This is a genomic window from Mesorhizobium loti (assembly GCF_003148495.1).
In the GTDB taxonomy this organism is placed as follows: domain Bacteria; phylum Pseudomonadota; class Alphaproteobacteria; order Rhizobiales; family Rhizobiaceae; genus Mesorhizobium; species Mesorhizobium loti.
This window is the reverse complement of the sequence record NZ_QGGH01000015.1, coordinates 57,526-115,196: the sequence shown is the minus strand read 5'-3', so window position 1 is coordinate 115,196 and position 57,671 is coordinate 57,526. Positions and strand designations below refer to the sequence as shown.

Genomic DNA, 57,671 nt, shown 5'->3' with positions numbered 1-57,671 from the left:
CTTTTTTGGCACCCGGAGCGTGCTGGTGGGCGCGGATGATGGTGGAATCGATGATCAGATACTCGAAGTCGGGATCGTCCGACATCGACGCGAAGATGCGCCACCAGACGCCCTTGTGGCTCCACCGGCTGAAACGGCGGAAGACGCTGTTCCAGTCCCCGAACGCATCGGGCAGGTCGCGCCAGGGCGAGCCCGTGCGCACGATCCAAAGCACCGCTTCCACGAACATGCGATTGTCGCGGCCCGAAAAACCCCGCGTCCGTTCGTCACCGATGATGTTGGCCGACATCCGCCCCCACTGGTCGTCGCAAAGAATCAGACGATCGAGAACACCCATGGCTGTTTCCAAAAGACAGCCTTCAATCTGATTTGCTCACCTTTGGGAATCCCAAGAGTCCACACGACCTAAGGCTCATCTGTTCCTCGATTGCCATACGAAGATTCTGGACAGATGAAACCCGTCGGCCACCTGGCGAGCCTGCGGTGCGCCTTCACGGACGGCCTGCGCATACAGGCTGCAGCCGTCTCGGCTGACGACCTCGACGGAGGGATGATTCCGCAGCCACCTGGCTGCGCTATCGACACTCGATCATCGAGAATGTCGACGACCGAGTGACGCTCGAGATCAACCATGATAGTGCCGTATAGCGTCGTTCGCCGCCAGCTCCAGTCATCGATGCCAACCGCCCGAATCTCGGAGGCGCGGTGAGTAACCGCGGCATCCCGCTTCAGTTGCCGCAGGATGGTGTCGTCACCTGACCTTCATGCCGAGCCGTTGCATGAGGCGTTCGCCAGGACGTCCACCCGTGCTATGGCCGAGCAAGCCGTTTTGTCGCTCACATTTCTGATGTGCACATCGCCAGCGGCTCAGCAGGAGCTTCACCGTCACGGGGTTGCCCTGGACCGGCAGATCCTGAAGGCTGCGGTTGGACCAGCCATGCCGACTTCGGCTTCGCCGGCCACAATCGGGGCAAATGCCGATCGCTGGTCAGGCAGCGGAAACAACCCAACTGTGATCATCAGTGAGCGCGACACCCAGAATTCTGACCCCTGGGCCGGGCGACCATTTCGATTTCGCTCGCATGCCCGCCCATAGCGATAGCGTCCGACGCGGCATCCCATGCTCGAAGCGCCCTTGCGGGTTTGGCGCTCTGCGCCCCGATCTCTCGGACAGGCGTTGCATCCGGCAACAGGGTGCCACTCCGGCAAAAGGGGGCTCAGATTTGAGCAAATCAAGAATATGTTTTACGCCGCAGAAAGCCCTGTGTCTGCCGTTTGCAGGCGCCCCGCCGCCGCCAGCAGGTCGGTCTGGGTAATCAGGCCAAGGATGCGCCGCTCCGCACCGACAACGACGCCCGCCTTCGACATCAAGCCCTTCACCGTTTCGGTCGCCTGCGTCAGCTCGCGGGGCCCAACGGCGCCGGCCAGCCGGCCGTCCGCACCGATCACCGGCAAGGTGCGGATGTTGCGGTCGAGAAGCAGCTTCGGGCGTCGTCGGCGGTGGCATTTTCCGGTACCGAGATCTCGTCGCGGGACATGATGTTCCGGCACAGCAGCGTGCGATGCGAGCGCACCATCGCCTGCAGATCGGCCTGCCGCAGCAGCCTCTCGAGGTCGTCGCGGTCGATGTGGAAAGTTTCGTCCCAAGCCGCGAGTGCCGCATCGACATCCTCCGACTGGACACCTCGAAAAACCTGGCAATCGAGAACGCATTTTGATTCACTTCGCCTGGTGATTTGCACGGAGGCGTTGGATGCGAGGTCAGGCTGGGTTCTGGGATATTGACGAGCGCTATGTCCGGCTGAGCGCGGCCGGCGATCCACTGGGCCGCCCTCTCCGAGGCCACGGCCGCAAGCATCGCCTTCGGCGTGCCGGTATCGTTGGGAAGGGCAGAAACACTGCGCGTCATGGCTCGACAGAAGCACATTTGCCCGATTCGAGGCCCCGCTTTCGACCACCTGAGTTCACCTGGTCACGGGTCTATCCGGCCGAGGTCGGCCGTCGTCTCCGTTCAGCCTTGACGCGCGTCCAGTCCATGCCCTCCACGCCCGGCAGGATCTCAAGTTTCGCGGCACCATAGGATCGTTGAGGCACGAGACGCGGCAACACCCGCCTCCGCGGCGATGTTGCTGGACATCAAGGGCATCGGACCGGAATTTGCTGACGTGCTCTGGTCGGAAGGGCTGTTCCGCAACTTTGCATAGGCGCGCCCGAAGCGCAGGCTCCATTCACGGATAGTCTCGTAGCTGACCACGACACCTCGTCCGGCAAGAATCAGCTCAACGTCACGCAGGCTCAGGCTGAAGCAGTGATACAGCCAGACGGCCTGATTGACGATCTCGGCCGGATAGCGGAAGCCCCAGGAGGGATTGAGACGGTGCCACAGATCGCCGCCTCTCGCCAACTTGACAGTACCACGTGAGTTGCGCGCGGCAACTTTGCCTCGCCGGCGCCAAGTTGACAGTACCCATTCCGCTATAGCTCATCCATAGCGTGGATGGTGCCATCGAACAAATCAATTTTACCCCTCTTCCGGAATACTCCATCAGGGCTGCATGGGAGTTCGTGATGGCTCCCACCTTGGCGCGCTCACAGCGTCCTCAATGGTTGATCCGTCCGCCCCTCCGGGGCCGGCCGTAAACAGTGCGGCCTCTCGGCTGGCGGACCTAACAAGGAGATAGGCATGGCTACGATTAATGGCGCAGACCTTGGCGAGATCTTGCGCACGACATTTGGATCGGACGTGATCTTCGGCAATTACGCTCTCGACCGTCATGCCGGTGGAGATGCCGTCGTCCCCCAGTTGGTCACGGGAGGCGGCCCTGATCCCGAGACCGACCCTGAACGATTTGTTGGTCCCGGGGACCCTAAACTTGTTCTTGGCCCTGACCTTTCCGGGGGCGCTGATCCCGACCCTGACCCTGACCCTGATCCCGACATCGACCCTGGACATGAACCCCAACCCGGGATGGTTAAGACGGGCGGAAAAGGGGACGACGTCCTGACGGGCGGCGCCCAGGACGATGTGCTCACCGGCGCCGGGGGGAACGACAGCCTGTTTGGCGACGGCGGACACGATAATCTCTTTGGCGGCCAAGGGAACGACATCCTGCTGGGGGGCGGCGGAGACGATGCGCTCTCTGGCGCGGACGGCGACGACTTGCTGCTGGGCGGCGACGGAGTCGATAAGCTCAATGGCGGTTTGGGCCACGACAAGTTCATATTCCTGAGCGGCAGCGGCAAAGAAGATGAAGTTCAGGACTTCAAGCCTGGCGAGGACATCCTCAAGGTCAACAAGGGGATCAACGGCACCAACATCAAGACGCTCGCCGACCTCGCTTACGCCAGTCACGAAGACCACGGCGACACGGTTGTCGACCTCGGCAATGACAACTCGATCCGGCTCTTCGATGTCAAGGCTGAGGACGTTCACGACCACCCAGAACTTTATTTCTTGCTCTTCTGACGGCGCAAGGAGGAGGCTCCGGCCTCCGGGCCCAGTCGTCCATCGTGGACGGACGTGCGTCGGGAGGCCATGCCTTTGCCATGGCGACTCTGGAGGGGTTGCCACGAGGCTCGCATCAACGAAAGGTTTCGCGTTGGCGCGAGCCATAGGTCCCATATCGATCAGGGGCTGCCGGGGCGGTGCAACCCTGATCTGGATGCTGCGCAGCCCCGTGGCCGGAGCTGTCGGTCCCCACGCGCTGGAGCTGCAGGTTCATCTGAGTCAGCGCCATCTGCTGGGCTGGAGGGTAATGTCAAGGGGATTTCCCTCAGCGCCGCACTCCTTCTCCAGCGTCGACGGATACCATTAATGCCGAACAAGCATGCAACCGGTTCGCAGCTTCGCGAAGCTATCGCCGCCTGTCGTTGGGCATTGGCAGGCACTGCGGCGATGAGCGGAGTCATCAGCTTGCTACACTTGACCGGCGCGTTTTTCATGCTCGAGGTTTATGACCGGGTTCTGCCAAGTCGTAGCGTGCCAACGCTTGTTGGTCTCGTAATTCTTGCTGGCGGTCTTTTCCTTTTCCAAGGCTGGCTGGATGTGGTCCGCGCACGCCTGTTTACGCGCGTCGGCCGACTTCTTGACGAGAGGTTGAGTGGGAGGGTGCACGAGACGCTGATTGGCCTGCCGCTCGTGAACGGCGAGACGGGAGATGGTCTTCAGCCTCTTCGTGACCTGGATCAAATACGCGGCTTTCTTTCCGGTGGGGGACCGGGAGCTTTATTCGATTTGCCTTGGTTGCCGCTCTACGTTGGCATCTGCTTTATGTTTCATGCGTGGATAGGCAGCGCGGTCCTGGTCGGGGCTCTGCTTCTGGTGTTTGTCACGCTTATGACCGAGCGGCTCACTCGAGAGCCATCGCGCAAGACAGCCGAATTCGGAACCATCAGAAATTCCATTGCAGGAGCAAACAGGCGCAACGCTGAAGTCGTTCGCGCGATGGGAATGGCCAAGCGCGTAGGAAGCCGTTGGAGCGCTGCAAATGAAAGCTATATGGATTTCCAGCAGCGCGCCTCTGATGTTGCGACAGGGTTAGGGGGGCTGTCGAAATCTCTTAGGATGATGCTGCAGTCGGGCGTGCTTGCTTTGGGCGCCTACCTGGTCGTCAATAGCCAAGCAAGTGTTGGAATAATAACTGCCGCATCAATCCTGAGCGCCCGAGCACTTGCTCCCGTCGAACGTGCAATCGCAAATTGGAAAGGTTTCGTAGGGGCTCGGCAAGGCTGGCAGCGTCTCTCCCACCTCTTGCAGGCTCTTCCCCTGAAACCTCAGCCCACCCGGTTACCGAAACCTGTGACGGCTTTGTCGGTACAAAAGATTTCTGTGGCGCCTCCTGGAGCCAGTAGACTAGCAGTCCAGGAAGCTAGTTTCGAACTACGAGCGGGCCAAGGATTGGGCATCATCGGCCCTAGCGCTTCGGGCAAGTCCTCACTGGCTCGGGCGATTGTGGGTGTATGGCGTCCGATGCGCGGGGATATTCGTCTTGATGGAGCAGCACTTGACCAGTGGTCACCAGAGGCGCTGGGGCAGCATATTGGCTACCTTCCGCAGGAGGTTGAACTATTTGCGGGCACGATTGCCGAGAACATCTCGCGGTTCGCTGAAAGCTCCGATGATGAGGCAATCATTTCAGCAGCACGGGCCGCGGGCGTGCACAATTTGATCCTTCGCCTGGGGGATGGCTACCAAACCATTATAGGAGTTGCGGGGATCGGCCTATCTGCCGGACAGAGGCAGCGGATTGGTCTCGCCCGCGCTCTATATGGCGATCCATTTTTGGTGGTTTTAGATGAGCCGAACTCAAACCTTGATGCCGAGGGTGACGAGGCTCTTACCAAGGCCATTCTGAAGATTAAAGAACGAGGCGGCATAGCTATCGTCGTAGCTCACAGGCCGAGCGCCTTGGCTGGTGTGGACCACGTGTTAATAATGATGGAAGGTCGACAACACGCATTCGGGCTCAAAAGCGATGTTCTGAGTGCGCCTGCTGGTGACGCGGCGGCGGTACCGACCCGAGGGCGGCATTAGAGTGGTCGCAGAGAGTGGGGCCCATTGATGGTCAGGCCATGGGGCAAAACCTCGCAATCGATCAAGCGACATCTAATTGCTGGGTTCTCGGCGATCGTGCTGCTTTTGGGCGGCGTGGGTGGATGGGCCTCTACTACAGAGTTCTCGGGGGCCGTAATCGCCGTGGGAGTTCTCGTTGTGGATAGCAGTATAAAGAAAGTTCAGCATCCCGCTGGCGGAGTGATTGGCGAGATACGTGTGCGAGACGGCGACAGGGTAGAAGCGGGTGACATCGTAATACGCCTTGATGGGACGCAGGCACGGGGAAATCTGGCGATTATTAATAACCAGCTTGACGAACTTGCAGCTCGGCGAGCTCGATTGGAAGCCGAACTGGCGGGCCAAAAAGAGATTGTGATACCTGCTGACCTCCGCGTACGAGTATCAGAACCAGAGGTGGAGGCGTTCCTATCAGGAGAGCTGAAGCTCTTCGAAACCCGCACGAATGGCGATAAGGGCATGAAGGCTCAGCTCTTCGAGCAGGAGTTGCAGATGCAACAGCAGATACAAGGGCTGAAAGAGCGAGCCTCTGCCAGCAAAAAACAAATTAACTACTTGGAGAAGCAGCTTGAAAGCAAGCATAAGCTTTTCGACCAGAAGCTGACGACTGTTCAGGAGATGGTTCCTCTGGAGCGTGAAAAGGCGCGTCTGGAAGGCGAAACCGCATCCATTATCACTGACATAGCGCGCACCAGGGGCGCCATTGCCGAAACCGAGCTAAAAATTTCTCAAGTGGACCATGAAGCTCGGACACAAGCAGCGCGAGAGCTTGCTGAGGTTCGCTCGAAAGTCGCCGAACTTTTGGAAGCACGCATTGCAGCCGAAGATCAACTCCGCAGAATTGACATAAGGGCTCCCCAAGCAGGGTACGTCCACGAGCTTGCGGTTCACACGGTCGATGGTGTCGCCGCCCCGGGCGAAACGCTGATGCAGATCGTTCCGGATGCTGATGACTTGGTGGTGGAAGTACGGTTGCTTCCCCAAGACATTGATCAAATCCATGTAGGGCAAGAGGCGCATTTAAGGTTTTCTGCTTTCAATCAACGTACGACGCCTGAATTGCGGGGAGTTGTCTCCCGAATCTCTGCAGACCTGATTGCCGAGCCTCGAACTGGTCAGGGCTATTACATTGCGAGGATTTCGCTCGCCGATGGCGAAAGCGGAAATCTGGAACAAAAATTAATCCCTGGCATGCCCGTGGAAGCTTTCATCCAAACAGGAGACCGAACGGTATTGAGCTATCTTACGAAGCCACTGGTGGATCAGATCGAGCGCGCATTTCGTGACGAATGATCTGGGTTTCGATGAACCCAGCTGCCAGACTTCATGAATGAGCACCATGTCGGATGTCGGCGCGATTGCCAGTTTGCAATACGAAGCAATGGTGTCGATGGAGCTTTCGTTCGGAACGCAATGAACGAGATGGGTTCAACCCAGCAATCTTGGGCAAGGCTCGATACTGTCACCTTGGCGACGGCGAGGCAAAGCTGCCGCGGGAGAAGCCGTCACGCGAGTACACATCAGCCCACGAGGGCAACACCAGTCGCATCGCGCCAGGTGAGGTAGGCGCGATCACGAGCAGCTCGGTACTCACAGGCCGATAGACGATGATGGCAGAGCTGGAAGTAGTTGTGGATCGGAGTGTGAGTGGCGAGGAACTGCTGCGCATGTCCGGCTGATTTGAACCGCCTCATGTGGCGTTCCCGCCGCCGGGTCGGTTGGTGCGATACCTCACAGCGATTGTTGACAACCGGCTCTGCCGATGTTCCTCGCCCGGCAGGATCTCACGTTTCGCGGCACCATAGGACCCGAGTTTATCTGTCACGATCACTCTGGGCGCGTAGCACAAACTCTTCAGCAGCTTGCGAAAGAAGCGCTTGGCCGCCCTGGTGTTACGGCGACTTTGGACCAAGACGTCGAGCACGTTGCCATGCTGATCGTCGCGCTATAGCTCGCCAGAGATAATGCAGTTTGCGTCGGATGCGAACGAAGGGACTGTCAGGAATTCTGTGCGCGAGGCCGATCTCGTCATTGGCTGACGAACCTTTCGCCGAAGACGACGGCGAACTGGGTCTTGGCCTCGAACTGTCAATGCCGCTCGAATTTTCCCCAAAAGCGTCAAATATTGACCCCCCTTGCATAGGCGCGACGAGGAGCGCTCGCCGGGCGGAGCTGGTCGGGGTTGCGCAGCCGGGCGAGTGCAGATTGTTTGGCGGTGGGGGCGCGTCAGGCGGGGTCTTGAAGCGCGAAGACTCATTTCCGGTCTCGATCTCGTAGTGATAGGGTGGGCCAGTCGAGCAGCGCCGTCGTCATCTATGCGTCGCTGGCAAGGATTTTGCGCACTGCGATAGATCAAGGTCCCAGCAAATCCGTTTGACCGACCACCCCGGAACATAAAAAGCGCGCCGAATACGGGCAATCGTATCCACCAATTCATCCCCCTCCATCCGCTCGCCGAGACAAGCGGATGGTCGCAGATCTCCAACCGCGAGTCAAAATTGGACTCCAAAAGTGACGAATCTGAGCTCTGATCTTGTCACGGCGCCTCAAGGGAGGAGCAGCGATATGCCCAGCGTTAGATTGCGCTGTGGCACATCTTGAGTTTCATTCCAATGCTCATCGTCGCTCGACTGGTACCGAACTTCCTGGGACCTATCGACAAGCTCAGCTTCTTGCCCGGTTTTGCCAGCGCAGCTGGATCGCCAAATCAGAAAGAGCACACTTGCGAAATAGCCCAGCTGAAGAAGTAGCGAACAGCCCAGCGTCGTGACGACTGCTAGACGGAACGAATGCGAGGCGAAGTAAACCGTCACAGCGTTGCCGCACAGGACCAGCCCGAGGAGCCGACAAAAGATGATGAAGCGCATGCCGTTCTCCTGATTTTGTCTCGTCAAATCATGCAGCTCATGCTGCGATCTGGTCGGCCGAGACATGGGTCTGGCAGTTCTTTGGGCAGACGCGGCCGCAGGCTCCGCAGCCAATGCAGCGGCCGGCATGGTCGACAACCATGATCATACGATTGAGCTCACCGTCGAAATCGTCGTCATCGGCGTCGCAGGCGCCGAGGATTTCACCCGCGTCATCGACGCCGTAAAGATGCATGACCTCGCGCGAGCAGACTTTGAAGCAGCGGCCGCAGCCGATACAGATCTTGCCATCGATAGCGATCAGATATTCCGGCACCCATATGGAGCCGTCGCGGCTGATGAATGTGCTCCTCATCGCAAAGTCTTCATTTTGGCAAGCTCTCTCCTGGCACCATCCAACTCGGCATAAACGGCATGCGTTTTCTCGGCGACTTCCTCTATCTCAATCCATTTGACCGGGAGACCCTCGGCAAGGTCGCGCAAGTTCGTCTTGGCAATTGCCGCGCGCAGTTGAAGCTTTCGGACTTTCTTCGCCATCTCATCCAGGTTTGACATGATCCTTCCTCGAAAATGGGTTTCTTCACGCCCGCGCCACTTCGGGATAGGCAATAGCTGCAGTCACATCGCCGACCAGTTTCGCGCCGGTATCCGCGAGTTTCCGGAGAGTCTCGAAGCCGAATCGGTAGACGTCTCGACAGACGTTTGATTCCTGTTGTTGACAATGTCATCACGCCTGAGCGCTCCTCGATCGCCAGCTCCGACATGTCGAGTCTCCACAGCACGTCCGGATCCGGATTGCCAATGAGTGGATATTCCGGCGCAGTTCCTCGGTGACAATGAAATCGGCCAGCAGCCCGGTGTCCGATTTCCGTTGGCATGAGCCGTGGAAATCCTGAGCACGGATCAGCCGCAGGAGGCATTTGACGAACGGGCGGGCAAGGGCCTCGCCATCCTTGTTGACGGCAGGGCCAAGCGCTGCGTGAGACATTTCGTTTCCTCAATTTCAGATCTCGTCCTCAACGGAGAATTTCTGCTTTTGGTAACGCCGACTTCGGGCTCGCTTACGCAGCCGACGTCCGGCCTCGCCAGGCCGATTCCACGTAAATGCTGCCCCTATGGCCGACCTTGAACAGGTCCTGGACTGTGACGTCTTCAACGACGGGCCAAATTCGCGTCGAATATCGCCGCCGCGGCTATTCGGTTGGAAGTCTAAGGTCCGAGCCCTGATCTGGACCAAACCGTCGACCCTGTGCTCCATGAACACAGTTACTGCGGGCGCGCCGCAGAAAATGGGCGAATTGATCAGGGTTCCATTCCACTTGTCATCCAGACACCTTGCCGGGCTGAAAGTTCGTGAGAGGTTAGCCACGCAGCCAGTCGTCCACTTTGATCAGAGGAGCCGGGGACTCTCTACGCAACATGTTGTTCTCCATTCCCACACCTTTCCTGACGTTTATGCGCGAGCTGGTTCTCTCAGAACGGAACACACCGGTTAGGAGACCATCAAAGTGTTCTCATGCGATCAGCCCTCACTCAGTATTGCCGATCTCAACCAGCAAACGTCATGCAGCAAACGTCATGCCAGCGCGTTGCCCCGCAGTAAATGCATGATTCTGCCTCGAAACCTTACAAGCCCAAGACGGCCGGTTGTTTTGAACCCGACATGTTTTCTGCTGCTGTCAGCATTTGGACACGCATCATGCGTCAGACGCTTGAGGGCGAGAGCTGCTTGGCTGTCTGCCCTGCGGTAATGTTGGCGTCGGCTCATCTAGCATCATTCGCCGCCGGCGAAGCGCGGGCGCGCACAGCTAGGCCGACCCAGCGCCCCGAACCGCATGACCTTCTTGATCGGCTGGCTATAGGTCGGAAATTCCGCGATTCCGAAAAAGTTGGTCAGCGCAGTGCAGCCCGCTCGGCATTTGGCGCACGAACGGCAAGCGCTCGAAAGCTGTCAACCGAGCGATCCTCCAGGGCGCGGGCCGGCGTCTCGACGATATGTTGGTTAAGCCCGGCCAGTGTTTGTGCCTATGGTCTGGGAGTGGCCTTCGGGCAGCCAGTGGTAGCGAGTAAAGCTTCGGCATCCTCGGCTTTGATTGCCGCCCAAATCTGGTCGAAATCACGATAGGCTATTATGCCTCCTCCTCATTGAGAACAGGAAGCTCTGCTCTGGTGTAGAAGCCTAGCACGGGTCCGAGATCAAAGGTCGTTCCTGGCGCAAGGCGCCGTTTGCCCCAGACCGCATGACCGCGGCTGGTCGAGAACTTCTGGCCGTCGAGCAGGTAGAACTCGTTCACATGATACCGGATGCGCGGGGTCCAGTGGGAGAAGACCTCAGCATAAAGCGCCGGATAAAGCAGGGCGTGATAGAAGGAATTATCGAAGCCGAAGAAATGGACAATCTGCCAGTCATTGCTGGGCAGGGCCGCATTCCAGTCTCGACCGAGCGATGTAGCTAACGCCTGGATGTTGTAAAGAAAACCAAACGCCATCTCTGGCCAGACCCAGATCACCTGCCCCGGGAGCCCCTCGGCTGGCAGGCCCCAGTCCGAGGGGTGGGTGATGGGCACGGAAAAGTCGCCACGTTGGCGTAGACGCGCGAAGAGGTCCATGATCCGAACGGGGGCGCCCGACGCCCTTAAATGCCGGTCGATATTGTCGTAGCACCGTTCCAGCGCAAGTTCGGGACGGCGCACGGAGCCGACCACCGGCGCCTCGGCCGAGTGCCGCGACCGGACTGCATCTAGGTCATGGCATAGGTTCGGTGCGCCGCATTCCTCGCAGATGTTGCCACCAGCGGAGCTGCCGCAATCGGGGCAGAGGCCGCTTATATCCGGCTCGTAAAGGTAGTCGCCTGTCACAGCATCGAAGAGCGCAGGGCTCTGGCGCAGATCTACCGCCGTGCTGCTCAGAAGACTACCGAAACACGCGGCTTGAAACTCTGCATAAGCGCTATCGCCCAAAGTCGGGAGGAAGCTGTGGACCTCACAGTCGAGAAGCGCAAGCGTGGCTCGAATCTCATGGGCGTAGTGGCGCGCCACCTTTGCGGGCGTCGATTGCTCGGCATCGGCTCGCGTGGCCACGTAGCTCTGGCAATCGTCGCTTCCAGTCAGGTGATAGGCTTCGACCCCTTTCATGCGCAGGAAACGCGTGTAGACATCGGCGCCAAGATAAGGGCCAGAAAGATGCCCCAGATGCAGATCGCCATTAGGCGTCGGCGGCGTGGAGAAGACGAAGATCGGCCCGCGGGGAATCGCGACCTGTGCAGCAGCTGCGAGGGCGGCCTTGCCGTCGCGCCAGTAGACATCGACGAAGTTTAGGTTTTCGACCCCATCGTTGTGCAGCACATGCGCTTCAAAAGGATGGAACAGAACGACATCGCCGGTTGCGACCGAGCTTTCCCCAAGGTCGGTCCTGACCTTGCCCGCTCCAGACAGGACCACGAAGGCCTCGATTTCGTCGTGCCGATGGGGCTCGGATGTGACGCCTGGTGCCACCTTGCCAAATGAAAACCCGGTGCCCGCGCTTCCCGTCCCAAGCGTAGCCATGTCGATGCCGAACGCCCGCGACAGCTCCGTTCGAGAAAACGTGGATTTGCGCATGACGAACCTCAGATGTTGAAGCAGTGGTATCTTCGGCTGCCAACGCAACAGGCTCTGCTGCAAGTTGCGAAGAGAGGCGGTAGCCCGACACGTTGGCCGGCTCCGTCAGAATAATCCGGCTCTGGGGCCCAGGCGGGCGACGACGAGCGCCAGTGGGGCTCTAGGCGTTACAGAAGACCCCCGGCGACACCTGCACAATCGACATACCGAAGTGTTGTAACGGACTGCGGGCGGGGTCCAGTAGCCGGCAATCAGAACGTCCTGCTCTGCGCGCATTTTTTAGCGGTCGATCAGTTTCGTGTGCACGCCTCGCCTGGTTCCGTGAGCTCAATCCCGATAGAAAATGCCGTTTGGGGGCTTGAGGTTGTCGAGATCGGCCACTTTGCCCTCTGGCGGATTAAGGGCGCGCTTAAGCACGTTATATTCAGCGCGGGTCGGTCCACCGGTTGAAGCACGCTGGAACACCAAGTAGAGTGTCCGCCGAGAACGATTGCTTTTGTTCGGTTGTGAGTAGTGCGGTGCGTAATCGTCGAAGATGAAGACGTCTCCAGCCTTCCATACTATGGGCTCCCAGGAAAACCTTTCGGCAACTTCAGGATCGATCACCCCGCCGGCATCCATGGGAAATACCCCCTTCTTGTGGTTGCCGGGACTGAAGAAAAGGCCGCCGTTGTCCGGGTCGGAGTCGTCAATGGCTATGGCAACGACCGCATGAACCATCCGGTCGGGCAGCCTGTGTGGAATGTGATAAATGTCCTGATGCGGGCGATAGCCGCCGGTATCGGGATAGTGGAAAATCAGCAATTCCTTGAGCCTGCGCGAATCTTCGCCAAGCAAATCCTCGACCGCAGACTTGATGCGCTGATCTTCTAGGAGGAGACGACGCAATGGGTCATGGAAGTCGAGAAAATTCTCGACCTTGGAGATGATCTTCCGATTGTCCGTCGTTTTCTCGAACCACATGAGCCATTTATCGTCGCTGACATCCCAGCGTGATATGTCTTCAACAGATCTGGAAATACCTTCCAGAGTCGCGGGATCGAAGAACCTCTCGAGCCTGACGTATCCGTCTTTCTTCCACTTTTCTCTTTGTGCATCGGTCAACATGCGAAAAGCCTCCTGTTGGAAAGAGTGGTTGGTCAAACATTCCGGTTAGAGGCAGTCGGGCGCCGTCAGGGTGTGGGCCCACGGAGACGATACTCCACGGCATGCAGACGGCGACGCAAAGTGCGTTCCGCTCCGGGTGGATTGCAAGGCTTTGTTGTCCCTCCTCAATGGAGAGATCGCCCAGGCCCGTAAAGATCTATCGATCCGGTACGTCTGCATAGTAGTCACGGCCGAGCATGCTGTTGATGGTGCGACTGCCCGATAAGACGACCTTTCGTGCAGCCTGACGCAACGCAAGTCGTGCGCCGCGAAAATTTTTGCGACAAGTTCCCGTTCCGGTCGGGCGATCAGGGAGGCACGTCGCTGGCATCGGGTCCATCGATGCTCCAAAAACGAGTATTGTCCGCACAAGTTCGGCGCTAGACTGCCCATCCGAGGCCAAGCCGGGTCCTCGGGTTCCCTAAGCTGGTCCCGATCAATTACCTCACCCGGTCCAGCCACCACACGCATCGCTACGGGCGGGAGGCCTCCGCTAACGGCCAACGCAGCCATGGCCACTAGGGCCACTGGGCACTTTCGAGTGAGCGACCTTGTACGGTTTCGACGACCGTGGGGCAAATTCTCGCCCGCAGAATTAAGCGATGCGCCCATAGGTCCAAGGGCATGTTCAGTCACGATGAGTTCGGAGCGGGCTCCGGACTGCGCCGCAGCGGAGGCGGACATCATTCCTTGGATGCCACCGCCGATGATCAGTAGTCGCTGAGTCATATCCCGCTGCCCATTTCTTCGGCTACCGGGTCGGGCCAGCTCTCGACGGTGGTACGGCTGATAAAGCCAAGATGCTCAGGGTTCGCGCACGGCGCGCGCTGTAGAAGGCTGTCAAGAATGCGGCGAGCTCGCCAGGCCAGCAGGCTTAGGTTCGGATCGGCCAGCCCGCGCTGCCCGGGATTGGCGTTCTGTACGAAGATGCGTCTGTCACGCGGTCCGTCCCAGCACACCGAAAAATCCGCGTTGATGACCAACTCATTGTCGGTCTGTTGCAGCCGATCCGCCATCGGTTCCAAAAAGCTTGGCACGGCGTTCTCGTAACCGGTGGCCAGGATGACGATGTCGGCCGTGACTTCTTCGACGTCGCCCAAGCCGCGCTGCAGCGTCAAGTTGTGACCCGCGCCGGCGTTGATGCAGCGCGAAACGTTGCAACCCGGCCGCAGTGCGATGTCACATAGGTCTGGCTCAAGAAATTCGTGGCGATACAGCGCCTGGTAGACGGCGCGCAAAGTGCGATCCGAAATACCATCCGAGGCGAGCACGAAACGCCGCAGGAACAGCTTGCGCTGCGGCTCGCTCATTGCCGCGAAACGATCCGAAAAACAGGGCATGAACAACTCGTTTGTGAACGGGCTGTTGTCGAGGGGCAGGTAGTTTTCGCGCTGCGAGACCCAGGTGATCGAGGCAGGCCGCCGTTCTCTTGGCCCACCGACCAAATGCAACAGCACCTCGGCTCCCGACTGGCCTCCACCAACGACGCAAACATGTTTTTGCCGCACCTCAGGATGGATGTGCAGCAAATCGGATGAATGGAACAGGTTGCGTCCGATCCAGCCCTGAAATTGAGGTGGAATCCACGCTTGCTTGCCGATGCCGACCACCAGGTCTCTGGCACTAAGCACCGCGTCGTCCGTCCGCACCCGAAACTCGCCATCATAGCGTATTTCGCGGACGGTCTCGCCGCCGCGCACAAGTGGGTTCCTGCGGAACGCCCAGTTCAGGTATTGCTCGAACTCAGCCCTGAGCACAGCATCGAACTGTGCATTCAGGAAGTGGTACAGACGCCCGTTCTCGTGCAGGTAGTTTATGAAAGTGTAGGCGGATCGCGGATTCACCAGCGTTACCAGATCCTTGACGTGGCTGACCTGGAGTTCTGAAGAGTCGAATGCGCTGCCTGGATGCCAGCGAAAGTCAACTTGCCGATCCAAGAACAATGCCCCGTGCCCGAATTGCTCGTGTATCTGACACGCAAGGCTCAAATTGGACGGGCCAGCACCGATCCCAATGCAAGAGAGATCCAGTTGTCCTGCTCCTGCTGACGCCTCCCAATAAGGCGCTATATGCGGCGAATGTCGGCCATGGCCGCTGGGCTTGCCCTTCCCGCACGCATCGTCGACACCGCAGGACTTGCAACAGTTTGTCCGCGCGTTCGTAGTATCGGGTGTGACGCCCGCGGATGCCGGCTCCGTGATGAGATCGGCACTCATGCCGGCGATATGTTGCGCGTGGCTGGCATCGAGAATCCCGCCTCGATGACCCCCGCGTGGTCAGTGACATGCTTTCGCAGCCTATACCTCATTGCAATTGGGCTCAGTTGCCCGCCTCGACCGTGATGAGCCGACCTTCGGCCTGCTTGGCGACCAGCGAGGGCGCGGTCATGAGTGCGGCGACAGCATTTTCCCGTGGGTTTGATCATAGAAGACATCCGCTGCTGCGTTCGGGAGGGTCCCCTGCATCGAACGTGCCAGAGCAAAACATGAGCAAAGCAACGGAAGCAGGTTTGCGATCCTGTCGAGTATCCGACATTGAGGCCGAAACCTTGCACCGGCTGCGCAAAGCCACGTGCAGTCTCCCTCGGGACCGGGAATACACCGCCAATGCCGATACGCTCGGCACGCTGCTGCTGCCGAGCGATCCGCATTCTTCGTCTCGAGAAAGAAACGCGGTTCTACCAGGCGTCAGCTTCCGAACTCTTTGGTTCGGTCCGGGGCATCCCGCAGCAGGAGAGCACTCCGTTTTATCCACGCTCGATCTATGCGGTGGCGAAGGTCTACGCCTACTGGATCACCATGAACTACCGCGAGGTATACGGGCTCTATGGCATCCTGTTCAATCACGAAGGGCCGACGCGCAGCGAAACTTTCATCACGCGCAAGGTGACGCGTGCGGTGGCTCGATCATGGCCGGCAAACGGGACTGTCTCTATCTCGGAAACCTGGAAGCAAAGCGCGACGGGGGCTCGGCGCGCGCCTATGTCGAGGGCATGTGGCGCATCTTGCAGCATCAACCGGACGATTTCGTGCTGGCAACCGGCGAGACACACACGGTCCGCACCTTTGTCGGGGCTTGCCTTCAGGCGAGTCGAAAAGGAGATCGCCTGGGAGGGCGAAGGCGTTGACGAGGTGGGCCGTGAACGCATGAGTAATCAAGCGCTGATCCGGATCGACAAACGCTGTTTCGGGCCAATCGAGGTTGACCTGCTGATCGGCGATGCCTCCAAGGCAGCCGACAAAACTCGATTGGAAGCCGAAGACCACTTTCGATGAATTCGTCTCGGAAATGGTCGAGGCTGACTGCCGCGCCTACGGGATCGTGTTAGCGTGACGTGAAAACACGATGACTTCGCGGGCATGTGCATCTTGCCGTTTCAGGGACGTCGGCATTTCAGGCCCGCCGCGGTCAGCCGGCGTCAGTCAGTTCTATCGCTTGGATCGGCAAACTCACACATCCTGCAAAGCAGAAAACCAGCCGCTCCATTCATGCGATCGACGATTTCGCAAAAAACTGGGCTTTCAAAGAGATCGCCATATTCGTCGCATAGAAGGTTGCCCAATACGTGACGCCGCTCAAAATCCATGGAGCAGAGAGTGACCTCGCCGTTTGGAAGGAGTACATTCCGATACTGCCGTTCGTCCACGCATATCAGCGCTCCGACGAATGGCTGCCGTGGTTCTACAATCTTAGGGTCAACGCTTCCACCCCTGCTGCTCACCGGTCGCGCGCGAACTAGGGCTTGGGCAGGGATAATGTCGGCGATATCGGGATGGGGCTCACCCAAAACCACGAATCGGATCGAAGGGATGTCGGCGTCGACGAGTTGACCAACCAAATCGCGATACTTGGCTCCGACAAGGCGGCTATTCATGTGGGCGCCATCATCAAAAACATGAACCACGAATACCCCCAACCGCAGCGCCTGCAAGCGTTGTAGATCCTGCCCCTTCATTCCCACAAGCGTCGTGAAAATCCTGATGCCGTGGCCTTTGGCGGAAGCGTGCTCGACCATTTCGGTGCAATCCGGATTGAGCCATAGCTCAGAATACCCGGCAAAACTAATGTCGACGGAGGCTGGTACGCGCGCCAGACAGCGCTTGAAATCTCCAAGACTAAGATGCTTCGTATCAGATACCTTTCTTTGCCGGTCAGCGAACTTGTCCTGCGGACAATATGAACATCCCACGATGCATCCTGTGGTCGTCGTTATCTCCAAAACTCTGCCGGCTGGGATAGCAGAGCGCAGTTCCGGTAAAATCATTCGTTGTGACTCCCACTCGTCTTGGTCATGCATAACGTCCAGTATGGTGTCTTTGGCTTCATGACACCGACGGTCAAGACAGTCCGAATGAGCCCAGCCATCTCCGCCTTGGCAGCAGTCAACAGCCGGTTTCCTCAATCGGCCGAGCGGACTATCAACGAACTTTGGGCGCATCGGCGCGGCAGGGCGGCGCAACCGCAAAGTCGCGCGTCAGCCGTTGCCAAGGTGTAGCCGTGACCGTTGAGCGAACGTGCCGCCGAGATGGCGCAGCATCAATCGTCTCGCGTTCTTATGCGGTCAGCCCCGACTCAATATTGCCGCATCTCCAGCAAAGGCCGTGCCAGCGCGCTTAGCCGCAGCAACTGCACGAGTAGGCTTCGAGAAACCTCACGCCCAAGGCGGCCGGTTGTTTTGGACCAGACATGTTTTTTGTCGCTGTCAGCTTTTGGACATGCATTTCAGACGCTTGAGGACAGACTTGGCTGTCTCCCCTGCGGTAATGTTGGCGTCGGCTCATCATCTAGCATCATTTCGGCGCCGGCTGTGTGCGCGGAAGATCTACACGACCTGACCGCCGCGTGCAGCGACTGCCTGCCGGCTCATAGCTGATCTTTTCTCCTGAAGCCGGCGATGGGGCTAGGCCGTCGAGTGCGTGCTGCCGGATGCTGCGTATGCTGTTTGGCTAGACGGCGGATACCGCGTCACCTCCATATTTTCGCGACAGAGGTTTGGTGGCGTCGCAGGCCTTCCTGCTACATCACCGCAGTGCTCGGGAATTCGTATCTGATCCGCGTGAGGCGAAGACCTTCTCTCTCGACTGGCTCGCCGAGGCCGTCTGTCCTGCGGGCACCGAACGATTTCTCATTTGGCATGGCGCATGCGCGTCGATCCGCAAACCCCGTCATGAGGACAAATCGGAGCTGGCCACCACTCCACCTCCTCCTACCACGAGGGCAGACGGGAAGCAGCGCCTTCAAATAAGGAACAAAATCACTTTACCTCGAATCTTGCCTCTCGATCACAACCGGAGCCCTGGAACCGCGTCCGCGATGGCTGCGACAGCACCTCGGAGGGCCTCGCCGCCATCATGCAGACCGATCTAAGCCCACCTGATCCAGCACAAAGGAATTTCAAACATGCACCAAGATACCGTCCGTGGGAAAGCTTTCGCCATGCCCCTGACCAGCCCGGCCTACCCGGCCGGCCCATATCGCTTCCGCAACCGGGAGTATCTGATCATCACATATCGCACCGATCCGCAGAAACTGCGCGACCTTGTGCCGGAGCCGCTTCAGGTGTGCGAGCCTATGGTCAAGTTCGAGTTCATTCGCATGCCGGACTCGACGGGCTTCGGCGACTACACGGAAGGCGGACAGGTCATCCCTGTCTCCTTCTGTGGCCGCAGAGGGAGCTATACCCACTGCATGTTTCTCGACGACCATCCGCCGATAGCGGGCGGACGCGAGTTGTGGGGCTTTCCCAAGAAGCTCGCTAGCCCAACGCTCCGAACGGAGACGGATACCCTTGTTGGCACGCTCGACTACGGCCCGGTCCGCGTCGCGACGGGTACCATGGGCTACAAGCACCGAGCCGCCGACCTCGCGAGCGTGAGGGCCTCGCTCGCTGAACCGAACTTCCTCCTCAAAATTATCCCGCATGTCGACGGCACGCCGCGCATCTGTGAGCTCGTGGAATATCATCTAGAGGACGTCCATCTGAGGGGCGCCTGGACCGGCCCGGCAGCCCTGAACCTCTGGTCGCATGCGCTTGCCCCCGTCGCCGAACTGCCGGTGCTGGAAGTAGTCTCGGCAGTACACCTCGTCACAGATCTCACGCTCGCGCTCGGGAAGGTCGTCCACGACTATCTCGCGGAAGCCTAGCCTCGCCATCGGAAAGGAAGAACCATGAACTTTTATAGTGATATCTCATTGAACCAACGCGATGGGGAGCTGGTGGACGGCTTCTCGACAAGGAACGCCACTGACAATCTCATACAACGTCTTTCCAGCTACCTAGCCTTAGAGGACATTCCGCCGCTTTGCAGCGAGTGCAAGCGCCTCGCGAGTAAGAGCGATTGCCCTTGCCCATCCTCCCTGCTTTTGGTGCAACATATGCTCGCTGCCGTTTACCAGCGGCTTGACGCCATTGACTGCCTCTCAGAGCAAGGCGCCATAAGACTGAAGGCTTTTACCGATTATCTGGCGGCGGTCGTTCGAATAGCTTCAGAGAGCGGCGACGCGGCACCCTGGATTGATCTAGCAACCCGGTTTAGCGCTCTTTTCGATCCCGACGAGGTTGCCCATTGATCTCGCGCTTATCGCTTTTTCGTGGAACGAGCAGCCTCGTCGGCAGATGCGTCATCGATCGCCAGCGGCGTGCCGGCGCATATGCGAGCGTAAAAGCGCCGAGCAGCCGGTGATGTATCTCGAACGTGACGACGCCGATTGGCGGGATGCGCGTTGGCTCGGGGCCCTCGTGCCCAAGCATGGGTGCATTCCCATTCCGCGGCATCGTACTCGCGATCCCGTCTGTGCCGTGCTCAAGCAAACGAGCTCGAGCGAACCGCCCCAGGTTGCGGATTTAGACAGTCGTTGATGGAGTTGGCTGGCGAATTGGCGCGTTCGGCCTTCGGTTGGAAGACCGCCTTGAGGGGGCCAACGAAACGGAATTGGCGAAGCCACGCTGGAGTATGCCTTCACTGGGGTCGCGTCCCTGCGCGTGCTGTAGCGCAGCGTTCGGGCGAGCGGCTTCGGGGCGGGCGCAGAGGCTGGGTAGACGGGCCGGACTCACCTCACCCGGTCCAGCCACGACATGCATCGCCAAAGGCAAGGACCCCGCTGACCGCGCCCGCAAGGGGGGGAAATTGGCCGTCATCGCTGCCTTCGCCAATCTCCAAGGCTAGAAGTTTGGAGCCGCCAGGGAAGCTGCCGGTCTCCCCCCTTGCGGGGGAGATGGGCGGCAGGCCAGAGAGGGGGGCTGTCCCGCCAGCGTTAGATCACATTCAATTCCCTGAACGCCCGCCCTTCAGCGACACGGCTGTACCCAAACGCCGAGCAGTCCACCGTGCGGTAGCCGCCGTGCACGATCAGCTCGGCCAGCGCCTTGCCGACCGCCGGCGCCTGCTGCAGGCCGTGAACGGAAAAACCATTGGCGAAGAGGAAATTCTTAACCTGCGGATGCGGGCCGATCACCGCGTTCTGGTCGAGCGTGTTGTAGTCGTAGTGGCCGGCCCAGGCGCGTGTCGGCTTGATCGCTTCGAAGGCGGGAATGCGGGTCGCCAGCACCGGCCAGATCACCTCTTCGAAAAGCGGCCAGTCGACCTCGAAATCGGTGGGGTCGGCCGGGCCGTCGCCTTCTTCCGGTTCGGCGCCGCAAGTGAGATAGACCGAGCCTTCCGGCCTGACATAGATGCCGGAGGGATCAACCAGAAGCGGCATGTCGGCATATTTGTCGCGCGCCTCGAAGACGAAGACGTTGCGCTTGCGCGGCTCGACCGGCAACACCAGCCCCGCTATGGCAGCCACCGTGCCGGCATTCGGCCCGGCTGAGTTGACGACGATGCCGACTTCCAGCCTGTCGCCATTGTCGAGGCTGACACTGGTCACTCTCTGGCCGTTCCACCTCCGCCTTGCGCATGACTGGAGAGATTTCCGGCGGGCGTCGCCTCCCGAGCAATGCTTTTCATGTTCGTTACTCTTCGTAAGATCGATTATTTCGATGGAGCCCATCTACGTATGGATGCAGGCGTCACAGTAGAGCTTTGAACAGCATCGGTGCGGGTCCGGAACCGTCATCGAGCCAAAAACAGCGGCAATGTCGGCTTTTCAAAGATCCATCTGGTCACACCGCCGAAGATCCGCTCACGCAGCCGGCGGTTGCCATAAGCGCCCATGACTATCATGTCGGCAGAAATGTCGGTTGCGTGCTGAGCAAGCACCGTGGCCGCCGGTTTGCCGGCACTTGGCAGTACGTCAACCGACACCCGAGCACCGTGCCGAGTGAGATAGGCAGCGATGTCGGCTCCGGGCTCCGCCCCGTTCCCGTTGTAGTTGGCCTTCGGATCGACCAGGGCGACATGAACTTCCTCAGCAGCGCATAGGAGACCCAGCGCTTCCCGAACCGCACGGGACGCCTCGACTCGCGAATCCCAACCGACCAGGACACGCCGTGGCCACAGCGTCGCCTCAGCACCCTTCGGCACAACGAGCACCGGTTTTCCCGTATCGAACAAGCAGCCGTTGACCACAGGAGGTCCGAGATTCTCGTCGTTGAGGAGCCCCGGTCCGATGATCGTGATGTCGGCGCAGAGAGCGCGCTGTCGTGCCACTTCACCGAGGCTGGCCGGATCGTAATAGTCGGTGTCAACGTTATAGGCGAGCGACATGGATTCCAGCAGTTTCTCGATATCTCCGCAGCGCTTTTCCCGTCTGACCGCGTCCTGTGTAAATCGATCGATTTGCCGAAACCGGTCGTTCAATTTGGCAATTGCTTGTCCATGTCGTACCGGCCACTCGGGGGCACGATCTCCGATCCGCCGATGCGACATAAGGAGCGTCGGAGGGGGTATAATCAGTACGGAGAGGTGCGCGCCGATTTCCGCACACAAACTGGCAGCAGTTCTGACGTCCTGATCGGAATGGTCAGCGCCGGTCAAACAGAGTACCGTTTTAAAGCCCATTTTCCCGCTTCTTCCCGAGTGTTCCATAAGGGCGTTTCGGGCCGCAAGACCGGCTCACACCACACTCGGCACTCAATTCAGCCGTCCAGTTTCTCGAGCGAGTAGCCGGCCGACCTGACGGTGCGGATGACGATACCGGGCGAGGCCGTCTCCAGCGCCTTTCTGAGCCGACTGATATGGACATCGACTGTGCGTTCACCGACATGGATATTGGCCGGCCAGGCCGCGCCGATCAGCTCGTCCCGGCTGAAGACCTTGCCGGGAGCCTCGAGCAAATGCCGCAGCACATTGAACTCGATCGGTCCGAGATGGATGTCATGGCCATTGCTGCAAACCCGGTGGGCATCGAGCTTCATCTCAAGGCTGCCAAAGGAAAGCCAACTGCTGTTTTCAATCCCGTTTGAACCCGGCTTCGGCAGCGCCAGCCTCGTCCGCAGATAATCGAGCAGCTTGGCCGGCGCCATTGGCCGCACAAAGCTCTCGTCAATGCCGGCCTTCAACAGATCAAGGTGCTGGTTCTCGGCGCCGGGCGCGATCAGGGCAATGATGGGCAGGCCGCCGGTCCGGGGTTCCCGCTTGAGCCGAGCACAGATTGCGGACCCGGTAAGGCTCGTTGGACCGCAGTCCAGCACCACGGCCTGGAATTCCCGTTCGTCGGCCTTTGCAAGTGCTTCCTTGGCGCCGCCTGCCGGCTCACTGACGAAGCCGTCCACCCCCAGTATGTGGCTGAGGAACAGATAGAACTCCGCATCTTGCGAACAGATCAGGACGAGTGGCTTCATCAGCGCTACCCCGAGAACCACATTGGCCTCGACCGCGTCGGCCGCGTGGGCTGGCCATCGCGGCTCCTCAAGGCCTGACATGATCCTCTTGCTCGAAAATTGGTTTCATGCCCGTGCCACCTCGGGATAGGCGTCGATGGCTGCGATGGCATCGTCGACCAGTTTCGTACCGGCCGCGGCGAGTTTGCAGAACGTCTCGAAGCCGAATCGATGGACGTCGCGCACGGTCTTGGACAGAACGACCAGCCGCCCGGCGGTGAAAAGCACGCGCCCGAACCCCTCATGGCTCATTTCGATCATCGGCGATGCCATCAGGCCGGAGCGCTCCTCGATCGCAAGGGCGACGGCAGTGTAAAACTTGTCGAGCCTCCACAGCACGTCCGGATCGGGATCGCCGATGATCGGGATCGTACGACGCCGTTCCTTGCTGACGATGAAGTCGGCCAGCAACTCGGTGTCCGCTTTGCCGTCCCACGACCCGTGCGAATCTTGAGCAAGGATCAGCCGCACGAGGCACTTGACGAAAGGGCTGGCAAGGGCCGCCTCGTCATCGTTGACAGCAGGGCTGATCGCGACTTCAAACATTTTGCTCTTTCCTTGTTTCAGTCCTCATCCTCGAAGGAGGGTTTCTTTTCGGCGACACCAGCTTCGGCCAGCACCTTGCGCAGCCAGGGCGGAGGACATGTCCTCAGCATCGTCTGCGTGCGCAACAGCACCTCTTGGATGGTTTGTGGCTGCGGCACCTTGATTGGATGGATTTTTGCCGAAATAACCTTGGCTGCCGAAGGCCCGCCGATGGCCAGACAAAACAGCAGATGGCAGCCCTTCAGCGCCTCCACCTTCGGCGTGACGCGGTCATCGCCCTCGGTCCGACGCTTCCCGCTCTCATCGGAAACGTCATCGAAGGCCACGGCTTCCACGAGATGCCACTCCTCGCGCGTCACGTCGTAGACAGCAAAGCGCTTGGCCGACCCGAAATGAGCATTGAGATTCTTCATGTCTTGCGTGGCGATGGCTACGCGCAATGCGCCTACTCGTCGTTCCGGCATTGGTGCGTGAACCTCGTCAGTGACGAGTGAGAGGCGACGAACGGAGCTCATCTGGCATTTCTCGTTTCCGGAATGGATCAAGCGCCTCAGGCGTCGGCGCGTGCTGATTGGCCTGGAAGATGTTGGCAACATCGAAGATCAGGTCGCGCGTCCCCCGATAGAGGATCGTGAGCTTGTGCTGGCTGCCGAGCCGGTCGAAGATCGGGAAGCCGACGCGCATGAGCGGAATGCCAAGGCGTCGCGACGCCTGGCGACCGTGGGAATGCGTAACGAGAAGATCCGCGCCCGCTGCAAGAACTTCCAAATCGCCGAGATCGCCGATCTGAACCCAGTCCGCCGGTACTTTTTGCAGAATCTTCGACATATCGGTCGTCGTGACCGCCGCTGCGATTTCGCAGCCCATGCCGGTGAAGAAGGTTGCGAGTTGATAGAGTTGGTCTGGTTCCGCAGCGATCGCAATTCTCTTGCCTCCGAAATGGAAATGTCCGTCGAGCAATGCATCCTCCAATTGCGCCCGGTGACGGCGAACCCCGTCCGGCACCGCCGCACCCGAAACCGCCGATAGCAGCGAGACGAACCGGTCGACGGCCTTCAATCCGGTCAGCGACTGGAACACCGCGTAAGGCACGCCGGTCAACCCGTGCAGCGTCTTCGCCGGGTGGCGCATGTGCTCGCCGATGACGATGCATTGCGCGGCCGTGCCAAGCTCGCGGATTTCCTCGACGCTGGTGCCGCCATAGGTGGTGGTTACCCAGCGGTCAGGAACCGTGCCGTCGAGTGAGCCGGAGACGTCCGGCAGGATAACCGGCTTGAGCCCAAAACTTTCAACCATGTCACGCAAATGCTCGACGTCAGCGACAGTGAGGTTGCATCCGGGCAGGATCGCGATCTTCTTCGGCTGCCGGGTCCGTGCGCCCGACCGTGTAATCCCTTCGATCATCGCCGCGACAGCCTTGGCCCAGCCTTCTTCGATAGCGCCGCCGAAATCAGGCGTGTTGGCCAGCACAACCTCCGTACCCGCGAGCTCTTCCGCATGCTTCAGCTTGACGTTGGCGATATCACTCGCGCAGTCTTCGCCACGGGTCTCCACCAGCGCGGTCGTGCACACTCCTATCAGCTTTGGCTTAGTGCGGGTTTTGAGGTTGAGGATCGCCTCTTCCAGATGGTCCGCTCCGCCGAGTATGGTTGCCACCTCATCCATCGCCGTTGTCTGCAAGGGGATCGCTTCCTTGAAATGCCGCACGAAGAGCACGAGCGCGAAGCTGGTGCAGCCTTGGCTGCCGTGGAACAGGGGCATCGCACCCTCGACTCCAAGAAAAGCGAAGGCGGCACCCAGCGGCTGCGACGACTTCAGCGGGTTGACGGCCGCTGATTTGGTATTGCGAAGGATGCGGACCATCGGATTTCCTCATCGGTCGCTGAAGCGGTGAGCCGTCGCGCCGGCGAATTCATTGAAAGCGTTCACAGTCGCTGTCCCGTTCTTCCTACTCGCCAGATCGTCCTCCCCGGCAGGCTGGCAATCCCATGGCGCCGGCTCCCGCACCTGGCCCCAGATCGGGTTATGAATGGCGAGGTCGATCTGCCGTACAAGTTCCACCATGCCGTCATAGCCGGCATAAGGATGTTGGCGCTCCTGGTTGATATCGAGCCAGGGTGTCTTGGCCTTCAGGGCGACGAATTGCGTACGCCCGCCCGACAGCATGATGTCGGCCTTGTGTTTTGAGAGCATGGCGTAGAGATCGCGCGCTGCCATCTGCTCGAACATGTGGTTTTCGTCCTTGAGGATCCGTTTGATCCGCTCCTTGTCTTCGACTGTGGATTTCTTGACCGAGGTGCCGACGATCTCCATGCCGATCTCCATCAGCGCGTGGACGACTGACCAGGACTTCACACCGCCTGTATTGAGCAGCACGCGCTTGCCTTGAAGCCGCCGGCGGTAGGCCTCGAGCTTCTTCCACGCAATCGCCTCCTGCTCGGCAATCAGCGTCTCTGTGCGATCGAGGATCTCCGCATCGGCGCCCTTCTTCACCAGCAGCTCAGCAATGTTGCGAAGTGCTTCGGAGGTATCGGTTATGCCGTAGAAGGAGCCCTCGAAGAACGGGATGTCCCAACGCTCCTCCATCTTGCGGGCCAGATTGATGAGTGCGCTCGAGCACACCATCATAGCCGCCCGGGCGCGGTGCGCGGATGCAACGTCGATGTAACGCGCATCGCCCGGAATGCAGGCGCGCACCCGGATGCCGAGCCGATCAAGCAGCGGCTTCACCAGCCAGAATTCGCCGGAGAGGTTGAATTCGCCAAGGATGTTGATGTCGTAGGGCCGGGCGTCGTCGGGTTCCACCGTGCCGATGACATGATCGAGCAACGCTTCGGCGGCGAGTTTGTTGCCGAGGTTCTTGGAGCCGGCCAAGCCCGGCGCATTGATCGGCACCACGGCCAAGCCGAATTTTTCGGCCGCGCGTTTGCACACGGCCTCGATGTCGTCGCCGATCAGCGCCGTCACGCAGGTCGAATAGACGAAGACTGCCGGCGGCGCATATGTATCCTTGATCTCGCGGATCGCCCTGAAGAGCTTCCGCTCGCCCTGCCCCATCACGACGTCGAGTTCGGTGAGGTCGGTTGTGAAGCTTGTCCGCCACAGGGTTGGCCCGGACGAAGCTGCGCCTCTGTTGTCCCAGGAATTGCCCTCGCAGGCGAGCGGCGCGTGGACCAGGTGCGCAACGTCGGTGATCGGCTGCAGGACGATCTTGGCGCCGTCAAAGGCGCAGCCGCCGGCTGCCGCCCCGGGGGTCAGCGGCTTCGAGCAGCCCTGCTTGCGCGCTTTGGCATCCTTGCCGCGGTTGGTATCACAGGCGGGCTCGTCGAAAACGTCCTGGATCTTGGCACTGAGCGAGGTCATTGCGTCAGTCTCCGAAGTCCATTGGGCAATGGACGGCCTCGACGAAAAGCCGGTACGGGCTTAGCGGGTGAGGTCATAGGAATAGTCCGTCACGCCCGTTTCGCTCGTCTCGCGATCGAGCTTGTCGAATATCTTGTCGAGGATCGTCGTCAGCACGCGTAATCCACCCTGGTAGCCCATGAGGGGAAAGCGATGGTGATGGTGCCGGTCGAAGATTGGAAACATCAGCCGGATCAGCGGCGTGCCGGTATCGCGCTCCAGATACTTGCCATAGGAATTGCCGATTAGCAGGTCCACCGGCTCTGTAAACAGCAGGGAACGCATCGCCCAGAGATCCTTGCCCGCCCAGATCTGGGCATCCTGCCCGAAGGACGAGGATGCAAGCAATTCCTTCATCTCGGCCTCCCAGGCCGATGTGCCGTTGGTCGCGAGGCAATGTGTCGGCTCGCCGCCGGTCTCCATGACGAAGCGGGCCATGGCGTAGACGAAGTCCGGATCCCCATAGATTGCGTACTTCTTGCCGTGCAGCCATGACTGGCTGTCCGCCATGGCGTCAACCAGTCGGCCGCGCTCCATCCGGATTGTCTCGGGGATCTCTTGGCCGGAAATTGCCGAGACCTTCATCAGGAATTCGTCGGTCGCCTGGACACCCAGCGGATAGTGGAAGGATGCCGTCGCCTGCCCGACCTCGTTGCAATATTCCAGCGTCTTGCGGGTGTTGTAATGCTGCAGCGACAGCGTCGTCTCCGCGTTGAGTGCCCCTTTCACGTCTTCGATCTTGGTGCCACCGTCATACATGCGGTATTCGCCGTCCGACGGAGTGTCGAACTGGTCTGAGGCGTCCTGAATGACGGTATAGGTGACACCCATCAGGTCGAGGAGGCGCTTGAGTTCCCGGTTGTTTCCGACGCAGAATCCGTCGAAGCCTGGAATGATGTTGATGGTCCCAGCGGCTTGCGAGCGCTCGCTGCCCTTCCAGAAATGCTCCAGCACGCCCTTCACCATGCCGTCATAGCCATCGACATGGCTGCCGACGAAGGCAGGCGTATGAGCGAAAGGCACGTCGAAGTCGCTCGGGACCGAGCCTTCGTTCTTGGCGTTCTCTATGAAGCTGCGCAGGTCGTCGCCAATGACTTCGGCCATGCAGGTGGTCGAGACGGCGATCATCTTGGGGTCGTAGAGCTTGTAGGTATTGGCGAGCCCGTCGACCATGTTCTTCAGGCCGCCAAACACTGCCGCGTCCTCGGTCATCGAGGAGGAAACCGCTGACGAAGGCTCCTTGAAATGTCGCGACAGATGCGAGCGGTAGTAGGCAACGCAGCCCTGGCTACCGTGAACGAAAGACATGGTCTTCTCGAAGCCCGCGGCCGCGAACACCGCGCCGAGCGGCTGGCAGGCCTTGGCGGGGTTTATGACAAGCGCCTCGCGAGCGAGGTTCTTTTCACGGTATTCCCAAGTCTTGGTCAATTCGCGTTGATCGGTGACGATCTGATCAGGGTGCGGACATTCGAAATTCAGTTTCTTCTCGGCAAGCATTTGTCTGTATTCCGGCTCGCGGAACAGGGGAGCATGGTCGAGAATTTTTTCGGCCGATTGCGGCATGGTGGTCACCTTTTCCATCTGGCCGCGGCAAGCGGCAGCACAGGGACATCGAAACTTTGAAGGGCCTCCGCGGATCGAGCGCCCCGAGCATTTATCGGCCTCTCTGCCTGGCAGGGAGGCCAGTCCTCATTCGGCGGCGACCGCCCTCAGCGGTGCGTCCTTCATCTTTTTCCACGGCGCGCGGTAGAGACCCCAGACCGGGTTGTTGATGGCCAGATCCATGTCGCGGGCGAAGATGGCGAAGCCGTCATAGCCGTGATACGGGCCGGAGTAGTCCCAGGAGTGCATCTGGCGGAACGGGATGCCCATCTTCTGCACCGGGTATTTCTCCTTGATACCGGAGCCAACGAGATCAGGGCGGATGCCTTCGATGAACTTCTCCAGTTCGTAACCGGTGACGTCGTCATAGAGGAGCGTGCCATTCTTCACGTAATGGCCGGTGCGCTGATAGTCGTCGTTGTGGGCGAACTCGTAGCCGGTGCCGACGATCACCATAGCGAGGTCCTCGTAAGCAGTGATGACGTGACGAGGACGCAGCCCGCCGACATAGAGCATCACCGTATTGCCTTCGAGGCGCGGTCGGTACTTGGCGATGACGGCATCGACCAAGGGCCGGTACTTGGCGATGACCTTTTCGGTCTTCTCCTCGATTTCCGGGCCGAAATGCTTGGCGATGTTGCGCAGGGAGGCCTCGATCTGGGTGGGGCCGAAGAAATTGTATTCCATCCAGGCGATGCCGTACTTTTCCTCCATGTGCCGGCAGATGTAGTTCATCGACCGGTAGCAGTGGATCAGGTTGAGCTTGGCCTTGGGCGCGCGCTCTATCTCGGCGAGCGTGGCGTCGCCCGACCAGTTGCCGACCACCCGAAGCCCAATCTCTTCGAGCAGGATTCGCGAGGCCCAGGCATCGCCGCCAATGTTGTAGTCGCCGACGACGTTGACGTCGTATGGGCCGGACTCGAACGCGACATCGCCCTTGTCGAAGACCCAATCGCGGATCGCATCATTGGCAATGTGGTGGCCGAGCGATTGTGAAACGCCGCGGAAACCTTCGCAGCGCACCGGTACAATCGTCTTTTCGTGCTCCTTGGCTTTCTTGCGCGACACTGCCTCGATATCGTCCCCGATCAGGCCGATCGGGCATTCGGACTGCACCGAGATGCCTCCACTGAGCGGAAACAGGTCCTCGATCTCGTCGATGATCTTTTCCAGCTTTTTGTCACCGCCGAAAACGATGTCCTTCTCCTGGAAGTCGGAGGTGAACTGCATTGTCACGAACGTGTCGATGCCCGTCGTGCCGACGTAATAGTTGCGGCGTTGCGACCAGGAATATTGCCCACAGCCGACCGGCCCGTGCGAGATGTGGACCATATCCTTGACCGGACCCCACACCACGCCCTTGGAGCCGGCATAGGCGCAGCCGCGGATTGTCATCACGCCCGGAATGGATTTGATGTTCGATTTGACGCCGCACTCGGAAAGGCCCTTGTCCTCCCCTCCGGCCTCGTCCTTGCTCGTTGCGACACTGAGGTGCTTCTTGCGACGCTTCGCCGCCTTGTCTGGATATTGGGACAGCACGTCTTCGATAAGCTTCGCATGCAAAGCGCCGTCATTCTCATAGTCGAGGCCCATGGGACCTGCCCCTTTCAAGGTTCGGGTAACGCCTCGCCAACGAGGCCTTGTTTCGTAGAAAGGGGCGCCAGGTCACGGTCGGCGCCCCCCGTCGGTAGCGGCGGTTACTGAGCGACGGCCAATTTCGCTTCCTTGGCCTGAAGCTCGGCAAGCATTTGCTCGTCCGTCTTCATGATGCCGAAGTCGAGCAGCATGTCCTCGAGCTCCTCCATGGTGATAGGGGTCGGGATGGTGCCCTGGCCCGAATTGCCATGGATCTTCTCGGCCAACGCGCGGTACTCTCCTGCCTGTTTGGAGTCCGGCGCATACTGGATTACCGTCATCTTCCTCAGTTCGGCGTGCTGGACGATGTTGTCGCGCGGCACGAAGTGGATGAGCTTGGAATTGAGCCTGGCGGCCAGCGCCTCGGAGAGATCGAGCTCGCGGTCGGTCTGGCGCTCGTTGCAGATCAGCCCGCCGAGCCGCACGCCGCCCGAATGGGCGTATTTCAGGATACCCTTGGCGATATTGTTGGCGGCATAGAGCGCCATCATCTCGCCGGACATGACGATGTAGATTTCCTGGGCCTTGTTTTCGCGGATCGGCATCGCAAAGCCGCCGCACACCACGTCGCCCAGCACGTCGTAGGAGACATAGTCGACATTGTCATAGGCGCCGTTCTCCTCGAGGAAGTTGATCGAGGTGATGACGCCGCGGCCGGCGCAGCCGACACCCGGCTCGGGGCCGCCGGACTCCACGCACTTGATGTCTTTGTAGCCGATCTTGAGCACGTCCTGGAGTTCAAGGTCTTCCACAGAACCTTCTTGGGCGGCGAGATGCAGAACGGTATCCTGCGCCTTTGCGTTCAGGATCAGGCGGGTGGAGTCGGCTTTGGGGTCGCAGCCGACGATCAGGATTTTCTGTCCGAGGTCGACCAGGGCGGCTAGCGTATTTTGAGAGGTGGTGGACTTGCCGATGCCTCCCTTTCCGTAGAATGCGATCTGACGCAGACCTGACATGTTGCTTCCTTCCTTCTTTCCATCCATAGCGGTTACCGCGACTTCAATGCCGGTCGGCAGATCCCGCCGCCTCGCACCGATCGTTTCAAAACTCGTGCCAATTTGGCCGGCTGGATCGAAGAAGAAATTTTATGATTGCTTTTCAGCTGTTTAACATTTGGCAAAAATATTAAATTGGCTAAATAAACTTGTGTCGCGGGCCTGACAAAGGCGACAGGAGATGTCGGATGGCGTTGAGTGAGACGTCGGCCGCGGAGCACGGAAAGAAGCTAGTCGTCAAAATCTGATGGAATAGATGCCCTCTCCCGATGCCATCGCAATGTGCCAGTTTGGTGCCAGAATCGACCAAGACACAGAGGGCATCCATGGAACAAGTTACCATCATTGGAATCGATCTCGCAAAGCAGGTCTTCCAGGTTCACGGCGCGGTGAGTCGGGAAAAGAAGCTGTCGCGCGCAGTTGCTGCCGTTTCTCGCCGGACAGCCCCGGTGCACGGTGGCGATGGAAGCGCGACGGCCCACGACTGGGTGCGTACGATCGGCGGGCTCGAGCATGCCGTCCGGCTCCTGCCGCCGGTCTATGTGAAGTCCTTTGCAAAGCGGCAGAAGAACAACTTGGCTGACGCGGAGGCGACCGCGGAAGCGGCCTCCAGGCCGACAATGCGCTTCGTGGCTGTCAAAACCGAGGAGCAACAGGCGCGGTCGATGATCTTCCGCACGCGCGACCTCTGCCGCCGCTGCCCCGCCTTGAAAACTGTCAGAAAATCGCATATATTTCTGACAGGACCATGGCCATGCAACGGTTAACCGAACAGATTCTTGCGCACGCGAAAGGGCTGCCAGAGGGCACGCCGGTCGCAGCTAAGAGCTTGCTTCACCTCGGGAATCGCGCCGCGGTGGATCAGGCATTGTCGCGTCTAGCCGAGCGGACGCAGTTGATCCGGGCGGGTCGCGGCGTCTATCTCCTTCCGGTCACGAGCAGGTTCGGCACCCGGGCTCCCTCCGTGGAGCAAGCGGTCGAGGCGCTTGCCAGCCAGCGCGGGGAGACCATCGTCCCGAGTGGGGCCGCTGCCGCCAACACCCTCGGTCTCACGACACAGGTGCCGGTCCGGTCGGTCTATCTGACTTCCGGCCGCACCCGGAAGATGAGCCTCGGCAAGCAGGTCGTCGAGCTTCGCCACGCGCCTCGTTGGCAGCTCGCCATGGCGCATAGGCCCGCTGGCGAGGCGGTGCGAGCGTTGGCTTGGCTTGGGCCGGAGAAGGCTGGGGCCGCCCTCCAGACACTGAAGCGGAAACTCCCGCCGGGCGCCTTCAGCGAGCTGGTCGCGGTAGCGCCGCAGCTTCCGACCTGGCTGGCGCGCAGCTTAGGCAAGGCCGCACATGGCTGATCTCTTTCTCCACCTCCCGATCGAGGATCGGCGGGAGGCGCTCGGCGTCGCGGCCGATCGGTCCGGCCGGCCGGCGCATCTCCTCGAGAAGGACGTGTGGGTGGTCTGGGCGCTCGCCACCCTTTACGGCTCGGCGCTCGGCGAACATCTGGTGTTCAAGGGCGGCACGTCGCTGTCCAAAGCCTATCAGGTCATCCGGCGGTTTTCCGAGGACGTCGACCTGACATACGACATCCGGGCGATTGCACCCGACTTGGTGGGCGACGACGGCGAAGCGTTGCCGGAGACCCGTAGCGAGGAAAAACGCTGGTCCAGCGAGGTGCGCAAGCGCCTGCCCAATTGGGTTGAAGGAAGCGTTCAGCCGATCATCGCAGATGCGCTCGCGGCTGAAGCTTTGGCGGCCGCCATCCGCGTCGAGGGCGAGAAGCTGTTCATCGATTACGAAGCCGCGACGGCTGGCTCCGGCTATGTGGCGCGGAGCGTGATGCTCGAATTCGGAGCACGATCGACGGGCGAGCCCGCGAGCTTGCGCGACATCGCCTGCGACGCGTCTGGCCTGATCGAGGGTGTGACCTTACCCACGGCTCGTCACATGCGTGATGCATGCGGAGCGAACCTTCTGGGAGAAGGCGACGGCCATCCATGTCTTCTGCCTGCAGGAGCGCCGGCGCGGCGATCGCTTTGCTCGTCACTGGCACGATGTCGCGCGGTTGGACGAAACCGGTTTTACCCCGTCCGCCTTTGCTGATCGCGATCTGGCGAACGCAGTGGCGCGCCACAAGACCATGTTCTTCGCCGAGAAAGCGCCCGATCGAACGCCCATCGATTACGTGGCGGCTGTCAACGGCGGTCTGCGGCTTGTGCCCGCAGGCGATGGTCTGAAGGCGCTTGAAGAGGACTACGCCCGCATGGTCGACGACGGGCTTCTTCTGGAAGACGCGGAGCCTTTCGAAGCGCTGATGGCGCGATGTGCCGATATCGCCGAGCGAGCCAATAGCATCCGCGAATAGAAAAAACTGGGGGGGACGGCGCCGTGCGAATTTCGCGGATCAAAATTACAAACTTCGCCAATCGGCGCGCTGCGGGCGGGAATGCTCGATGCGCTGATGGCGGTAGAGCCAAGCCTCGCCGATCAGCGCGAACAGGTGGTGCGCGTGTCGGCGGCGCTCGCTGTCGGCGGGCCGCTCGCCGACCTGGATCTGGCGAGCCTCGGTGGACGCGACGCGTCGCTTCTCCATCTTAATCTGTTGACGCCGCACTCGGCAAAGGGCTGCGAATATGATGTCGTGATCATGGTGGGACTCGATCTGGGCGGTTTGCCCTGGCGCAACGAGCAGCCGGCGGCGCGACGCGAAAGCCGACGGCTGTTCTATGTTGGCCTGACGCGGGCCCGCGACGAGATCCATATGCTGTATTCCGGTTACGTCGATACCGGCCGCGGGCGAAGGTTCGGCACCCCGTCCCGTGCAAGAGCGTAGCCGTCGACAAGTGTGGAGATCAGCTCCTTTGCATTGGGAAACCGTTATTTGAGGGTCGGGTCGAGCTTATCGCGCAACCAGTCGCCGAGGACGCTAACGGCAACGGCCGTGATGACAATGACGAGGCTTGGAGCGAGGAGCATCCAGGAGGCGCGGGTGATATACTCGCGGCCGGCCGCGACCATGACACCCAGACTGGTCATCGGCGGTTGAACGCCGAGGCCGAGGAAGGAGAGTCCGCTTTCCACCAGGACGATTTCCGGAAAGGTCACCGTCGCCCCCACGAGAAGCGTCGCCGCGCTGTTGGGCAGGATATGCCGCAGATAGACACGCAGCGGATGGGCGCCGAGCTGGCGCGTTGCGCTCGCATAGCCCTGCGCGCTGGCGGTGATTGCCAGTCCTCGTGCCAGCCGCGCATTCCGCTCCCAGCCATAAAGTCCCATCAGGGCGACGAACAGCGTCAGCGAATTACCGAAACAGGCGAGCATTGCCAGCGCCACGATTAGAAATGGTAGCGAAGCCTGTACGTCGATCATTAGCAGCAGGGCATGCTCGACGAGCCCGCGGAAATACGCCGCGATGAAACCGATCCCGGTACCGACCAACACGCTGATCGCAGTGGCGCCGAAGGCGACCAGCAAGCTGGTGCGGATCGAGTAGAAAAGGCGCGAGGCCACGTCACGGCCCAGATCGTCGGTTCCCAGGACGTGTAGCATCGTTCCACCAAAGCCGACGGGCGGCGCCAGGCGATGGCGCAGGTCGATGGAAGTGATCTCATAGGGAGCCATCAGCGGCGCGGCGAGCGCCGTGAAGAGCATGAGGAGAACCCAGCCGCCCGCAAGGAGTGTCGGCAGGTCCACCGAGCGAGGCGGCGGACGGTTGGTTTCTACAGTTGCCGTTTTCATTGCGATCCTGAGTTTGTTCCACGCAAGCGCGGATCGAACACGCCATAAAGCAGGTCCATCAGCAGGTTGGCCGACGTCATGGTCAGCGCCACGAGAAGGAGGATGACCTGCACCACGGCGAGATCACGGTTCGCAACCGAAACCACCAGCAATTGGCCGATGCCGGGCCAGCCGAAGACGCTTTCCACCAGTACGGCACCCGCGACCTGGCCGCCGAGCATCAGGCCGAACAGCGTCAGCACAGGAATGATCGCATTCGGAAAGGCATGGTGGCGAACCACCTGCCGCCACGTCACGCCCTTGGCGCTGGCCGCCACGATGTAGAGCTGCGACAGAACTTCGATCATGGCGCTACGCGTGAAGCGCGCGATAATGGCGGCCCCGCCCAAACCAAGCGTGAGCACCGGCAGTACGAAGCTTTCCGGCCGATCCGCGCCGCCGGACGGGAACAGGCCGAGCGTCACGGAAAAGATCAGGATCAGCAATAGCCCGAGCACGAAGCTTGGCACGGTGAAGCCGAACACGGTCAGCATCATCACCGATCGGTCGACCCAGGTGTCGCGATGCATGGCGGCGTAGGCGCCGACCGGAATGCCGATCAGCATCGTGAGCGCCAGTGCGGGCAGCATGAGCGCCAATGTCAGGGGCACGCGCTCGAACACAAGCTGCAGGGCCGGTTTTCCAGCCAGCATGGAATTCCCGAAATCGCAGTGAAGTGCCGCCAGGACATAGCGGACATATTGCACATACAGAGGCTGATCGAGCCCCCAATGCCGGCGAAACGCCTCAAGATCCGGGGCGCGGGCGCTGGGACCGAGTATCTGCAGCGCCGGGTCTCCCGAGGCCCGCAGCACCACGAATGTAAAGGTCACCACGATCAGGATCGACAGGCCGGCACGCAGGACCTTGGGGCCGGCGAAACGAAACACCGCACTCATCAATGCCTCACCAAATGGCAGGCGACCTGCCGTTCCGGTCCTAGCGGCAGGAGTTCGGGCAGGCTCTGGCGGCAGACATCGCGCGCAAGTGGACAGCGTGGATGAAACGGGCATCCGCACGGCCGATCGGTGGGGCTCGGCGGTTCGCCTGGCAACGCCACATAATGATCGAATCCGCCCGGAAGCCTCGGCATGGCCGAGACGAGCGCCTGCGTATAGGGATGGGCGGGTTGATCGATAATGGCGTCGGCGCGCCCCTGCTCGACGACGCGGCCAAGATACATGACGACGATCCGGTCGCTGACATGGCGAACGACCCGCAAGTCATGGCTGATGAACAAGAGGCCGAGCCCGAGCTCCTGCTGAAGATCCATGAGCAGATTGACGATTTGCGCCTGGACGGACAGGTCGAGCGCCGAGACCGGCTCATCGCAAACCAGAAGCGAGGGTTTTGGCGCGAGCGCCCGGGCAAGCACGACGCGTTGGCGCTGGCCGCCGGAAAGCTGATGCGGATAGAGCATGCCATGGCCTTCGCCGAGGCCGACGCCGTGGAGAAGCTCGGCCACACGTTGCTTGCGGCTTGCCGGATCGCCAATCCCGTGAATCGCCAGCGGCTCGGCGATGAGAGCGCTGACAGTCATTCGGCGGTCAAGCGCTGCCAAGGTGTCCTGAAAGACCAGCTGCATCTGGCGCCGCTGCGCGCGCCACTTTTTGCTGTCGATGCGCGGCAGCGGCAAACCCTGAAACAGCACACCTCCGCTGTCCGGCGGCTCCAGACCGAGCGCAATACGGCCGGTGGTGGACTTGCCGCATCCGGATTCGCCGACAATGCCGGTCGTCCGGCCCATCTCGACATCCAGCGACACGCCATCGACTGCAACAAGATATTTCCGCGGTCCGTAGAGTGGCGAGCCGAGCGGAAAGCGACGGGTGATGTTGTTGAGACGCAGCAGGGTCATTGATACGTGCCGGCGTCCAAACGAAGGCAACGCACCGAGTGCCGCGCGGCGACCTGCCGTGGTTCCGGTCGGCTCGTGCGACATACCGCGATCGCGTGCCGGCAGCGTGGCGCATAGGCGCATCCCGGCGACAGATTGCGTTGTGGCGGCGCGCCGGCAATGGCGGTCAACCGCATGCGCGGACCGTGCGAGGGCGGAATGGCACCGATCAGGTCGCGTGTATAGGGGTGCTCCGGCGCGGTCAGAAGCGTGTGTTTCGGTGCCGTTTCGACGATCTGGCCCGCATACATGACGCACGCCCGGTCACAGACGGCCGCCACCGCGGCGAGATCATGGCTGATCATGACCAGCGCCATGCCTGTGTCGCGTTGAATATCTTTGAGCAGCAGCAGGATCTGCGCCTGCACGGTGGCGTCGAGCGCGGTCGTTGGCTCATCGGCGATCAGCAGTTCGGGCCGGCCGGCGAGCGCGATGGCAATCATCACCCGTTGGTTCTGGCCGCCCGACAGTTCGTGGGGGTACGCGTTGAGCCTGCTTGCCGCAGCGGCTATCCCGACCTGGTCGAGCAGGCGGCAGGCCTCGGCACGGGCGGCGGCACCGCTAAGGCCACGGTGCAGGCGAAGCGCTTCGGTGATCTGCGCGCCGATGCGATGCACCGGGTTCAGCGCGCTGGCCGGATCCTGGAAGATCATGGCAATGCGTCCGCCGCGCACCCGATCCAAAACGGATTGTCGTGCGCCCACAAGATCGAGATCACCAATCCTGGCCTCGCCTCCGATCTCGGCGGATTTCGGCAGCAGGCCAAGAACCGCCCGCCAAGTCACGGACTTGCCGCAGCCGGATTCGCCAACGATACCCAAGGCCTCGCCTTTGTTCACAGCGAGATCGACACCGTGCAGCACAGGCACATCGCCGAACGCCACCCTCAAGCCAGCAATGCTTATGGCAGGTTTGGTGGCGGAAGCCCCGATGCCATGAGCGGGCAACAGCGCGGCGCCCGCGCTGTTGTGGAAAGACTTATGCAGCATGGAACTCAGGCCACCGGCTCAGGCGGCATCTTCGGACCGAGATACATTTGCGGCAACGGGTTGGGCTGCCAGCTGACATCCGCCTTCTGCCCATAGATAAAGGGCATGGAGTGCAGCGGCGTGATGCAAGGGTCCTCGATCTCGACAATGTCCTGCATCCGTTTGAAGGCCGCCTGGCGCTTGGCGAGATCGGTCGTCGTTTCAAGCTCGTGACCGAGCGCGTTAAACTCGGCATTGGTCCAGCCACCTGTTGACTGGAGGTCATTGGTCGGACCGATAATCTGCCACAGCATGGAAACGGGATCGGCGTAGAAGGCGCCGCCGGACGTGTCATTGATGCCGCCAATGTCGCCGACCTGCGTCCAGTTTTCACACATGATCAGCTTGACGTTGATTCCGGCAGCCTTCCACATCTCGACAAGCGCCTGGTTCTCGGCGAGCTGCATCGGATAATAGGTGCCGACGGAAGGGTATGGGATTTCCTCACCTCTGTAGGATGACTTGGCGAGCAGTTCCTTGACCTGCGCCGGATCATAGGACACCCCCTTGCGGTCGGGGTCGTTGATCTCGCCGAAGATCGGTAGCTGCCAGCTGGTCAGCGCTTTCGCCCGGCCGTCCCAGAGGCCGTCCGCCAGCGCACCGCGATCGATAGCGAGAGCGAGCGCGCGACGCAGATCGACATCTTTCAGGATGGGAGTCCTGAGCGGAGCAAATGTGAGAAAGCGGAACCACATGGCTTCGCCACCAACGATCGAGAGGTCGTTGACACCCTCAATTTCGGCAATGTGGTCCGGAGTGATGTCTGTGACGATATCGTAATCGCCCGACTTCAGTCCGGCGATGCGCGCGGCGATTTCCGGCAGCCGCTTGAAGCGGATCGAGGCAAATGGCGGCTGGCCTCCCCAATATTCGTCGTGCGCCACCAGCGTGATCTCGTCGCCGTTGCGGACCTCGCCGATCTTGTAAGGGCCGGTGCCGATCGGCTTCGCCGCCCAGGCGTCATAGCTGCTGGCGCCAGCCCGTGCCCTGGCGCTGATGATCTGCGTGCCCCAGGCGCCGAGCCGCTGGGCGAAGACCGGATCCTCTGTCCTGGTGATCAAACGGACAGTGCGATCATTGATCTTCTGCACATCGGCGAGCGAGGAGAGGAAGTTGGCAAACACGGCCGCGCCCGGCGCTTTTTCGCCGCGCAGTCGATCCGGCCCGAGCGAGAAGACAACGTCATCCGCCGTCATTGTGGAACCGTCATGAAACTTCACATTGTCGCGCAACCTGATCTCATGGATCGTGGCGTCAATTTGCTTCAATGATGTCGCGAGCGCGAAATTCAGGCGAAAATTGTCGTTGTAGTCGGTCCGTAAAAGCTGATCGAAAATGCTGTATTGCACCCGCCAGGAAACGTTGGCGATGGAGGAGCCGTCCACCGGTTCCAGAATTGTGCGCAGGTCCTGAACGGCAATATTGAGGTTCGGCCGCCGGCCGGTTGCCGCCATGATCGTGTTCGGCAATGCTATTGCGCCAGCCGCCATGGCGGTCATGCCGAGAAATCTGCGACGTGTCGTTTGCATATCAAAATCCCCTCTCTTTCAGTCGGGATGACAATCGGAGCGAATGAAATCCGCTCCCGAGACGGGATGAGACATAGCGCGGTTATGTGACGGTTTTTTGCAGGTTTGAGACGGATTGTGTTGGCTCTTGAAATCAAAAGGAAAAAAATGTTTCACGGTTGGGGCAGCCGTGAGGGCTGAAAGAAGAGGATCAAGTAGAGACCAGTGCGGGGTTGTGACGGTTTTGCGGATATAGAACTTCAACACCGGCGGCTTCGATCTTGTCCAGCATGTCCGATGCAGGCCTCCGGTCGGTGATGATCGCGGTAATCGCCGAATGGGGCAGGATGCGGTAACGCGCCGACAAGCCGAATTTGCTGTGATCGGCGAGAATGACAATTTTCCGTGCTTGCTCGCAGAGCGTCGCAGCAAGCTCCTGTCCGACCTGTTCATGGTCGAAGACGCCATTCGGATGCACCGCATTGACGCCGATAAATGCGACGTCGATCTGCTGTTCGCGGAGTGTACGCAAGGCGGTGAATCCGGTTACGGTCCGGAAATCGACATTGAAATCGCCCCCCAGCATGACAACGCGATGCCGATAGCCTTCGGCCGCGGCGATGGCAGTATCGACCATGTTGGTGACGACGCGCATTTCCGGCAGGGCCGATATGCGGCTGGCCAACGACAGAATGGTGCTGCCGCCCCCGAAGAAGAGATTCTGACCGGGCTTCAGAAGACCCAGGGCGATCTCAGCGATGGTGCTTTTTTCCGCGCGCTCGGAAACAGCTCGCGATGAGATGGCCAGCAGCTTTGGCTGTTGCGTTGCGACCGCGCCACCATGGACCCGTGCGACCAAGCCATCCTGCTCGAGCCGTTTGATATCCCGCCGCGCAGTCTCTTCTGAAATATTGAACCGCTGCATCAAATCTCGGATGCGCACTTCGCCATTCGCCTGGATGATTTCAACGAGCCTTTTATGACGATTGTAACTAAGCGACATGCTTCTCTCTCTCGCGGCATTCGAAAAAAGACTATTCAGTTCGCTGCGCAAATGTCACGTCAGGGCGTCACTCTCACAGGCCGTTGAGCGGCTTAAGGTGCGCCGCAGAGCTTTTGCCAGCCTTTCGTTTTCCGTCCGACTTCGAACCGTCAGGCGCAGATATCGATCTGCGTCGTTCATGGCTTGATAGCCGCATTCTCTTACGAGGACGGATTCGAACAGAACGAGGCGGCGCTTGAGCTCGGCAGCGGATACCGAATTTTCAGGCAGCCGGCACAAGATGAAATTCGTTTGCGAAGGTACGACGTCGAGGCCCGGTACCGTCCGCAGCTCCTCGATGAACAGCTCTCTATCTTCTCGCAACATGTCTAGACTGTGTTCCAATTCCTCTGCAAATTCGGGAAGCAGGAACAGTGTGTATTCCGCAATGCCGTTAATGTTCCACAGCGGCAGTTTCCGGCGCACGGCGGCAACGAGGGTGGGATCGCCAGCCATGAGGTAGGCGAGCCGGATTCCGCCAAGTCCGAAGACCTTTCCAAGGCTCTTCACCACGATCAAATTGGCACAGGACGGAACCAGAGTCTCAACGCTGTTTGGTCGGCCATCAGCGGGAAAATCAATGAACGATTCATCCACGATCAGCCGTCGCCCTCGAGATCCTAGGGCCTCCGCCAGCCATGCCACGTCAGCATGATCAACAAGTCGACCGGTCGGATTGTTTGGATTTACAACGATTGCCGTATCCGCGCCTGTCGCCAGTACGAATTCCAGGAAAGCTCGAACGTCGAGATCGAAATAGGGCGGGGTGAGGACGAAGTTGTTCTTTTGTTCGTCATCGAGAGGTGTTTGAAAGCCGGCGAACGTCGGCACGGGAATCGCGATTGTTGGGTTCAGCGTTGAATAGAGCGCCTGGATGAGGTCGGTCACCCCGTTTCCGACTGCAATAAAGTCCGGCTGCTGCGAGGTCATCGTGCCAACAACTGAAGCGATATCGATCTGCTGAGAAGGATAGCATGTCAACACGCCTTCGAGCCTCGCCGCCAGCCGATCGTAAAAAGTCTTGGGAGGGAAGCGGGTATTGCAAAGAAGCATGTGCTCGGCGATTGGCTTGCGCCAATAACCTCCGACGCTCGTTTCCAGACGCCGCAGCACGTTCTCCTTGTCACACCGAAATTCCGCGATGGATGCGTCGACACCGTCGCAAATATCGAGCAGCTTGGAGCCAACATTCAGCACATTGTCAGGCAACGCTACGTCCAGCTGGGACAGGCCCGCGACTAACGTACTCAAGGCCTGATGCAGAGATGCCGCGGCGCGGCTTTCGGCCAGAAGATTGCGTAGAACATCAGCACTCAATCGATAAATCCCGGTCGGAGCGTCGGGCCGCCAAGCGGAGCCGCGCAAACCTTTGTTGACATCGATACCGTCAAGAACCTCACTGTCGAAAAGCGGCGTTCCCCATATCAGGAGGGTATCGCCATCATGTTGGCAAAACTTCTCAATGAGATCGCCGTCATGCGCGTCGTGCCACGAAAGCGTATTTGTGCTGTCCTGCAGGCGGAACCCAGCGAATGTGCCGCTGCTCAAGTTTTCAACGAGAGTGACATCTTCAATGCCGTTTTCGACACAGGCGTTGACGAGACGGTCCAAGAGCGGCTGACCGTTGATAGGAACCAACGGTGCATCGTAGCTGCCACTCCACAGATGTATTTTTGGCCCTGCGAAATCGAGGATAAAAATAGCACGGGTCGTATCGGCCATCTCGGACTCCTTTCTTCTGAAGGAAACAAAAAGAGCGCGTAGAAGCGCCCATTCCCAAAATCAAAACGACCCACTGGCGCTCGAAGTATCCCGTGATGCGTTCATACCGGCGTCATCCGAAGCCTATAGGGGGCTTTGGTTTCGATCGGTCTCTTCCAGGTGCAACATGACCCACACCAATCCATCCAGGCCTACCGCTCGTTTTCAGACGCCTGCCTCGATAAAGCCGCGCGCTCCTACGAAAGCGATTCTGATCCTCATGGACGGCGTAAGCGCGGACTATTTCGAAAAGCACAAACATCGGTTGCCGACGCTTCTTCGTTTGGCAGGAGACGGTCTGTCCATCACTCGCCTGCGCTCAACGGTGCCGGGAACGTCGATGCCGGGGCGCGCAAGCATGCTAACCGGCGCGGCGCCTCAAGCGAACGGGATCTACGGAAACCACATTGTGCGAGATGGCTCGTTTGTCTGCGCCGACGCGTCTGATCTGCGGGTTCCGACCATTGCAAAGCTTGCCAAAAATAGCGGGCTTGATGTCGCGTCCATCGGCGCTGGGTTGATCGACCCAGCCGATTGCGATGTCTTCGTGCCGGCCTGGTGGGAACGAGGGTTTCTCCAGGGAAGCCGGTCATTTAAGAGCCTGCCCGAAAACCGCATCGCTCGCTCGCGCATGATCAAAGATCCAAATGGACGGTTGCGAGCCGCCGGCGTGCTCGATCTCTTCGGCTTCCCGTCCAGTAGTGACACCGTTGCGAGCACTGCTCTCGTTGCGGGCCTGGCCGCGGATCATCTCATGATCGGGGCTGCAGGAGCGCTGGCTTGCTCGGAGAACCCGCCTGATCTCATTTTGACCGAGATCGACATGACGGATTCGATTCAGCATCAGTTCGGATACGAAAGCGAGGCGGCACATTGGTCTATCGCCGCGGCCGACATGATGATTGGCGCTCTCATCGAAGGACTGAGGCGAGTCGGGCGGGAAGACGATTACGCGATCGTAGTCGCAAGTGACCATGGACATAGCGCCGTCCACACAACCATTTATCCGGATGCGATCATCCCTGACTTGCTTTGGGAAAGTGAAGGAGCGACGCTCCATGTCCTGGTTGACGGAGCTCATGACCGCAGAATCGCAGACGGACTGTTGGCGCGCTTCCAAGTGGAGCCGTGGTCGAGCGACCATGTTCCGGTAAATGAACGTGATTGCATAGCGACCTATGTCGCACCTCCTGGACACTCCTTCGAGGAGACCGTTGGAGACACGCAAGAAGCTGGCCCGACGGGCAGACCTCGATACTTGTCCACCCACGGTTTTCGACCGGGCAGCGCGGAGGACGATCGGATATGCCTGTTGAGCATCCCTGGAATGCAACCTTGCAATATTGCCTGGGGCTCCGCTGAAGAGTTCACGCCAACCATTGCTCAGATCTTGGGATTGTCCGACGCCCCGTTTTCGGCAAAGGGTCTTCTGTAAAATGCCCGCAAGCGACCGCCTGCGGGCTCGCATATTCGTCATGAGAATACCTCTTTGAAGAATATCCCAAGGTTGGCCAACAGCCAGAACTTCCGGCCAAACGAGTCTGAAGGATTTCGTCGTCCGGCCTCGAACCAACGCCGCAAAGCAGCAGGATCGAACAAATCTCCCAGTGGAGAGTCCTTATCAAACAGCAGCCTTCGATATTCCGTTGCTCCCTCGCCAACGGCCCACTGACCCAGTGGCAGCGGAAATCCCATCTTTTTGCGAGATAGAACAGATCTGGGCAAGACGCTCCGGTATTCCCTTCTTAAGGGGAATTTTGAGACATCGAGACGTTCGCTGAAGGAAGCAACCGGATGCCACAGTGCCTGGACCGAAGCGATTGGAGACCTCCACCTCAACCGCTGTGAGCCGGGCATCGCCATTGCGGCGGTAACGAGCTGGTGATCGGTATAAGGAACGCGAGCCTCAAGCCCAGCTGCCATTGTGGTGTTGTCAACCATTTCCAGCAATGCGGGCAAATGCGTAGAGACGAGAACATATGAGATCTTGCTAAAGAAATCTCCGCCGGCCTCTGCAAATTGAGTCGAGAAGTGATCGAACAGAGCCATCTCGTGCTCCCTTCGTATCCGCCCATCGATAGCAAGCGAGCGGATTTCATCGGTCGGGAAGTAGCTGTAGCGCTCCAGGAAGAACTGCAGCTGACTGCAATGGACGCCGAGTCCGAGGCGTCGGCGTGCGATCTGGGCAAGAGCAGGTGGCAATGCGGCGATGATCTTGCTTCGATTGTAATCATACGGCGTACGGAACAATCGGCTGTAGCCAGCAAAAATCTCATCGGCACCCTCGCCGGTGAGGACGACCTTATGCTCCTTCGAAATCGCCTTTGCGAGCGTAAACATTGCGGTTTCGTTATGCATCCCAAGCGGATGTCCGCGCAGGCGCACCAGCTCCGCTACGGCGTTGACATCGGATGGTTCTCCAATCGGGACGACCCGGTGAGTGAGCCCGAATTCTGCTGCGACCTCCATCGCATAGGCCGTCTCGTCATAATCGGCGGGCTCGACCTTGCCGGTATAGCAGATCGGACGGATTTGGGAGCGGGTGGACGCCTCATAGGCGAGGATGCTCGAGTCAAGTCCACCGGACAACAATGCGGCGACCGGTACGTCAGACACCAGCTGACGTTCGACGGCGCTTCCAAATAGTCTCCTTATGTCGGAATAGTCCGGCTTCGATCGCGAAATGCGCTCCGACAGATTCCACCAACGTTCGGACGTGTGTCGCCCATTCCTTATTGCGAGGAGATGGCCGGGCTCTAACTTGGAGATCCCGGCGAACAGCGTCCTGGCACCGACAACCGCGCGATAGGAAAGAAAACTGAGCGCGCCGATGATGTCGGGTCCGCGTATCAGGCCCGGCCAGCGAATGAGAGCGTTCGGCTGCGATGCAAAGAGAAGGCCAACATCGCAGATCGTGTAGTAAAGGGGTTTTACCCCCAAACGATCTCGGGCGATGAGAGCAAGCGAGTTCCGGGGATCGAAAAGCGCGAAGGCAAACATCCCGTCAAGGCGGTTTAAGAATGACTTTCCCCAAGCAATATAGCTAAGAATTAGAACCTCGGTGTCCGACACCGTCGAAAAGGAAAAACCCATATCCCTCAATTCAGCTCTAATTTCCCGATAGTTGAATATCTCGCCGTTGTACGTCACCACCACTCCGGTATTGTCATCGCGATAGGGCTGATTGGCGCGAGAATGAGCGTCGACAATCGATAGCCGTCGATGCGCGAATGCGACCGATTGATCAATGTATAGGCCGCTGGCATCAGGCCCGCGATGAGCGAGAGCCTCAGCGCAACGCTCAACGGCCTCAGCACAAACGGGTGTTCCCTCGTTTTTGAGGACTATCCCAAAGATTCCGCACATTGGGGTCGCTCTCTTGGCACGAATAACGCCAACTACGTGCTCGGCTTTTCGCCGATCATCTGGATGCAGCCATCGCCGAACCAGAAGCGGGCCAGCGGGTGGTCATAATGACGGTACATCGGAGCGAGAAAGCGCCGAAGATTATGGAAATTTTTTGTATACCTTGAGATCCTGCGGATCTTCTCGAAGCCGCACTCGCCATACCAGCCTCGGATTTGCACCTCTGTGAATGCGAACCCGTGATAGGTCGGCGCCTGGAAACGATCCCGGATCGTCACGAACAAATCATCATCAAAAAGACTCCGAAAGAATTCGTTTTCGCCAGGCATATATTCTTTCTCTTCGCCGTCCTTTATTCGCAATAGCCAGTTGATGGCTTCGCGTGCGGTGGATGCATCCAGATTGTCAATGGAACTGCGGAATTGTTCGTCGCTTTGGTGGAGTTCTCGCAAGTGATTGATGCATCGGTAAATGACGCCGTTGGCGGTGCCCATAATCGTTAAAAAGAAGCTGCCGCCGGGGCGGGTTACACGGGCAAGCTCTTCAAAGCCTTTTTTCGGATTGCTGGTGTGCGGCAAAACCCCTGCGCAATGGACAAAATCGAAACTGAAGTCGTCAAACGGCAGATCGAGCACACTGCCAGCGACCAGTTCTGAGCGCGGCCCAAATCGGCTGAGCCGTTTGCGCGCGCAATCCATCCAATCATTGCTCAATTCAAGCGAAACAACGTTTCGTGCCCCCTTGTCGAGAAACGCATAGGACGCATTCGCGTTGGAGCCGCAGCCCGCGTCCAGGACATCAAGACCGCGGAAGCTACCGGTAGGCAGGCCGAAATATTCCTCCTCGATTAGAGAGACCAACCTGTCGAATATGTGGTCGTCATTCTCCTGCTGGCGCTGGTAGCGATCAAAGACGGTGCGAGTTTCGGCCTCGAAAGAGTTTTCCATGTATTCTCTTCCCTATAGCTGCAAACTGATTCACTTTGTGAGTAAGGCGACAGATCCGGCTGCGGCGAGTGTAAGGTTACCCAAGCGCACCGCACTGCCGGTACCTGGAAATTTGAAGTTTGAAAGATGCAGGACCGACAGCACAAACCCTGCACCGATCAATAGGTTGCCCAGGCCTTGCACCGGCAAGTGATGGTCGGCGACGAAGAGCAACGCCAACACGAAGAGATTATTGTTCAACGGCAATCCTCTGCCGAATCCGTCAGCGTCCAGTCCGAACGTCGAAAAATAGCTGAGGCGCAGAGCCCCTGACAGGATGAGGCAGTTGGCAGCCAACAATGCGAGAACGGAGAACGCGTTGAAGGACAAAATCAGAACCGCTGGAAAGACGGCTGCGTAGACCAAATCAAGCAGCCCGTCCAACGCGCCACCCAGCTGTGCCATCAAAGCGGACCGGTTCGGGGAACTCTTCGCGACCATGCCGTCGGCATCATCTGCCAAAAGAGCCCACAAGCCGAAACAGATGCCAATCTCGAAGCGCCCGATCAAAGCAAGGTAGATCGCCGTGGTGGCCAATATCAGCCCAAGGGCTGTAATGGCATTTGCAGCGTCGAACAGATAGCGGATCATCCTCCTACCCCCGCCACGGCGGCCGGCGCGTCGGCACTATGTCTGTGAGGTCGCTCGAAGGCGAAAATCCTTTCCGCTACCCGCAGGTCCTGTTCACTGTCGATCTCGTACCATCGCAAATCGTCACATCGCGCCGCGGCGAGTTGCAGTCCGCGCTGCTCGATGAGATGCGCGAGCAGCTCCTCGGTATAGGCTTTGATTGCGCCCGAGCCGATCAGGTCGTGGAGGACCGGGACGATCACCGTTTGGAGTTCGGCGCCAGAGAACCGGATGAGGTTCATCATCTTGAAGAGCACCGGGGTGCCTGATGCCAGATTTGCCGCCGTCTGCTTCAACCGGACTTCGGATATGAAGCCGTCGCTGGAAAGGACGGCCGCGGATCCTTCCATGGATGGATCGAAGGGCGCGACCGCAGCGGCATTGGGCGCCTCGACCCTGATCAGGTGGCGCAGCGCATCTTCTTCGAAGAAGACGTCACCTTCGAGGAGATAACAGTCGCCGGAAAGAAGCGTGTCGCGTGCCAGCCAGAGCGAGTACGCGCTCCCTGTCTTGTCGAAGACCGAGGACTCGACATAGTTGATGTCAAGTCTGCCGAAGCGTTCGCCACAGGCATGGCGAATGGCATCCTTGCGATAGCCGACAACAATCGTCACCTCTTCAACTCCCACCGTCTGAAGGTTCCACAGTGCATTGTGAAGTATCGGTGTGCCGTTGACTTCGACGAGGGGCTTGGGACACAGATCGGTCAGCGGACGCAGGCGGGAGCCGAAGCCGGCAGCGAGAATGACGGCTTTCCTGGGAGCAGCGGGAGGCATCTCATTCACCTCTTTCGTTTTGTTGCGGTGTCATTTCCAGGCGTTGAGGAATTCGACGAGCCGGGCCAGGCCGGTCGCGAGTTTTTCAGGTGGAATTCCATAGGACAGGCGCAGGCCGGCGGGGTCACCGAACGCGGTGCCCGACACAGCTGCGACGCCAGCTTCGGCAAGCAGAGCCGTCACGATATCGTCGGCTGTCGTTGAGGTACCGTCTTCCGATCCCGGTCGCAGCAGACGGGAAAGGTCGAGATAGAAATAGAAGCCGCCTTGCGCCCTGGCGACCGGGACACGCGTCAACGAAGCAAGCACGTCAAGACCCACCCGTCTGGCGCTTGTCAGGCGTGAACGCAGCTTGCCTTCATAGTCCGATCCATCCCTTTGCAAATGGGCGAGCACCGCGTGCTGGGCAATTACGTTTGGATTCGAAGTGGTGTGCGATTGCAGGGCCTTGACGGCATTGATCACCTCTTTTGGACCCGCCAGATAACCGATGCGCCAGCCGGTCAATGCCAGCGATTTGCTGAAGGAGTTGACGATCAGCGCGCGTGCTCGAATTTCGGGAGCGACCGAGACGATCGGATGGTGGGTATGATCCTCATGCACGAAGGCGCCATAGCACTCGTCGAAAATGATCCACAGGTTGCAGCTGACCGCCAATTGAGCGATGGCCATCATGGTCTCAACATCGTAGACCGCACCGGCCGGATTGCTGGGCGTGTTGACGACGATCGCCCGCGTTCGTTCGGTGACCGCCTCCTTGATGTGCTCGGGGCGCGGGACGTAACCGTTGGATCTGGTGTCGACGAAGACCGGTGTGCCGCCGGCGATTAGCACCTGGGCCGGAAACGTTGTCCAGTAAGGCGCCGGGATGATGACCTCGTCGCCCGGGTTCAGCAGCACCATTGCGGCATTGAACAAGGCCTGCTTCGCTCCGGACGTCACGGCAACTTCCTCGGCCTTCCAGATCTGTCCGGTATCGAGGGAGATCTTCCGCGCCAGTGCCTCGCGCAGCTCCACCATGCCAACCGTATCGGTATAGCGATTGACGCCCTTATTGATGGCGTCGATCGCGCCGTCGCGAATCGTGGGAGCAAGCTCGCTCCAGATCTCGCCGGCGGTGAGATCGATGATCTCCTTGCCAGCATCGGCCGCCGCTTTTGCGGCAGCGCGCGCCGCGGCGGTACCCGATGTGCCAAACAGGTTTGTCCGATGCGCAAGCATGTGCGCTCCCGTTTTCGTTTTGCTTTTCAAAAGACGGGCTGGGCCTGCTACCGGACGCCGGTCGCCGTCTGCGGCAGATATTTCTCTTCCGCCGCTGAGAGTTCCTGGTAATTGAGCAGATCGAAGAGTTCGTCGAGCGTCGCCACCTCGTCCTCGATACCGGCGGTACTTTCTTCGCGGAGGATGCGGTCGCAGACCTGGCGCATGGCCGAGATCGCCGCGCGCATGTTATGGTTCGCCCAGATGACCGTGGAGATTCCGGCCGCCCGATACGCGGAGACCGGTGTGCGGTAATATTTCGTAGGCACGATCACGACCGGAAGGTGGTTCTGCCAGGCGCGCGTGAAGGCGAAAATCTGCTCAGCGTTGGACTTGCGGGAATGAATCAGAATAGCATCGGCGCCGGCCTCAGCGTAGGCTTGTGCTCGCGCCAGCGCCTCATCCTCTCCGCGGCCGGCGATGAGCGCCTCGATCCGGGCGACCAGAACGAACTCCGCATCCGGCACTTGGTCCTTCACCGCCTTAAGCCGGCCGCAGAACTCGGGAATATCGGCCAACGGGTGCCGATCACCGATGAACGAGTTCATTTTCGGGAACGCCGTGTCCTCGAGACATATGCCGCTCGCGCCATGTTGGCGCAGCTTGCGGGCGACCAAACGGGCATTGTTGAAGTTCCCGAACCCGCTGTCCCCGTCGACGAGGACTGGAATGTCCACCGTGTCGGAAATTCGCTCAACGACATCGACGAGTTGGGACCAGGAAGCTTCGTTCGCATCTCGATATCCGAGACTGGATGAAATCGAGAGGCCGGACGCCCAGAGCGCCTTGAAGCCAGCGCGCTCGGCAATCGCCGCCGAAAGGCCGTCATGAGCCTCCATTGCGAAGGCGAGTTCACTGGACGCGATCATTCGGCGCAAGCTCTCGCGCGTCTGCGCACCAGACTGCCTCTCCACCATGCGGTCTCACCTCCACCGACGCTGTCCAGCCGACAAGCCTGTCATCGCCTGCCGCACGAAGTACTTTCAGAGGCGAACCGCTCTGCCCACCGATCGGCGATCTGCCACTGTCGTGCACCCATACAGAATCAATGAAGCAAGGCGCGTGCCGAATTGGCGAACCACCTACGCCGCACCAGTTCTCCATACCGGCGGCCAGGTACCCTCTCGACCCCTTGGTCGGGCTTGCGACATCCTCGTCCAACTTCGGACACAAGAGGGGTCGTGGGAGTGGCTATTCGTCTGCGCCGTGGCGGGCGTCCCGTCAGGCTGCCGATCAACGGTCGAGATGGCCAGAGAGCGGAAGACCGGCGGTCCGTGCAGGCAAGGTGACGGACGGCGTTAGTCTTCGATACCCACCATCGCCAGTCGGCTTGATTATATATCCAGGCCGCATGGACCATCGTCGAGCATCGGCACGCAAGATTTCAGGATCCCGGTGGCCGCCCCGAACTTCAAGCCTTGACCTAACCAAGCGACTTGTTGATCGATGGGATGATCTTGTCTCCCCAGAGCTCAATCTGGCGTAGCATCGTCTTTTGGTCGAAATCTCCCAATTGGGTCTGAATTGCGATCTGGTCCGGCTTCAGGATACTTATCTCCTCCAGCAGGCGATCGATGACGCGACTTACGCTGCCGATCGGCAGGTTCTGGCGCATGGTCTCGAACGACAGATCCTGCTGCGTCGGTGTTTCCTGCAGCAGATAGCCGTCCCGGCTCTGCTGGCGGCGCTGATGAAGTGCTTCAGATAGCCGGCGCTGGAAGCGGGCGTTGTCGAGATAGCTGTCGATCTCCGCCTGATCGTCGCTGGCATAGCAGCAGCGCAGAAGCCCTATCTTGGCCGCGGTGACATCCTTACCCCGCGAGGCCGCTGCTGCCACGATGGTCTCACGCAGCGTTCTCACGTTTTCCAAGCCGTTGTGGAACGCCGTGACGAAAAGATTGTGGCCCTCACGATAGGCCCGGCACATGCTTCGCGCGGACCCGCAGGCGATCCAGATCGGTGGGGCTGGCCTTTGGACGGTGCGCAGCGAAATGGCCGTTAAAGGTATCTTCTCATACTGGCCATTGTGCTCGAAGATCTTCTGGTTGAGGCCCTTGAGAAGGATATCCAGGTATTCCGCAAACACGGCCGGCGCCTGATCGACATCGACACCGAAGCGCTCGAACTCGAACTGCTGGTATCCCGAGCCGACGCCGAGTTCGAGGCGGCCGTTCGAAACGATATCGGCAAAGCCGATCTCGGAGAGCAGGCGCTGCGGTTGATATAGCGGCAGCACACACACGCCGGTGCCAAGCCGAATGGTGCTCGTAAGGCCGGCACAGTGTGCCACCATCATCAAGGGCGAGGGAACCAGGCTGTAATTGTTGAAGTGGTGCTCGGCGAACCAAGCGGTGTTGAAGCCGGCCTGCTCCGAAGCGATTGCCTGTTCTATGGAGTTACCGATGACGCTGTCGCACGATTGATGATAGCCTCGCTGGGCCGCCAAGATGAATGTCGCGAATTCCATGGCGTGTCCTCGTTTACACAAAGTGGGCAATCAAGCCTTCGACTTGTGCCGATTGCGGTGGGCCGCGGTATCGATCCGGCCTGGCGGCGACGTAGTGGACGGTCTTGCGCAAAGCCGCTTGTCGTTCGGCGGCCGCAGGCAAGCGCCAAAACTTGGCTAATGGTTCGACCCTGATGACCAGTTTTCCGTCACCGAGGAAGGCGATCACTTGGCAAGCCGCGCTTGGCACGTGCCATCCAGCCGCAGTCTCAATGCTCGAACCTCGTCGGCTTCGACGAACCGCAACCCGTCGCCGGCGAACATTCCGTTGGATCTTCTTGATCGGTTGACTGGGCGTTTCGCGCGTCAGCCAACGAGGTCAAGCCGCCGTCCACGTAGAGGGTCGAGCCGTTTACGTATGAGGCATCAGGCGAGGCCAGAAAGAACACTGCCTCGGCGACGTCTTCGGGCTCTCCCATCCGCCCCATCGGGATGCGCCGTGTGATCGCTGCGGAATCGATGCAGCCGGACTCGACTAACTGAGCCATGTCAGGCGTACGGATGTACCCAAGAGCGACGGTGGCCGTTCGAATGCCGACCGAACCGAGTTCGGCCGCCATGCACCGGGTCAGAATGTTCATACCCGCCCTGGACGCCCCATAGGCATGGCGCGGCACAAAGGGCAGGAAGCTATTGATCGATCCAAGATTGAGGATTACGCCGCCGGCGTCCATCGACTTGATCGCCTCGCGCGCGCAGGTGAAGGTGCCGGTAAGATTGACGTCCAGCACCCGCTCGATCTGTTGCGGGATTTCGATCCCTCGCACAAACGTATCGGCAACAGCAGCACAGTTGACGAGGGCCTCGATGCGACCGAAGCGCCCCCGTATTTCCTCGAACAGCGCCACCACCTCGCTCTCGACCGCCACGTCGACGGATTTCGCCACGTGTCTGCCGCCCAGCAAACCAGCGAGTTCTGCCGCCGCAGCACCATCTCTATCGGCGATGACGACCGTGTCGGAGTTCGCGGCGAAGCGGCGAACGACGGCGGCGCCTATACCGTTCGCGCCGCCCGTCACGACCACTGTGCGCGCGCCAGTTCGTTCGGCCGGCCGGAAGAGTTCGGCTCGAGGCGTCTCGTCGACCGGCGGGTGCGCGTCGCCCGGCTGGTTGAACGACATCCAACCGCCGTCGACCATCAGCACCGATCCGGTGATGTAGCCCGTCTGTGCGCTGGCCAAAAAACGCACGGCCCGAGCGATCTCGTCGGGGCGCGCCATTCGTCCCATGGGCACGCGGCGGCGCACGGCCGCGAGGTCCATCTTGCCCGCGCGTTCCAGTTCCGCCAGCATCGGCGTGCGCACGTATCCTGGGGCTACCGCCGTTACGCGGATGCCGCGCGAGGCCCACTCGCATGCAAGCGACCTCGTGAGAGCGATCAAGCCCGCCTTCGAACTGGCATAGGCGTTGCGCTTGGGATTGCCGAGCACGCCCGCCAGCGAAGCGACGTTGACAATGGCAGCGCCGGGCTGCATGCGCCTCGCCGCTTCGCCGGCCATGATGAAAGGCCCGATCAGATTTGTTGCAAGCACGCGTCGGAAGGCCTCGAAACCGGTGTCGACAGTCGCAGCCATGGCGGGTCCTGTCGCCGCGTTGTTGACGAGAACATCGATTTTCGCGAACTGCGCTTCGATGCGGCCGTATAGGGCGACAATGTCCTCTTCTCGTGAGACATCGCATTCGAGGCCCAGATGCGGATGGCCGAGACCGCCGGCCAGTTCAAGAACGCCGCTGCCAGGAAGGTCCACCGCAACGACGATGTCTCCATCGGCGGCGACGATCTCGACTAGCGCACGGCCGATTCCGCCTGCCGCACCCGTTATGATGACGACCCGTCCTGCCTGCTTCATATGAACCTCTCCGCAGCCAGCGTCAGAGATATCGACGCGAGTCAGCCGCAAGACCAGTCGCGGACGTCCTGGTGACGGCGAGTTTCCATACCGGGTAGACGTGTTGCGTTCCGGGACCACTCCCGCGACGCGGCTCCGCAATTGGGAGCCTTGGAAAGCATTGTGGTGACATGCATGGCATTTTCATTTTGATGACGAGCTGCGGCGCTTCCTGAGCGCGTAAACCGGGTCATTGGGATGCGCTGCTCCGATCGGTTGCCGCAAGCCGAACCGTTCTGCCTCGGGGACCGCTGGTGGGGTCTGCTCTTCGATCCAATCGTAAACGACGGTCCGTTCGGCAATGCGCCACGCCCCTTCCCTCTTCTGAAAAAGATCGCAGTAACGGCCGCAGAGAAGCACCTGGCGTGCTTCTCCGTCGTTGTCTGGTCCGCGTTGCAGCGCGGTGAAATAGCTTTCGACCACGGCCTCCGACGGGTCGATGAATTCGATCAAGACGTTCGTGATCTGGTGGATTAAGCGCGGTCCGGTTTTGAAGAGACCAAGCGCAAACTCAAAGAAGCCCTCGGCTGAGCCGCGATAGGCACCGTGATTGTCATGCGCATCGGGCCAATATGCACTGCGCAGCGCAGCCTCATCCGCGCGGTCTATGCCGCGGCAGTACCGATAAAGGCAGTCGCGGATCGCCTCGCGGTCGCGCAGTTCGGTGATTTTTGCCTGGCCCATCGCTCTGTCGCAAATTTGAGATTGGAAGAAGGCGTTTCGTGCCTCTAGGTGCGTGCAAGGACGAACCGATCGGCAACTAAAGAAGCCAGAACGGAGACGAACTTCACGTGTCGCGTGCGTGTCATTGAGGTCTCGATGCCGGAGAGGAGGTAGGCAGGGAAGCGGCCGGACATCTTGCCTTGCGGTGTGGGGCCACGTCTCGTCGATTCCACCTAAGCTTCCCCAGCTCTTGGTTGCATGGCGGCTGGTTCGAACCGCGCGGCCGATGTGCGATCGATTTCCAGCGCACTTTCGGGGCAGGATCGCACCGCCCGTGACGCGAGCAGTTCGTCCCCTTGCGCGACATTGATGTCGCCAAGCAGGACGTAGCCCTCATCATCAAGCTTGAAGATGTTCGGCGCTTGCGCCCAGCATCGTGCGTGACCCTGGCATTTGGCTTTGTGGACGACGATGTGCATGGCGCTCCCCCATTGTCTGTGCCGCAGCTGAAGGCTGCCTTGGTCAGGACCAGTCGACGATCAGATTTTCGATCCCAAACACATGGCCGCCATAGGCGACGGGCGCTGTACCTTCCTTGATCCGGAAGGCCGGGAGGCGCGCCAACCATTCCTCCAGGCCAATAACAATCTCTCGCCGGGCAAGGTGTGAGCCAAGGCAGCGGTGAGGACCATAGCCAAAGGCGGCGTGGCGGTTGTCCTCGCGCATGAGATCGATCGTGTCGGGACATTCGAATTCCGCCGGATCGCGATTGGCAATCATCGTGGCGCAGGAAACATAGTCCCCCTTACGGATCGGCGCGCCTTCGAAGTCGATATCTTTTCTTGCCACCCTGATAATCTGCACGGTCGGATAGGCACGCAGCAATTCTTCGGCTGCGAGCACGATTCGGTTCGGTTCGCTCCGCAGCAGTTCCTGTTCTTTGGGATGACGCGCGAGAAAGGCCAGGTCAAAGCCAATCGCTGCAGCGACCGTGTCGAGTCCCGCGACGAACACGAGCACGCCGATGCCACGGACTTCCTCGTCGGTCAGCCGCCGGCTCTCGACCTGTGCCTGCACGATGAAGGTCATGAAATCGTCGACCGGTTCCTCGCGGCGCATGGCCGCGAGCTCGTCGATGAACGCCAGGATCGTCCGAGCCGCCGCCGGTCTTTTGACATCGTCGCCGTGGAGCAGGTCGTTCGCCCAGCCGACAAATGGATGGAGTCGGTGATCGGGTAGCCCAAGAAGGCGAAGGAAGATGCTGACCGCAAAAGGAAAGGCAAAATCCTGCATGACGTCGCAGCTCGTGCCCGATGCGGCAATGCTGTCGATCAGGGCTATCGCTCGCTCACGGACAGCCGGTTCGAGTGCCGTCACCCGCTTGGGCGAGAGCAGCGGATTGAGTAGCGAGCGAAAGACGCCATGGGCGGGTGGATCGAGTTCAAGCGGGATCATCGGCCAGTTCTCGCCAAGCGCGGAGGCGAAGATGCTTCGATGGCTGGAGAAGGTATCAGCGTCTTGCAGCACCCTGCGCTGGTCTGTGGCGCGAGTGATGACCCAGGTGCCTCGGCCATCGCGCGTGTTAAAGGGGGAATAAAAGATCGGTGGCCCGGCATGAACGCAAGCAGTGGCGGCCTGCGGGTCCCCGTCGGGCGTCGGCAGCATGCCAGGCGACGTGAACAGGCTGAAGTCCCCCACCATTTCGGCCGGGACATGATCCGGAACCTGGTTGAGCGTCATTGGATTTTTTCTGCCGTCTAACAACTAACCAGGCCGCGCGGCATTGCATCTTGGCCATCCGGCAACTTGTAACCCTCTTGGCCAGACCGCTGCCTGCCCGCCAAAGAGCCCACGAGCGAAATCGTCGGAGACGCGGCGATTTCCAGCTTCGAACGGCGAGCCGGAATGAAGCTCTTGCTCCAAAGCGGTTCGGGGTCGGTCATCTCTTCAAGGATTTCCGCAGCGCGGCACGCGAAAGGCCGGTTGGCCGCCGACGCGCTCGCCGGTCTCCTCGAGCGCCGGCGAGAGGACACGAGCAAGCACATGCTGGTCGAACTGTATCTCCAGGTCGATCGGTGGCCATTGGCCGGGGCCGGGCGATTGTGATGGTGACGCCAGCCACGCCGGTCGATATTGCATTCCACAGGCAATGCCCGTTTCGGATAGAATCTGAACTGACGCTGGCCTGACATGTTGTCTTCCTTCATTGCATTGAGCGCGATATCACTCACGAATGGACGCCAGTCGGTATCTCCTGCCGTCTCACATGAGAGCTTCAAAAGTCGTGCCAACGGCGCGGAAAGAGCCCTGCAGGAGATTTTCTACATATCATTCAACAGCTTGAACGAACGCAGCCGCAAGCCTGGCGGAGCAAAGCCGTGTCCCGGACATGACAAACCCGGCAGCAAAGTCGCGGCAGCTTCAAAATGCTCTGAGAGCACAAGGCGGCTTTTTCCGTCACTTCGGGACCGTGCCCGCCTCACGCAAGCGCGGTTCAGAAAATCACATGGCCAGCTTGCTAATGGACGTGCTGGCTTTCTTGTACCCATTGTCGATTTCGAAGCTGTCTCGCGAGCGTCGATAGGGCGAAGCGCGTGGCCCGTCAGCCGTCTCAATCCTGAGAACGGAGGCCATAGGGACCTCGTCAGGTAACCTCGATCGACTCCTGTCCCTCGTTCCGAGTTTGAGCCCCAGATTTTCGCTTCGAATACGAGCCACCTGTTCTCCGCGCCGGCGACCCGGCGACCCTCCGGTCCGACTTCCGACATTTTTTGTCCAGCTTCGGACAAAGAGGGTCGCGGCTTGATACGCATAAAGGGAATCCCCTCCGCCCAGAGCCCACGATCAGGTGATTATGGGCGCGCTCGGTCTCGGCGAAGGCATGGTTCTGGCCGCTCAAGGAAAAGAGGGTCGCTGCAAAAAACAGTGTGAACCCGAGCCTGAAAATCAAATGGCATGGCGCTTGCGTCGTACTCGGCAGAACCCATCACAAGGTGGCCAGGAGTAAGACCATTGCTGACATCGCGACGCCCCGTACAAGCGCGTACCGTTCTCGTTGCCGCCGCAAATCGAGACCTCTTTTCTTCAGACGCCCGTGCTTGCGAGCGGTTTTGCCATGGCTGATCCAAGGCCGACACAAAACGCGCGGCGCTCGGCCGAATTGCCGGCCGAGGTCGATGCCGTGTCAGTTTCAACCGAAAAAGCAGCGCAACAGTTTTCCTCCAGGAGCACATTGATGACGGTCAAAAAAAAGGTTCCTTTCGTCACCTTTCGCACGCGTGTTCGCGATGATTCCATCGAGGGGCCAAACCCGTACCGCTGGAAAGACAGGACATCCGACGACTATTTCAGCGGCAAGCGCATCATCCTGTTCTCGCTGCCCGGTGCCTTCACCCCGACCTGCTCGACCTTGCAGTTGCCCGATTTCGAAATGCTCTACGACGAGTTCGTGAAGGAGGGAAT

48 protein-coding genes and 7 pseudogenes (2 of these 55 only partly in view) are annotated in these 57,671 nt (G+C 59.8%); 13 read left to right on the top strand and 42 right to left on the bottom strand.

The window, feature by feature from the left end; genetic code table 11:
- The 3 genes and pseudogenes from C8D77_RS39150 to C8D77_RS31640 all read right to left on the bottom strand — a co-directional run.
- Positions 1-337: the 5' portion of an IS5 family transposase gene (locus tag C8D77_RS39150; protein ID WP_425453776.1), read on the bottom strand. The gene continues 44 nt to the left of window position 1, outside the view; 337 of the gene's 381 nt are visible here — the first part of the coding sequence; the start codon lies at positions 335-337; its stop codon lies off the left edge, out of view.
- Between the two features lie 70 nt (positions 338-407).
- Positions 408-1,084, bottom strand: a pseudogene (locus tag C8D77_RS31645) (transposase); the annotation flags it as partial.
- A gap of 161 nt (positions 1,085-1,245) precedes the next feature.
- Entirely contained in the window at positions 1,246-1,551 is a 306-nt protein-coding gene (locus C8D77_RS31640; protein ID WP_245951929.1) for a hypothetical protein, read from the bottom strand.
- Positions 1,552-1,562: 11 nt separating this feature from the next.
- Here C8D77_RS31640 and C8D77_RS38535 point away from each other — a divergent pair, with 11 nt between their 5' ends.
- Complete coding sequence (locus tag C8D77_RS38535) at positions 1,563-1,718, top strand: hypothetical protein (RefSeq protein ID WP_245951928.1); 156 nt, start codon at positions 1,563-1,565, stop codon at positions 1,716-1,718.
- 341 nt (positions 1,719-2,059) lie between these two features.
- Here C8D77_RS38535 and C8D77_RS39145 read toward each other — a convergent pair whose 3' ends face one another.
- Positions 2,060-2,404 carry a hypothetical protein gene (locus C8D77_RS39145; RefSeq protein WP_215732096.1) on the bottom strand — a complete coding sequence of 115 codons (345 nt, stop codon included), beginning with the start codon at positions 2,402-2,404 and terminating at the stop codon, positions 2,060-2,062.
- A 279-nt stretch (positions 2,405-2,683) separates the two neighbouring features.
- Here C8D77_RS39145 and C8D77_RS38525 point away from each other — a divergent pair, with 279 nt between their 5' ends.
- The 3 genes from C8D77_RS38525 to C8D77_RS31615 all read left to right on the top strand — a co-directional run bounded on the left by C8D77_RS38525 (position 2,684) and on the right by C8D77_RS31615 (position 6,865).
- Positions 2,684-3,466, top strand: coding sequence for a calcium-binding protein (locus C8D77_RS38525; protein ID WP_109671398.1), 783 nt, complete (start codon positions 2,684-2,686; stop codon positions 3,464-3,466).
- Positions 3,467-3,814: 348 nt separating this feature from the next.
- Positions 3,815-5,533 (top strand): type I secretion system permease/ATPase, encoded by a 1,719-nt coding sequence (locus C8D77_RS31620; RefSeq protein WP_109671397.1) that lies wholly within the window; start codon positions 3,815-3,817, stop codon positions 5,531-5,533.
- Between the two features lie 27 nt (positions 5,534-5,560).
- Entirely contained in the window at positions 5,561-6,865 is a 1,305-nt protein-coding gene (locus C8D77_RS31615) for an HlyD family type I secretion periplasmic adaptor subunit (protein ID WP_109671396.1), read from the top strand.
- A gap of 227 nt (positions 6,866-7,092) precedes the next feature.
- Here C8D77_RS31615 and C8D77_RS31610 read toward each other — a convergent pair.
- The 8 genes and pseudogenes from C8D77_RS31610 to C8D77_RS31575 form a co-directional block, all read right to left on the bottom strand.
- A pseudogene (locus tag C8D77_RS31610) lies at positions 7,093-7,496 on the bottom strand (DDE-type integrase/transposase/recombinase).
- A 622-nt stretch (positions 7,497-8,118) separates the two neighbouring features.
- A complete protein-coding gene (locus C8D77_RS31605; RefSeq protein WP_109671395.1) occupies positions 8,119-8,439 on the bottom strand; it encodes an exopolysaccharide production repressor protein in 321 nt (106 codons plus the stop codon).
- A 37-nt stretch (positions 8,440-8,476) separates the two neighbouring features.
- Positions 8,477-8,794, bottom strand: a complete 318-nt coding sequence (fdxB, locus tag C8D77_RS31600; RefSeq protein ID WP_109671394.1) for a ferredoxin III, nif-specific — start codon at positions 8,792-8,794, stop codon at positions 8,477-8,479.
- Positions 8,791-8,994, bottom strand: coding sequence for a CCE_0567 family metalloprotein (locus C8D77_RS31595; RefSeq protein ID WP_027033222.1), 204 nt, complete (start codon positions 8,992-8,994; stop codon positions 8,791-8,793). Before C8D77_RS31595 ends, fdxB begins: the two co-directional genes overlap by 4 nt.
- A gap of 25 nt (positions 8,995-9,019) precedes the next feature.
- Positions 9,020-9,427 (bottom strand): annotated as a pseudogene (locus C8D77_RS31590) (DUF269 domain-containing protein).
- Positions 9,428-10,568: 1,141 nt separating this feature from the next.
- Positions 10,569-12,038, bottom strand: coding sequence for a class I tRNA ligase family protein (locus C8D77_RS31585; RefSeq protein WP_245951927.1), 1,470 nt, complete (start codon positions 12,036-12,038; stop codon positions 10,569-10,571).
- A 327-nt stretch (positions 12,039-12,365) separates the two neighbouring features.
- The gene (locus C8D77_RS31580) at positions 12,366-13,145 is read right to left on the bottom strand and encodes a phytanoyl-CoA dioxygenase family protein (protein WP_006331729.1); all 780 of its coding nucleotides are present in this window, start codon (positions 13,143-13,145) and stop codon (positions 12,366-12,368) included.
- Positions 13,146-13,909: 764 nt separating this feature from the next.
- Positions 13,910-15,214, bottom strand: coding sequence for a SidA/IucD/PvdA family monooxygenase (locus tag C8D77_RS31575; protein WP_109671412.1), 1,305 nt, complete (start codon positions 15,212-15,214; stop codon positions 13,910-13,912).
- 529 nt (positions 15,215-15,743) lie between these two features.
- Here C8D77_RS31575 and C8D77_RS31570 point away from each other — a divergent pair.
- Positions 15,744-16,517 (top strand): annotated as a pseudogene (locus tag C8D77_RS31570) (GDP-mannose 4,6-dehydratase); the annotation flags it as partial.
- An 85-nt stretch (positions 16,518-16,602) separates the two neighbouring features.
- Here the strand turns inward: C8D77_RS31570 and C8D77_RS31565 are convergent.
- Positions 16,603-17,448 carry a radical SAM/SPASM domain-containing protein gene (locus tag C8D77_RS31565; RefSeq protein ID WP_245951925.1) on the bottom strand — a complete coding sequence of 282 codons (846 nt, stop codon included), beginning with the start codon at positions 17,446-17,448 and terminating at the stop codon, positions 16,603-16,605.
- Positions 17,449-18,584: 1,136 nt separating this feature from the next.
- Here C8D77_RS31565 and C8D77_RS31560 point away from each other — a divergent pair.
- Positions 18,585-19,328, top strand: coding sequence for an acetoacetate decarboxylase (locus C8D77_RS31560; RefSeq protein ID WP_109671392.1), 744 nt, complete (start codon positions 18,585-18,587; stop codon positions 19,326-19,328).
- Between the two features lie 24 nt (positions 19,329-19,352).
- Positions 19,353-19,754 carry a hypothetical protein gene (locus C8D77_RS31555; RefSeq protein WP_109671391.1) on the top strand — a complete coding sequence of 134 codons (402 nt, stop codon included), beginning with the start codon at positions 19,353-19,355 and terminating at the stop codon, positions 19,752-19,754.
- Positions 19,755-20,438: 684 nt separating this feature from the next.
- Here C8D77_RS31555 and C8D77_RS31550 read toward each other — a convergent pair.
- The 10 genes and pseudogenes from C8D77_RS31550 to nifH all read right to left on the bottom strand — a co-directional run.
- Positions 20,439-21,062: pseudogene (locus tag C8D77_RS31550) on the bottom strand (NAD(P)/FAD-dependent oxidoreductase); the annotation flags it as partial.
- A 176-nt stretch (positions 21,063-21,238) separates the two neighbouring features.
- The gene (locus C8D77_RS31545; protein WP_109671411.1) at positions 21,239-22,126 is read right to left on the bottom strand and encodes a universal stress protein; all 888 of its coding nucleotides are present in this window, start codon (positions 22,124-22,126) and stop codon (positions 21,239-21,241) included.
- A 77-nt stretch (positions 22,127-22,203) separates the two neighbouring features.
- A complete protein-coding gene (locus C8D77_RS31540; RefSeq protein WP_109671390.1) occupies positions 22,204-22,989 on the bottom strand; it encodes a response regulator transcription factor in 786 nt (261 codons plus the stop codon).
- A gap of 24 nt (positions 22,990-23,013) precedes the next feature.
- A complete protein-coding gene (locus tag C8D77_RS31535) occupies positions 23,014-23,493 on the bottom strand; it encodes a NifX-associated nitrogen fixation protein (protein WP_109671389.1) in 480 nt (159 codons plus the stop codon).
- Between the two features lie 17 nt (positions 23,494-23,510).
- On the bottom strand, positions 23,511-24,008 hold the full coding sequence (gene nifX, locus C8D77_RS31530; RefSeq protein ID WP_109671388.1) for a nitrogen fixation protein NifX: 498 nt from the start codon (positions 24,006-24,008) through the stop codon (positions 23,511-23,513).
- Positions 23,974-25,356, bottom strand: coding sequence for a nitrogenase iron-molybdenum cofactor biosynthesis protein NifN (nifN, locus tag C8D77_RS31525; RefSeq protein WP_109671387.1), 1,383 nt, complete (start codon positions 25,354-25,356; stop codon positions 23,974-23,976). The genes nifX and nifN overlap by 35 nt, the downstream gene beginning before the upstream one ends.
- Before the next feature lie 9 nt (positions 25,357-25,365).
- Entirely contained in the window at positions 25,366-26,856 is a 1,491-nt protein-coding gene (gene nifE, locus C8D77_RS31520; RefSeq protein WP_109671386.1) for a nitrogenase iron-molybdenum cofactor biosynthesis protein NifE, read from the bottom strand.
- Positions 26,857-26,916: 60 nt separating this feature from the next.
- Positions 26,917-28,458, bottom strand: a complete 1,542-nt coding sequence (gene nifK / locus C8D77_RS31515) for a nitrogenase molybdenum-iron protein subunit beta (protein WP_109671410.1) — start codon at positions 28,456-28,458, stop codon at positions 26,917-26,919.
- A 126-nt stretch (positions 28,459-28,584) separates the two neighbouring features.
- Positions 28,585-30,090, bottom strand: a complete 1,506-nt coding sequence (nifD, locus tag C8D77_RS31510) for a nitrogenase molybdenum-iron protein alpha chain (protein WP_109671385.1) — start codon at positions 30,088-30,090, stop codon at positions 28,585-28,587.
- Between the two features lie 104 nt (positions 30,091-30,194).
- Positions 30,195-31,088 carry a nitrogenase iron protein gene (gene nifH / locus C8D77_RS31505; RefSeq protein WP_010913608.1) on the bottom strand — a complete coding sequence of 298 codons (894 nt, stop codon included), beginning with the start codon at positions 31,086-31,088 and terminating at the stop codon, positions 30,195-30,197.
- 365 nt (positions 31,089-31,453) lie between these two features.
- Here nifH and C8D77_RS31500 point away from each other — a divergent pair.
- The 4 genes and pseudogenes from C8D77_RS31500 to C8D77_RS31485 all read left to right on the top strand — a co-directional run.
- Positions 31,454-31,825, top strand: a pseudogene (locus C8D77_RS31500) (IS110 family transposase); the annotation flags it as partial.
- 56 nt (positions 31,826-31,881) lie between these two features.
- A complete protein-coding gene (locus C8D77_RS31495; RefSeq protein WP_109671409.1) occupies positions 31,882-32,475 on the top strand; it encodes a DUF6088 family protein in 594 nt (197 codons plus the stop codon).
- Positions 32,468-33,485: pseudogene (locus C8D77_RS31490) on the top strand (nucleotidyl transferase AbiEii/AbiGii toxin family protein). The gene C8D77_RS31495 and the pseudogene C8D77_RS31490 overlap by 8 nt, the downstream one beginning before the upstream one ends.
- Positions 33,486-33,566: 81 nt before the next feature.
- A complete protein-coding gene (locus C8D77_RS31485) occupies positions 33,567-33,953 on the top strand; it encodes a 3'-5' exonuclease (RefSeq protein ID WP_109671384.1) in 387 nt (128 codons plus the stop codon).
- Between the two features lie 44 nt (positions 33,954-33,997).
- Here the strand turns inward: C8D77_RS31485 and C8D77_RS31480 are convergent, their stop codons facing one another.
- From C8D77_RS31480 to C8D77_RS31450, 7 genes are all read right to left on the bottom strand, one after another.
- Complete coding sequence (locus tag C8D77_RS31480; protein ID WP_109671383.1) at positions 33,998-34,858, bottom strand: ABC transporter permease; 861 nt, start codon at positions 34,856-34,858, stop codon at positions 33,998-34,000.
- A complete protein-coding gene (locus tag C8D77_RS31475) occupies positions 34,855-35,796 on the bottom strand; it encodes an ABC transporter permease (protein WP_109671382.1) in 942 nt (313 codons plus the stop codon). The genes C8D77_RS31480 and C8D77_RS31475 overlap by 4 nt, the downstream gene beginning before the upstream one ends.
- Complete coding sequence (locus tag C8D77_RS31470) at positions 35,796-36,755, bottom strand: ABC transporter ATP-binding protein (protein WP_109671381.1); 960 nt, start codon at positions 36,753-36,755, stop codon at positions 35,796-35,798. Before C8D77_RS31470 ends, C8D77_RS31475 begins: the two co-directional genes overlap by 1 nt.
- The gene (locus tag C8D77_RS31465) at positions 36,752-37,783 is read right to left on the bottom strand and encodes an ABC transporter ATP-binding protein (RefSeq protein ID WP_109671380.1); all 1,032 of its coding nucleotides are present in this window, start codon (positions 37,781-37,783) and stop codon (positions 36,752-36,754) included. Before C8D77_RS31465 ends, C8D77_RS31470 begins: the two co-directional genes overlap by 4 nt.
- Before the next feature lie 5 nt (positions 37,784-37,788).
- On the bottom strand, positions 37,789-39,351 hold the full coding sequence (locus C8D77_RS31460; RefSeq protein ID WP_109671379.1) for an ABC transporter substrate-binding protein: 1,563 nt from the start codon (positions 39,349-39,351) through the stop codon (positions 37,789-37,791).
- A 190-nt stretch (positions 39,352-39,541) separates the two neighbouring features.
- Entirely contained in the window at positions 39,542-40,333 is a 792-nt protein-coding gene (locus C8D77_RS31455) for a DeoR/GlpR family DNA-binding transcription regulator (protein WP_109671378.1), read from the bottom strand.
- A gap of 54 nt (positions 40,334-40,387) precedes the next feature.
- The gene (locus tag C8D77_RS31450) at positions 40,388-42,094 is read right to left on the bottom strand and encodes a pyridoxal phosphate-dependent aminotransferase (protein WP_109671377.1); all 1,707 of its coding nucleotides are present in this window, start codon (positions 42,092-42,094) and stop codon (positions 40,388-40,390) included.
- Between the two features lie 166 nt (positions 42,095-42,260).
- On the opposite strand from C8D77_RS31450, the gene C8D77_RS31445 reads away from it, so the two are divergent.
- A complete protein-coding gene (locus C8D77_RS31445; protein ID WP_109671376.1) occupies positions 42,261-43,568 on the top strand; it encodes an alkaline phosphatase family protein in 1,308 nt (435 codons plus the stop codon).
- A gap of 38 nt (positions 43,569-43,606) precedes the next feature.
- On the opposite strand, the gene asnB is transcribed toward C8D77_RS31445, so the two are convergent.
- From asnB to C8D77_RS37830, 12 genes are all read right to left on the bottom strand, one after another.
- Positions 43,607-45,499 carry an asparagine synthase (glutamine-hydrolyzing) gene (gene asnB, locus C8D77_RS31440; RefSeq protein ID WP_109671375.1) on the bottom strand — a complete coding sequence of 631 codons (1,893 nt, stop codon included), beginning with the start codon at positions 45,497-45,499 and terminating at the stop codon, positions 43,607-43,609.
- Between the two features lie 32 nt (positions 45,500-45,531).
- Positions 45,532-46,446, bottom strand: coding sequence for a class I SAM-dependent methyltransferase (locus tag C8D77_RS31435; RefSeq protein WP_109671374.1), 915 nt, complete (start codon positions 46,444-46,446; stop codon positions 45,532-45,534).
- A 30-nt stretch (positions 46,447-46,476) separates the two neighbouring features.
- The gene (locus C8D77_RS31430) at positions 46,477-47,076 is read right to left on the bottom strand and encodes a CDP-alcohol phosphatidyltransferase family protein (protein ID WP_109671373.1); all 600 of its coding nucleotides are present in this window, start codon (positions 47,074-47,076) and stop codon (positions 46,477-46,479) included.
- Positions 47,073-47,891 carry a phosphocholine cytidylyltransferase family protein gene (locus C8D77_RS31425; RefSeq protein WP_109671372.1) on the bottom strand — a complete coding sequence of 273 codons (819 nt, stop codon included), beginning with the start codon at positions 47,889-47,891 and terminating at the stop codon, positions 47,073-47,075. The genes C8D77_RS31430 and C8D77_RS31425 overlap by 4 nt, the downstream gene beginning before the upstream one ends.
- Before the next feature lie 30 nt (positions 47,892-47,921).
- Complete coding sequence (locus tag C8D77_RS31420; RefSeq protein ID WP_109671371.1) at positions 47,922-49,112, bottom strand: aminotransferase class I/II-fold pyridoxal phosphate-dependent enzyme; 1,191 nt, start codon at positions 49,110-49,112, stop codon at positions 47,922-47,924.
- 47 nt (positions 49,113-49,159) lie between these two features.
- Positions 49,160-50,068: a phosphoenolpyruvate mutase gene (gene aepX / locus C8D77_RS31415; protein WP_107652826.1), complete on the bottom strand. Its 909-nt coding sequence runs from the start codon at positions 50,066-50,068 to the stop codon at positions 49,160-49,162.
- A gap of 506 nt (positions 50,069-50,574) precedes the next feature.
- Positions 50,575-51,618 (bottom strand): LLM class flavin-dependent oxidoreductase, encoded by a 1,044-nt coding sequence (locus C8D77_RS31410; protein ID WP_109671370.1) that lies wholly within the window; start codon positions 51,616-51,618, stop codon positions 50,575-50,577.
- 248 nt (positions 51,619-51,866) lie between these two features.
- Positions 51,867-53,507 carry an SDR family oxidoreductase gene (locus tag C8D77_RS31400; protein WP_109671368.1) on the bottom strand — a complete coding sequence of 547 codons (1,641 nt, stop codon included), beginning with the start codon at positions 53,505-53,507 and terminating at the stop codon, positions 51,867-51,869.
- A gap of 183 nt (positions 53,508-53,690) precedes the next feature.
- The gene (locus tag C8D77_RS31395) at positions 53,691-54,230 is read right to left on the bottom strand and encodes a nuclear transport factor 2 family protein (protein ID WP_006333835.1); all 540 of its coding nucleotides are present in this window, start codon (positions 54,228-54,230) and stop codon (positions 53,691-53,693) included.
- Positions 54,231-54,442: 212 nt separating this feature from the next.
- Positions 54,443-54,688, bottom strand: a complete 246-nt coding sequence (locus C8D77_RS31390) for a ferredoxin (RefSeq protein ID WP_109671367.1) — start codon at positions 54,686-54,688, stop codon at positions 54,443-54,445.
- A gap of 43 nt (positions 54,689-54,731) precedes the next feature.
- Entirely contained in the window at positions 54,732-55,949 is a 1,218-nt protein-coding gene (locus C8D77_RS31385) for a cytochrome P450 (protein ID WP_109671366.1), read from the bottom strand.
- A gap of 1,344 nt (positions 55,950-57,293) precedes the next feature.
- Positions 57,294-57,455 (bottom strand): hypothetical protein, encoded by a 162-nt coding sequence (locus tag C8D77_RS37830; protein WP_170136873.1) that lies wholly within the window; start codon positions 57,453-57,455, stop codon positions 57,294-57,296.
- On the opposite strand from C8D77_RS37830, the gene C8D77_RS31375 reads away from it, so the two are divergent.
- On the top strand, positions 57,445-57,671 hold the 5' portion of the coding sequence (locus C8D77_RS31375) for a peroxiredoxin (protein ID WP_109671408.1). Its footprint extends 322 nt past the window's final position; the window shows 227 of its 549 coding nt (coding positions 1-227); it begins with the start codon at positions 57,445-57,447; its stop codon lies off the right edge, out of view. The genes C8D77_RS37830 and C8D77_RS31375 overlap by 11 nt on opposite strands.

Bases quoted from the DNA above. Each gene is read 5' to 3' on its own strand.
- C8D77_RS38535 (WP_245951928.1), top strand. From the start codon at position 1,563: ATGCGAGCGCACCATCGCCTGCAGATCGGCCTGCCGCAGCAGCCTCTC.
- C8D77_RS38525 (WP_109671398.1), top strand. From the start codon at position 2,684: ATGGCTACGATTAATGGCGCAGACCTTGGCGAGATCTTGCGCACGACA.
- C8D77_RS31620 (WP_109671397.1), top strand. From the start codon at position 3,815: ATGCCGAACAAGCATGCAACCGGTTCGCAGCTTCGCGAAGCTATCGCC.
- C8D77_RS31615 (WP_109671396.1), top strand. From the start codon at position 5,561: ATGGTCAGGCCATGGGGCAAAACCTCGCAATCGATCAAGCGACATCTA.
- C8D77_RS31605 (WP_109671395.1), bottom strand. From the start codon at position 8,439: ATGCGCTTCATCATCTTTTGTCGGCTCCTCGGGCTGGTCCTGTGCGGC.
- fdxB (WP_109671394.1), bottom strand. From the start codon at position 8,794: ATGAGGAGCACATTCATCAGCCGCGACGGCTCCATATGGGTGCCGGAA.
- C8D77_RS31595 (WP_027033222.1), bottom strand. From the start codon at position 8,994: ATGTCAAACCTGGATGAGATGGCGAAGAAAGTCCGAAAGCTTCAACTG.
- C8D77_RS31585 (WP_245951927.1), bottom strand. From the start codon at position 12,038: ATGCGCAAATCCACGTTTTCTCGAACGGAGCTGTCGCGGGCGTTCGGC.
- C8D77_RS31580 (WP_006331729.1), bottom strand. From the start codon at position 13,145: ATGTTGACCGATGCACAAAGAGAAAAGTGGAAGAAAGACGGATACGTC.
- C8D77_RS31565 (WP_245951925.1), bottom strand. From the start codon at position 17,448: ATGATTTTACCGGAACTGCGCTCTGCTATCCCAGCCGGCAGAGTTTTG.
- C8D77_RS31560 (WP_109671392.1), top strand. From the start codon at position 18,585: ATGCACCAAGATACCGTCCGTGGGAAAGCTTTCGCCATGCCCCTGACC.
- C8D77_RS31555 (WP_109671391.1), top strand. From the start codon at position 19,353: ATGAACTTTTATAGTGATATCTCATTGAACCAACGCGATGGGGAGCTG.
- C8D77_RS31545 (WP_109671411.1), bottom strand. From the start codon at position 22,126: ATGGGCTTTAAAACGGTACTCTGTTTGACCGGCGCTGACCATTCCGAT.
- C8D77_RS31540 (WP_109671390.1), bottom strand. From the start codon at position 22,989: ATGTCAGGCCTTGAGGAGCCGCGATGGCCAGCCCACGCGGCCGACGCG.
- C8D77_RS31535 (WP_109671389.1), bottom strand. From the start codon at position 23,493: ATGTTTGAAGTCGCGATCAGCCCTGCTGTCAACGATGACGAGGCGGCC.
- nifX (WP_109671388.1), bottom strand. From the start codon at position 24,008: ATGAGCTCCGTTCGTCGCCTCTCACTCGTCACTGACGAGGTTCACGCA.
- nifN (WP_109671387.1), bottom strand. From the start codon at position 25,356: ATGGTCCGCATCCTTCGCAATACCAAATCAGCGGCCGTCAACCCGCTG.
- nifE (WP_109671386.1), bottom strand. From the start codon at position 26,856: ATGACCTCGCTCAGTGCCAAGATCCAGGACGTTTTCGACGAGCCCGCC.
- nifK (WP_109671410.1), bottom strand. From the start codon at position 28,458: ATGCCGCAATCGGCCGAAAAAATTCTCGACCATGCTCCCCTGTTCCGC.
- nifD (WP_109671385.1), bottom strand. From the start codon at position 30,090: ATGGGCCTCGACTATGAGAATGACGGCGCTTTGCATGCGAAGCTTATC.
- nifH (WP_010913608.1), bottom strand. From the start codon at position 31,088: ATGTCAGGTCTGCGTCAGATCGCATTCTACGGAAAGGGAGGCATCGGC.
- C8D77_RS31495 (WP_109671409.1), top strand. From the start codon at position 31,882: ATGCAACGGTTAACCGAACAGATTCTTGCGCACGCGAAAGGGCTGCCA.
- C8D77_RS31485 (WP_109671384.1), top strand. From the start codon at position 33,567: ATGCTCGATGCGCTGATGGCGGTAGAGCCAAGCCTCGCCGATCAGCGC.
- C8D77_RS31480 (WP_109671383.1), bottom strand. From the start codon at position 34,858: ATGAAAACGGCAACTGTAGAAACCAACCGTCCGCCGCCTCGCTCGGTG.
- C8D77_RS31475 (WP_109671382.1), bottom strand. From the start codon at position 35,796: ATGAGTGCGGTGTTTCGTTTCGCCGGCCCCAAGGTCCTGCGTGCCGGC.
- C8D77_RS31470 (WP_109671381.1), bottom strand. From the start codon at position 36,755: ATGACCCTGCTGCGTCTCAACAACATCACCCGTCGCTTTCCGCTCGGC.
- C8D77_RS31465 (WP_109671380.1), bottom strand. From the start codon at position 37,783: ATGCTGCATAAGTCTTTCCACAACAGCGCGGGCGCCGCGCTGTTGCCC.
- C8D77_RS31460 (WP_109671379.1), bottom strand. From the start codon at position 39,351: ATGCAAACGACACGTCGCAGATTTCTCGGCATGACCGCCATGGCGGCT.
- C8D77_RS31455 (WP_109671378.1), bottom strand. From the start codon at position 40,333: ATGTCGCTTAGTTACAATCGTCATAAAAGGCTCGTTGAAATCATCCAG.
- C8D77_RS31450 (WP_109671377.1), bottom strand. From the start codon at position 42,094: ATGGCCGATACGACCCGTGCTATTTTTATCCTCGATTTCGCAGGGCCA.
- C8D77_RS31445 (WP_109671376.1), top strand. From the start codon at position 42,261: ATGACCCACACCAATCCATCCAGGCCTACCGCTCGTTTTCAGACGCCT.
- asnB (WP_109671375.1), bottom strand. From the start codon at position 45,499: ATGTGCGGAATCTTTGGGATAGTCCTCAAAAACGAGGGAACACCCGTT.
- C8D77_RS31435 (WP_109671374.1), bottom strand. From the start codon at position 46,446: ATGGAAAACTCTTTCGAGGCCGAAACTCGCACCGTCTTTGATCGCTAC.
- C8D77_RS31430 (WP_109671373.1), bottom strand. From the start codon at position 47,076: ATGATCCGCTATCTGTTCGACGCTGCAAATGCCATTACAGCCCTTGGG.
- C8D77_RS31425 (WP_109671372.1), bottom strand. From the start codon at position 47,891: ATGCCTCCCGCTGCTCCCAGGAAAGCCGTCATTCTCGCTGCCGGCTTC.
- C8D77_RS31420 (WP_109671371.1), bottom strand. From the start codon at position 49,112: ATGCTTGCGCATCGGACAAACCTGTTTGGCACATCGGGTACCGCCGCG.
- aepX (WP_107652826.1), bottom strand. From the start codon at position 50,068: ATGGTGGAGAGGCAGTCTGGTGCGCAGACGCGCGAGAGCTTGCGCCGA.
- C8D77_RS31410 (WP_109671370.1), bottom strand. From the start codon at position 51,618: ATGGAATTCGCGACATTCATCTTGGCGGCCCAGCGAGGCTATCATCAA.
- C8D77_RS31400 (WP_109671368.1), bottom strand. From the start codon at position 53,507: ATGAAGCAGGCAGGACGGGTCGTCATCATAACGGGTGCGGCAGGCGGA.
- C8D77_RS31395 (WP_006333835.1), bottom strand. From the start codon at position 54,230: ATGGGCCAGGCAAAAATCACCGAACTGCGCGACCGCGAGGCGATCCGC.
- C8D77_RS31390 (WP_109671367.1), bottom strand. From the start codon at position 54,688: ATGCACATCGTCGTCCACAAAGCCAAATGCCAGGGTCACGCACGATGC.
- C8D77_RS31385 (WP_109671366.1), bottom strand. From the start codon at position 55,949: ATGACGCTCAACCAGGTTCCGGATCATGTCCCGGCCGAAATGGTGGGG.